This is a genomic window from Lelliottia sp. GFLA7, from assembly GCF_056490165.1.
Map to the genome: position 1 here is coordinate 1 of NZ_JBWLAQ010000009.1, position 57040 is coordinate 57040.

The 57040-nt window shown below is 54.6% G+C and carries 55 protein-coding genes (1 of these 55 cut by a window edge); 20 read left to right on the top strand and 35 right to left on the bottom strand.

Annotated elements, in window-relative coordinates; all coding sequences use genetic code 11:
- Positions 1 to 426 precede the first annotated feature (426 nt).
- The 8 genes from proX to AC07RN_RS18380 all read right to left on the bottom strand — a co-directional run bounded on the left by proX (position 427) and on the right by AC07RN_RS18380 (position 8528).
- Positions 427 to 1422: a glycine betaine/L-proline ABC transporter substrate-binding protein ProX gene (proX, locus tag AC07RN_RS18345; RefSeq protein ID WP_015960153.1), complete on the bottom strand. Its 996-nt coding sequence runs from the start codon at positions 1420 to 1422 to the stop codon at positions 427 to 429.
- A 189-nt stretch (positions 1423 to 1611) separates the two neighbouring features.
- Complete coding sequence (gene proW, locus AC07RN_RS18350) at positions 1612 to 2679, bottom strand: glycine betaine/L-proline ABC transporter permease ProW (RefSeq protein ID WP_478337000.1); 1068 nt, start codon at positions 2677 to 2679, stop codon at positions 1612 to 1614.
- Positions 2672 to 3874, bottom strand: coding sequence for a glycine betaine/L-proline ABC transporter ATP-binding protein ProV (proV, locus tag AC07RN_RS18355; protein WP_478337001.1), 1203 nt, complete (start codon positions 3872 to 3874; stop codon positions 2672 to 2674). The genes proW and proV overlap by 8 nt, the downstream gene beginning before the upstream one ends.
- Before the next feature lie 332 nt (positions 3875 to 4206).
- On the bottom strand, positions 4207 to 5166 hold the full coding sequence (gene nrdF, locus AC07RN_RS18360) for a class 1b ribonucleoside-diphosphate reductase subunit beta (RefSeq protein ID WP_478337002.1): 960 nt from the start codon (positions 5164 to 5166) through the stop codon (positions 4207 to 4209).
- Positions 5167 to 5175: 9 nt separating this feature from the next.
- The gene (gene nrdE / locus AC07RN_RS18365; RefSeq protein WP_478337003.1) at positions 5176 to 7320 is read right to left on the bottom strand and encodes a class 1b ribonucleoside-diphosphate reductase subunit alpha; all 2145 of its coding nucleotides are present in this window, start codon (positions 7318 to 7320) and stop codon (positions 5176 to 5178) included.
- On the bottom strand, positions 7293 to 7703 hold the full coding sequence (gene nrdI / locus AC07RN_RS18370) for a class Ib ribonucleoside-diphosphate reductase assembly flavoprotein NrdI (protein WP_015960148.1): 411 nt from the start codon (positions 7701 to 7703) through the stop codon (positions 7293 to 7295). The genes nrdE and nrdI overlap by 28 nt, the downstream gene beginning before the upstream one ends.
- Positions 7700 to 7954: a glutaredoxin-like protein NrdH gene (gene nrdH / locus AC07RN_RS18375; RefSeq protein ID WP_478337004.1), complete on the bottom strand. Its 255-nt coding sequence runs from the start codon at positions 7952 to 7954 to the stop codon at positions 7700 to 7702. The genes nrdI and nrdH overlap by 4 nt, the downstream gene beginning before the upstream one ends.
- Before the next feature lie 247 nt (positions 7955 to 8201).
- Positions 8202 to 8528 (bottom strand): ElaB/YgaM/YqjD family protein, encoded by a 327-nt coding sequence (locus AC07RN_RS18380; RefSeq protein ID WP_235133919.1) that lies wholly within the window; start codon positions 8526 to 8528, stop codon positions 8202 to 8204.
- A 160-nt stretch (positions 8529 to 8688) separates the two neighbouring features.
- On the opposite strand from AC07RN_RS18380, the gene AC07RN_RS18385 reads away from it, so the two are divergent.
- Entirely contained in the window at positions 8689 to 9033 is a 345-nt protein-coding gene (locus AC07RN_RS18385; protein ID WP_015960145.1) for a DUF2002 family protein, read from the top strand.
- Between the two features lie 32 nt (positions 9034 to 9065).
- Here the strand turns inward: AC07RN_RS18385 and alaE are convergent, their stop codons facing one another.
- Positions 9066 to 9515: an L-alanine exporter AlaE gene (gene alaE, locus AC07RN_RS18390; RefSeq protein ID WP_235133918.1), complete on the bottom strand. Its 450-nt coding sequence runs from the start codon at positions 9513 to 9515 to the stop codon at positions 9066 to 9068.
- 651 nt (positions 9516 to 10166) lie between these two features.
- Between alaE and stpA the strand changes: the two genes are divergently transcribed.
- Positions 10167 to 10571, top strand: coding sequence for a DNA-binding protein StpA (gene stpA / locus AC07RN_RS18395; RefSeq protein WP_015960143.1), 405 nt, complete (start codon positions 10167 to 10169; stop codon positions 10569 to 10571).
- A gap of 40 nt (positions 10572 to 10611) precedes the next feature.
- On the opposite strand, the gene AC07RN_RS18400 is transcribed toward stpA, so the two are convergent.
- Positions 10612 to 10791, bottom strand: a complete 180-nt coding sequence (locus AC07RN_RS18400; protein ID WP_015960142.1) for a hypothetical protein — start codon at positions 10789 to 10791, stop codon at positions 10612 to 10614.
- 218 nt (positions 10792 to 11009) lie between these two features.
- Between AC07RN_RS18400 and AC07RN_RS18405 the strand changes: the two genes are divergently transcribed.
- Positions 11010 to 11168 (top strand): YqaE/Pmp3 family membrane protein, encoded by a 159-nt coding sequence (locus AC07RN_RS18405; RefSeq protein ID WP_015960141.1) that lies wholly within the window; start codon positions 11010 to 11012, stop codon positions 11166 to 11168.
- A gap of 3 nt (positions 11169 to 11171) precedes the next feature.
- Here AC07RN_RS18405 and AC07RN_RS18410 read toward each other — a convergent pair whose 3' ends face one another.
- Positions 11172 to 12101: a LysR substrate-binding domain-containing protein gene (locus tag AC07RN_RS18410; protein WP_015960140.1), complete on the bottom strand. Its 930-nt coding sequence runs from the start codon at positions 12099 to 12101 to the stop codon at positions 11172 to 11174.
- A gap of 368 nt (positions 12102 to 12469) precedes the next feature.
- Here AC07RN_RS18410 and AC07RN_RS18415 point away from each other — a divergent pair, with 368 nt between their 5' ends.
- The 7 genes from AC07RN_RS18415 (at position 12470) to AC07RN_RS18445 (ending at position 21444) form a co-directional block, all read left to right on the top strand.
- Positions 12470 to 13075, top strand: coding sequence for an ankyrin repeat domain-containing protein (locus AC07RN_RS18415; protein WP_015960139.1), 606 nt, complete (start codon positions 12470 to 12472; stop codon positions 13073 to 13075).
- 108 nt (positions 13076 to 13183) lie between these two features.
- The gene (gene fdrA, locus AC07RN_RS18420) at positions 13184 to 14725 is read left to right on the top strand and encodes an acyl-CoA synthetase FdrA (protein ID WP_478337005.1); all 1542 of its coding nucleotides are present in this window, start codon (positions 13184 to 13186) and stop codon (positions 14723 to 14725) included.
- Positions 14725 to 16140 (top strand): YlbE family protein, encoded by a 1416-nt coding sequence (locus AC07RN_RS18425; RefSeq protein WP_478337006.1) that lies wholly within the window; start codon positions 14725 to 14727, stop codon positions 16138 to 16140. The genes fdrA and AC07RN_RS18425 overlap by 1 nt, the downstream gene beginning before the upstream one ends.
- Before the next feature lie 11 nt (positions 16141 to 16151).
- On the top strand, positions 16152 to 17696 hold the full coding sequence (locus AC07RN_RS18430) for a xanthine permease (protein WP_478337007.1): 1545 nt from the start codon (positions 16152 to 16154) through the stop codon (positions 17694 to 17696).
- A 160-nt stretch (positions 17697 to 17856) separates the two neighbouring features.
- Entirely contained in the window at positions 17857 to 18807 is a 951-nt protein-coding gene (locus tag AC07RN_RS18435) for a carbamate kinase family protein (protein WP_478337008.1), read from the top strand.
- A 16-nt stretch (positions 18808 to 18823) separates the two neighbouring features.
- On the top strand, positions 18824 to 20203 hold the full coding sequence (locus tag AC07RN_RS18440; RefSeq protein WP_478337009.1) for an amidohydrolase family protein: 1380 nt from the start codon (positions 18824 to 18826) through the stop codon (positions 20201 to 20203).
- Positions 20204 to 20709: 506 nt separating this feature from the next.
- Positions 20710 to 21444 (top strand): class I SAM-dependent methyltransferase, encoded by a 735-nt coding sequence (locus AC07RN_RS18445; RefSeq protein ID WP_478337010.1) that lies wholly within the window; start codon positions 20710 to 20712, stop codon positions 21442 to 21444.
- Here the strand turns inward: AC07RN_RS18445 and AC07RN_RS18450 are convergent.
- On the bottom strand, positions 21438 to 22040 hold the full coding sequence (locus tag AC07RN_RS18450) for a short chain dehydrogenase (RefSeq protein WP_015960132.1): 603 nt from the start codon (positions 22038 to 22040) through the stop codon (positions 21438 to 21440). The genes AC07RN_RS18445 and AC07RN_RS18450 overlap by 7 nt on opposite strands.
- A 97-nt stretch (positions 22041 to 22137) precedes the next feature.
- Between AC07RN_RS18450 and AC07RN_RS18455 the strand changes: the two genes are divergently transcribed.
- Positions 22138 to 23034: a LysR substrate-binding domain-containing protein gene (locus AC07RN_RS18455; RefSeq protein WP_478337011.1), complete on the top strand. Its 897-nt coding sequence runs from the start codon at positions 22138 to 22140 to the stop codon at positions 23032 to 23034.
- A 23-nt stretch (positions 23035 to 23057) separates the two neighbouring features.
- Here the strand turns inward: AC07RN_RS18455 and AC07RN_RS18460 are convergent, their stop codons facing one another.
- Positions 23058 to 23621: an Ail/Lom family outer membrane beta-barrel protein gene (locus tag AC07RN_RS18460; RefSeq protein ID WP_015960130.1), complete on the bottom strand. Its 564-nt coding sequence runs from the start codon at positions 23619 to 23621 to the stop codon at positions 23058 to 23060.
- Between the two features lie 60 nt (positions 23622 to 23681).
- Here AC07RN_RS18460 and AC07RN_RS18465 point away from each other — a divergent pair, with 60 nt between their 5' ends.
- Positions 23682 to 23831, top strand: a complete 150-nt coding sequence (locus AC07RN_RS18465) for a hypothetical protein (protein WP_190275356.1) — start codon at positions 23682 to 23684, stop codon at positions 23829 to 23831.
- An 85-nt stretch (positions 23832 to 23916) separates the two neighbouring features.
- Here the strand turns inward: AC07RN_RS18465 and AC07RN_RS18470 are convergent, their stop codons facing one another.
- Positions 23917 to 24309, bottom strand: coding sequence for a YdeI family stress tolerance OB fold protein (locus AC07RN_RS18470; protein WP_478337012.1), 393 nt, complete (start codon positions 24307 to 24309; stop codon positions 23917 to 23919).
- A 145-nt stretch (positions 24310 to 24454) separates the two neighbouring features.
- Here AC07RN_RS18470 and AC07RN_RS18475 point away from each other — a divergent pair, with 145 nt between their 5' ends.
- From AC07RN_RS18475 to AC07RN_RS18485, 3 genes are read left to right on the top strand one after another with little or no spacing between them, the layout of a single operon-like run.
- Complete coding sequence (locus AC07RN_RS18475; protein ID WP_478337013.1) at positions 24455 to 24967, top strand: hypothetical protein; 513 nt, start codon at positions 24455 to 24457, stop codon at positions 24965 to 24967.
- A 9-nt stretch (positions 24968 to 24976) separates the two neighbouring features.
- On the top strand, positions 24977 to 25426 hold the full coding sequence (locus tag AC07RN_RS18480; RefSeq protein WP_478337014.1) for a DUF421 domain-containing protein: 450 nt from the start codon (positions 24977 to 24979) through the stop codon (positions 25424 to 25426).
- 8 nt (positions 25427 to 25434) lie between these two features.
- The gene (locus AC07RN_RS18485; protein ID WP_478337015.1) at positions 25435 to 25959 is read left to right on the top strand and encodes a 2-oxo-tetronate isomerase; all 525 of its coding nucleotides are present in this window, start codon (positions 25435 to 25437) and stop codon (positions 25957 to 25959) included.
- A gap of 12 nt (positions 25960 to 25971) precedes the next feature.
- Here AC07RN_RS18485 and cydB read toward each other — a convergent pair whose 3' ends face one another.
- From cydB to AC07RN_RS18515, 6 genes are all read right to left on the bottom strand, one after another.
- Complete coding sequence (gene cydB, locus AC07RN_RS18490) at positions 25972 to 26982, bottom strand: cytochrome d ubiquinol oxidase subunit II (protein WP_015960125.1); 1011 nt, start codon at positions 26980 to 26982, stop codon at positions 25972 to 25974.
- On the bottom strand, positions 26982 to 28385 hold the full coding sequence (locus tag AC07RN_RS18495; protein WP_015960124.1) for a cytochrome ubiquinol oxidase subunit I: 1404 nt from the start codon (positions 28383 to 28385) through the stop codon (positions 26982 to 26984). The genes cydB and AC07RN_RS18495 overlap by 1 nt, the downstream gene beginning before the upstream one ends.
- A 77-nt stretch (positions 28386 to 28462) precedes the next feature.
- Entirely contained in the window at positions 28463 to 29335 is an 873-nt protein-coding gene (locus AC07RN_RS18500) for a manganese catalase family protein (RefSeq protein ID WP_478337016.1), read from the bottom strand.
- A gap of 17 nt (positions 29336 to 29352) precedes the next feature.
- Entirely contained in the window at positions 29353 to 29859 is a 507-nt protein-coding gene (locus AC07RN_RS18505; RefSeq protein WP_235133904.1) for a ferritin-like domain-containing protein, read from the bottom strand.
- 25 nt (positions 29860 to 29884) lie between these two features.
- Positions 29885 to 30379 (bottom strand): YciE/YciF ferroxidase family protein, encoded by a 495-nt coding sequence (locus AC07RN_RS18510; protein WP_331389508.1) that lies wholly within the window; start codon positions 30377 to 30379, stop codon positions 29885 to 29887.
- 91 nt (positions 30380 to 30470) lie between these two features.
- Positions 30471 to 30656: a con-10 family general stress protein gene (locus tag AC07RN_RS18515; RefSeq protein ID WP_015960120.1), complete on the bottom strand. Its 186-nt coding sequence runs from the start codon at positions 30654 to 30656 to the stop codon at positions 30471 to 30473.
- A gap of 698 nt (positions 30657 to 31354) precedes the next feature.
- On the opposite strand from AC07RN_RS18515, the gene AC07RN_RS18520 reads away from it, so the two are divergent.
- Complete coding sequence (locus tag AC07RN_RS18520; RefSeq protein ID WP_015960119.1) at positions 31355 to 32536, top strand: aminotransferase-like domain-containing protein; 1182 nt, start codon at positions 31355 to 31357, stop codon at positions 32534 to 32536.
- Positions 32537 to 32563: 27 nt separating this feature from the next.
- On the top strand, positions 32564 to 33136 hold the full coding sequence (locus AC07RN_RS18525; protein ID WP_478337017.1) for a DUF6622 family protein: 573 nt from the start codon (positions 32564 to 32566) through the stop codon (positions 33134 to 33136).
- A 22-nt stretch (positions 33137 to 33158) separates the two neighbouring features.
- On the opposite strand, the gene nudI is transcribed toward AC07RN_RS18525, so the two are convergent.
- The 7 genes from nudI to AC07RN_RS18560 form a co-directional block, all read right to left on the bottom strand.
- On the bottom strand, positions 33159 to 33584 hold the full coding sequence (gene nudI, locus AC07RN_RS18530) for a nucleoside triphosphatase NudI (RefSeq protein WP_478337018.1): 426 nt from the start codon (positions 33582 to 33584) through the stop codon (positions 33159 to 33161).
- 57 nt (positions 33585 to 33641) lie between these two features.
- Positions 33642 to 33989, bottom strand: coding sequence for a HigA family addiction module antitoxin (locus AC07RN_RS18535; RefSeq protein WP_478337019.1), 348 nt, complete (start codon positions 33987 to 33989; stop codon positions 33642 to 33644).
- Positions 33990 to 33998: 9 nt separating this feature from the next.
- Complete coding sequence (locus tag AC07RN_RS18540) at positions 33999 to 34307, bottom strand: type II toxin-antitoxin system RelE/ParE family toxin (protein ID WP_235133899.1); 309 nt, start codon at positions 34305 to 34307, stop codon at positions 33999 to 34001.
- A gap of 311 nt (positions 34308 to 34618) precedes the next feature.
- On the bottom strand, positions 34619 to 35788 hold the full coding sequence (locus tag AC07RN_RS18545) for a beta-barrel domain-containing protein (RefSeq protein ID WP_449554082.1): 1170 nt from the start codon (positions 35786 to 35788) through the stop codon (positions 34619 to 34621).
- A 10-nt stretch (positions 35789 to 35798) separates the two neighbouring features.
- Entirely contained in the window at positions 35799 to 37991 is a 2193-nt protein-coding gene (locus tag AC07RN_RS18550; RefSeq protein ID WP_478337020.1) for a type I secretion system permease/ATPase, read from the bottom strand.
- Positions 37988 to 39391, bottom strand: a complete 1404-nt coding sequence (locus AC07RN_RS18555; RefSeq protein ID WP_478337021.1) for a TolC family outer membrane protein — start codon at positions 39389 to 39391, stop codon at positions 37988 to 37990. The genes AC07RN_RS18550 and AC07RN_RS18555 overlap by 4 nt, the downstream gene beginning before the upstream one ends.
- Before the next feature lie 78 nt (positions 39392 to 39469).
- Entirely contained in the window at positions 39470 to 50092 is a 10623-nt protein-coding gene (locus tag AC07RN_RS18560; protein ID WP_478337022.1) for a BapA/Bap/LapF family large adhesin, read from the bottom strand.
- An 825-nt stretch (positions 50093 to 50917) separates the two neighbouring features.
- Here AC07RN_RS18560 and AC07RN_RS18565 point away from each other — a divergent pair.
- From AC07RN_RS18565 to AC07RN_RS18575, 3 genes are read left to right on the top strand one after another with little or no spacing between them, the layout of a single operon-like run.
- Positions 50918 to 51415: a tetratricopeptide repeat protein gene (locus AC07RN_RS18565; protein ID WP_223297201.1), complete on the top strand. Its 498-nt coding sequence runs from the start codon at positions 50918 to 50920 to the stop codon at positions 51413 to 51415.
- A gap of 20 nt (positions 51416 to 51435) precedes the next feature.
- Complete coding sequence (locus AC07RN_RS18570; protein ID WP_478337038.1) at positions 51436 to 51951, top strand: sigma-70 family RNA polymerase sigma factor; 516 nt, start codon at positions 51436 to 51438, stop codon at positions 51949 to 51951.
- Complete coding sequence (locus AC07RN_RS18575) at positions 51948 to 52736, top strand: anti-sigma factor family protein (RefSeq protein WP_478337023.1); 789 nt, start codon at positions 51948 to 51950, stop codon at positions 52734 to 52736. The genes AC07RN_RS18570 and AC07RN_RS18575 overlap by 4 nt, the downstream gene beginning before the upstream one ends.
- Here the strand turns inward: AC07RN_RS18575 and AC07RN_RS18580 are convergent.
- From AC07RN_RS18580 to AC07RN_RS18615, 8 genes are all read right to left on the bottom strand, one after another.
- Positions 52731 to 53282: a YceI family protein gene (locus tag AC07RN_RS18580; protein ID WP_478337024.1), complete on the bottom strand. Its 552-nt coding sequence runs from the start codon at positions 53280 to 53282 to the stop codon at positions 52731 to 52733. The genes AC07RN_RS18575 and AC07RN_RS18580 overlap by 6 nt on opposite strands.
- Positions 53283 to 53401: 119 nt before the next feature.
- A complete protein-coding gene (locus tag AC07RN_RS18585) occupies positions 53402 to 53758 on the bottom strand; it encodes a hypothetical protein (protein ID WP_015960108.1) in 357 nt (118 codons plus the stop codon).
- Between the two features lie 129 nt (positions 53759 to 53887).
- Entirely contained in the window at positions 53888 to 54043 is a 156-nt protein-coding gene (locus tag AC07RN_RS18590) for a hypothetical protein (protein ID WP_478337025.1), read from the bottom strand.
- 153 nt (positions 54044 to 54196) lie between these two features.
- Entirely contained in the window at positions 54197 to 55051 is an 855-nt protein-coding gene (locus AC07RN_RS18595) for a PA4780 family RIO1-like protein kinase (RefSeq protein WP_015960107.1), read from the bottom strand.
- Positions 55052 to 55678: 627 nt separating this feature from the next.
- The gene (locus AC07RN_RS18600; protein ID WP_478337026.1) at positions 55679 to 55999 is read right to left on the bottom strand and encodes a TA system toxin CbtA family protein; all 321 of its coding nucleotides are present in this window, start codon (positions 55997 to 55999) and stop codon (positions 55679 to 55681) included.
- Between the two features lie 36 nt (positions 56000 to 56035).
- A complete protein-coding gene (locus tag AC07RN_RS18605; RefSeq protein WP_478337027.1) occupies positions 56036 to 56359 on the bottom strand; it encodes a type IV toxin-antitoxin system YeeU family antitoxin in 324 nt (107 codons plus the stop codon).
- A 12-nt stretch (positions 56360 to 56371) separates the two neighbouring features.
- Complete coding sequence (gene radC, locus AC07RN_RS18610; RefSeq protein WP_447510310.1) at positions 56372 to 56839, bottom strand: RadC family protein; 468 nt, start codon at positions 56837 to 56839, stop codon at positions 56372 to 56374.
- A 70-nt stretch (positions 56840 to 56909) separates the two neighbouring features.
- A protein-coding gene (locus tag AC07RN_RS18615; protein WP_447510309.1) for a DUF932 domain-containing protein crosses the window boundary here: on the bottom strand, positions 56910 to 57040 show its 3' portion. 691 nt of this gene lie beyond the right edge of the window; only the last 131 of its 822 coding nucleotides appear in the window; its start codon lies off the right edge, out of view; the stop codon is at positions 56910 to 56912.

Genomic DNA, 57040 nt, shown 5'->3' on the forward strand with positions numbered 1-57040 from the left:
TCCGGGCCGATTAAGTCAAAAAGTGTTACCTATGTGACCGGTCAGATCTGTAACCCATGTGACCGGTTCATACATCGCCGCCCCCTTAACAATCCCGGCTCCCGGCAAGAAAATCGCCGCTTCGCGGATTACTCGCCCCATCCATGGGGCTCGCCCCTTCGGGGCCAGCGCGAGCGCTGTTCAAAATTGCTCTCGGCAATTTTGTCCTCGTCTTATTCCCTCCGGCTTCGGGTCGGGCGCGATCCTGCATCCATGCAGGTCACGCCCTCTCCGCGCTTCCCTGCGCGTCGCCCCGGCCTTCGGTCAACGACTCAGCGATTTACAGCCGGACCTGGGCATCGCTGTAGCGGATCATTCCTTTCGGGGTATTTCATTGCTTTAAGCAATAAAATGCCAAAGGGCTTTAATTCAACCCCATGGAAAAGACTATTTCTGTGCGGCCAGCGCCTCTTTCACCCAGCCATCAAACTGCTGCTGGTGGGCTTTGATCCAGCCGTCAACGTGACCCTGAATATTCGCATCGGACGATTTGCCTTCATGCATCATCGCGTTCTGCGCGTTGATATCCGCCAGAGGCAGTTTCATCACCGAGAACAGTTTCGCTGCCGCCGGGTTTTTCTCTGCCCAGGCTTTGTTCGCCACGATATGCATCGTATTCACCGGGAAGCCATAGTTCATGCCGTTCGGCAGCTTGGTGTCGATATCTTTCTGCTCGCCTGGCAGAGAGGAGAACGGCACCTGCAGCCACACCACATCTTTACCCGGCTTCAACACATCGCTCACCCAGTACGGAGTCCAGGTGTAATAGATAACCGGTTTGCCTTCTTTAAAGCGCGCGATAGTATCCGCCATCATCGCCGAGTAATTCCCGTGGCTCACGTCAACGGTCTTCTCAAGATCGAACGCTTTGTTCTGATGGTTAATCACCGCTTCACAACCCCAGCCTGGGGAGCAGCCCATCATGTCGGCTTTACCGTCACCGTTGGTGTCGAACAGTTTGGCGATCTTCGGATCTTTCAACTGCTCGATATTGGTGATGTGGTATTTCTCGGCGGTTTTCTTGTCGATCAAATAGCCCTGCGCCGCACCGGTCACAAATGTCCCTTCGCGATAGAATTTTTTACTCCCGCCCGCAGCAGCGTACATATCATCATGCAGCGGCTTCCAGTTAACGGCGGTGAACGTGGCGTCGCCAGAGGCGATCGAGGTATAGCCCACGTTGTAATCCACTTCACTTGGCTTATTAACCGTATAGCCCAGTTTTTCCAGCGCGCGGCTGACGATCATAGTCTGGAACGTCTCTTCGGAAATGGTGCTCTGAACCGGTTGAACGGTAATGCCTTTGCCCGGGAGATCAGCCGCAAATGTGCTGGTTGAGACAAGGGTGGCAAACGCTGTGGCAAAAAGTACGTTATGTCGCATCGTTGTTCCTTATTACACTTCATTATTCAGGCTACTTCTTTGTTGGCTGCACTCATTCACCCCAGTCACGTACGACCTGTACGCTCCTGGGGATTCATTCGTTTGCCGCCGCGATGCAGCCTGAATAATTTTGCGTAAAGTTCATGAGTTGAAGACCCGATGGCACTGTGTCATCGGGTGCTGACAGGATTACTTCGTGAATGGACGGCTTAGCAGACCGACAGGACCGGTTTGATACCAGCGACGGTTACCGCGACTGCGTGAATCGCGACCGACAGCCTGGGTCAGGCGGTCAAGAATGATGGCGAGGATCACGATCCCCACGCCGCCCACGGTCGCCAGACCCATGTCGAGACGGCCAATACCGCGCAGTACCATCTGGCCAAGCCCGCCAACGGCGATCATCGAGGCGATCACTACCATGGAGAGGGCGAGCATCAGCGTCTGATTAACTCCCGCCATAATGGTGGGCATGGCCAGCGGTAGCTGGACTTTGAACAGCATCTGTCGCGGGCTTGCGCCGAACGAACGCGAAGCTTCAATCAAATCGGCTGGCACCTGGTTAATACCCAGAATCGTCAGGCGAATAATCGGCGGCAGGGCGAAGATAATGGTCACCACGACACCCGGCACGTTACCGATACCGAACAGCATGACAATCGGTACCAGATAGACAAACGCCGGTGTGGTCTGCATCGCATCAAGCAGTGGCCGGATGATTTTGGCGGCCCTCGGACTGCGCGCCAGCCAAATCCCCGTTGGTAAACCGATGATGATGCAGAAGAACAGGGCGGTAAGCACCAGCGCCAGCGTAACCATGGCCTGTGACCACGCGCCGATAGCGCCAATCGCAATCAGTGAAATCAGCGTGGCGATCCCCATTCCTGCGCTACCGAACTGCCAGGCGATCAGGGCGAACAGCATGATTGCCACTGGTGCAGGCATGCCCAGCAACATTTGCTGGAAGCCGTTCAGGATGTAATCCACCGGCACGCGAATGCCCTGGAACACCGGACGGAAGTGCGTCACCACCCAGTCGATCCCTTCCGTCACCCAGCTGTCCAGCGGGATCAGCGTTTTATGGAACGGGTCCATAATATTGAAATGTTCCGGCGCAGGCGCTGGCGCACTGTTCAGCCAGTCTGCTGAGCCGCCGCCATCGGTAGGCGCGGGCGTCGAAGAACCCCACGCATCTGCCGATTGTGCTGCGTTATCTGCGGATTCTGTGGTTCCCCACGGGTTTGATTGATCAGCCATTGTTTGCCCCCTCGCGATCTAAAGCCTGCAGCAACATCCGTTTTGAGATGATGCCGACGTATTGTTGTTCTTCTCCGATAACCGGTACGGCGCACGGCGCCTGACCCACATGAGAGAGCAACTCGCTGAGCGGTGTTTCGGCGTCCACGGCAAGCGGAGCGTCAATTAACGCCGCATCGATTCCCAGATTGTCGCTTAACGCGCTTTTCAGTGAATCAATGGAGACAATGCCAACATATTTATTACCGCGTTCAATCACATAGCCGTATTCACGGTCTTCATCCTGTAGCAGCTTCAGCGCCGATCGCGGGCCAAAACCAGGCGTACGACGAATAATGCCGTTCAGCGCGCGACGGGCAATATCTTTGGCGCTAAAGACCTGGCTAATATCTACGCCACGGAAGAAGGTCCGCACATAATCATTTGCCGGATTATTCAGAATTTCGTCCGGGGTGCCGACCTGAACCACTTCGCCATTTTGCATAATGGCAATACGGTCGCCAATTCGCATGGCTTCATCCAGATCGTGGGAAATAAACACCACGGTGCGCTGATGTTTTGCCTGAAGTTTTACCAGTTCATCCTGCATCTCGGTACGAATTAAAGGATCGAGCGCCGAGAAGGCTTCATCCATTAATAAGATATCGGGGTTAATCGCTAATGCGCGGGCCAAACCCACACGCTGGCGCATACCGCCCGAGAGTTCATCCGGATAACCGTGAGCGTAATTTTCAAGCCCAACCTGACGCAATGCATCCAGCGCTTTTTCCTGGCGCTCAGCCGCAGGGATTCCCGCTAATTCCATACCGAAGGCGGCATTATCCAATACCGTCATATGTGGCATTAGCGCGAATGACTGGAAGACCATTGCAATCTTTTTCCTGCGCACTTCGCGCAGCTCAGCATCGGATATTTTTGCGATATCCACGCCGTCAATCAGCACCTGTCCACGAGTGGGTTCAATCAGGCGATTGAGAAGGCGTACCATGGTGGATTTACCCGAACCGGATAATCCCATGATGACGAAAATCTCGCCTTCTTCAATGGCCAGACTGGCGTCTTTAACGCCAAGCGAAAGCCCTGTTTTCTCCAGGATTAATTCTTTTGAAAGTCCTTTTTCAATATATTTGAAGGCTCGCTGCGGATTATCGCCAAATACTTTATACAGATTTTTAACTTCTAATTTAATTGCCATGCAATAGAGTCTGTCCTGTTATTTATCTATGTCGATATCATTACCAGTGGAAATAATTAGCCGTCATTACCCTAACATACTCAGAATCTGAGACAACCCTTGCCAGGCTTGAGGTCTGAATTTTGCAACAAGCGAAACGGCTGAATTTCCCATGAGATAAGGGCTGAGCGTCGGTCGAATTTTTCTGATATTTTTGTCAATCCACAGGAGAATTCCACCTGAATCGGAATGATTCAGGTGAATATGAAGCCAGGATGACAGTGTAGATGATGGGGAAATATAAGTCGGAGATTTTAGGATTTATATTAAATTAATGAGCGCTATATTTTGTCTCAAAAATCCCAATCTGCATCTTCGGTTTCCACCGCTTTTCCCATCACATAAGACGAACCTGAGCCGGAGAAGAAATCATGATTTTCGTCGGCATTTGGAGAGAGGGCAGCCAGAATCGCCGGGTTCACGTCGGCCATTTCCGGTGGGAACAGCGCTTCATAGCCGAGGTTCATTAGCGCTTTGTTGGCGTTGTAGCACAGGAACGCTTTCACATCCGTTTCCCAGCCTGTTCCGGCGTACAACTCTTCGGTATAACTCAGCTCGTTATCGTACAAATCCATCAGCAAATCGAGCGCAAACCCTTTCAGTTCTTCCCGTTTTACTTCACTGATTTTCTCCAGCCCTTTCTGATACTTATAGCCAATGTAATAGCCATGTACCGCTTCATCCCGAATGATCAGGCGAATCAGATCGGCGGTGTTGGTCAGCTTGCCGCGGCTTGACCAGTACATCGGCAGCCAAAAACCAGAATAGAAGAGGAAAGATTCCAGGAACACGCTGGCGATTTTCTTCTTTAAGGGATCATCGGCGTGATAATACTCCAGCACCAGCTGGGCTTTTCTTTGCAGCGAGGTTGACGCTTCGCTCCAGGAATAGGCAGCATCCACGTCTTTGGTCTGGCACAACGTCGAGAAAATCGAGCTGTACGACCGGGCATGCACCGCTTCCATAAAGCTGATATTCGACATCACCGCTTCTTCATGTGGCGTGAGCGAATCGCCCATCAGCGCGGGCGCCCCTACGCTATTTTGAATGGTGTCCAGCAGCGTCAGGCCCGTGAACACGCGGATCGTCAGTTGCTGCTCGGCGTGGCTCAGCGTTTGCCACGCCGGGATATCGTTCGACAGCGGCACTTTTTCCGGTAGCCAGAAGTTGCTGGTCAGGCGGTTCCACACCTCCAGGTCTTTATCGTCCTGAATCTTGTTCCAGTTGATGGCACTTACGCGTGACAGTTTCATCCTTTCTCCTTACAGCGCGCAGGACACGCAGCCTTCGATTTCGGTGCCTTCCAGCGCAAGCTGGCGCAGGCGAATGTAGTACAGCGTCTTAATGCCCTTTTTCCAGGCATAAATCTGCGCCTTGTTGATGTCGCGCGTGGTGGCGGTGTCGGGGAAAAAGAGGGTTAACGACAGCCCCTGATCGACATGCTTCGTGGCCTCGGCGTAGGTATCAATAATTTTCTCCGGCCCGATTTCGTAGGCATCCTGATACAACGCCAGGTTTTCGTTGGTCATAAACGGAGCGGGGTAATAAACGCGACCGGTTTTGCCTTCTTTACGGATTTCAATTTTCGAGACAATCGGGTGAATGCTCGACGTCGCGTGGTTGATATACGAGATCGATCCGGTCGGCGGAACCGCCTGCAGATTCTGGTTATAGATGCCGAAGGTCATCACGTCGTCACGCAGTTGCTGCCACATTTCACGCGTGGGTAACGTGACGCCTGCACGGGCAAACAGCGCACGCACTTTCTCGGTTTTCGGCTGCCAGCTGTTTTCCAGATACTGATTAAAATACTCACCGCTGGCGTAACGGGATTTTTCAAACCCGGCGAAGCGCTGGTTGCGCTCGCGAGCCAGCATCATCGAAGTATTCAGCGCATGCCAGGTGATGGTGTAGAAATAGAGGTTGGTGAAATCCAGCCCCTCCGGACTGCCGTAGGCGATCCCTTCGCGGGCCAGATAGCCGTGCAAATTCATCTGCCCAAGCCCAATGGCGTGTGAAGCGGCATTTCCCGTTTCAATCGACGGCACGCTGCGGATATGGCTCATATCCGATACCGCCGTCAGCCCGCGGATCGCCGTTTCGACGGTACGGCCAAAATCGGGTGAATCCATGGTATGGGCAATATTCAGCGAGCCCAGATTGCAGGAAATGTCTTTGCCGGTGTGCGCGTAATCCAGATTCTCGTCGTAGGTCGACGCGCTATTAACCTGCAAAATCTCGGAGCACAGGTTGCTCATATTGATGCGCCCAGCGATTGGGTTGGCGCGATTCACCGTGTCTTCATACATGATGTACGGATAGCCAGACTCAAACTGGATCTCGGCAAGCGCCTGGAAGAAATCACGGGCGTTGATGAATTTTTTGCGCACGCGATCGTCGGCGACCAGTTCGTCGTAGAGTTCACTGATCGCCACGTCACCAAAAGGTTTGCCGTAAATGCGTTCGATATCGTAGGGCGAAAACAGCGCCATCTCGGCGTTTTCTTTCGCTAACTGGAAGGTGATATCTGGAATAACCACGCCCAGCGATAGGGTTTTGATACGAATTTTTTCATCGGCGTTTTCACGCTTGGTATCCAGAAAACGCAGAATATCCGGGTGGTGCGCATGCAGATAAACCGCGCCTGCGCCCTGACGCGCTCCCAGCTGATTGGCATAGGAAAACGCATCTTCCAGCATTTTCATCACCGGGATAACGCCCGACGACTGGTTCTCGATGCGCTTAATCGGCGCACCGGATTCACGCAAATTGGAAAGCAGAAACGCAACGCCGCCACCGCGTTTTGATAATTGCAGGGCAGAGTTCACCGCGCGGCCAATCGACTCCATATTGTCTTCGATTCGCAGCAGAAAACAGGACACCAGCTCGCCGCGCTGCGCTTTGCCGCAGTTCAGGAACGTCGGTGTGGCAGGCTGAAAACGCGCGGAAAGCATTTCGTCCATCAGCTGCTCTGCCAGGTTTTCATCCCCTTGCGCCAGCGTCAGCGCTACCATGCACACGCGGTCTTCAAAGCTTTCGAGGTAGCGCTTACCGTCGAAGGTTTTGAGCGTGTAGCTGGTGTAGTACTTCCACGCGCCCAGGAACGTCTGGAAACGAAAACCGCTGGCGTGGGCGCGTTCAAACAGATTCAGCACAAAGGGACGATCGTAGCGAGTGAGCACGCGCTCTTCGTAATACCCTTCGCTCACCAGATAGTCGAGACGCGCGTCCTGGCTGGCAAACGGTACGCTGTTGGGGCGGACGTGGGCGGCAAAAAAGGCGTCCACCGCCTCGGCATCTTTCCCGAACTGAATGTGCCCCTCGCGATCGTAGAGGTTAAGCATGGCATTCAGCGCGTGGTAATCCGTTGATCCCTGCATTACGCGTTCTGCGGTTGTCGTTGCCAAAATTCGTTCACTCCTTTACGCACGTTTTCGACGTCCTGCTGTGTCCCCATCAGTTCAAAACGATAGAGATACGGCACGCCGCATTTTTGAGAAATCAGGTCCCCGGCACGACAGAAGGCGTCGCCGAAGTTGCGATTGCCTGCCGCGATAACGCCGCGAATCAGCGCCCGGTTATGGGGATCGTTGAGAAAACGGATGACCTGACGCGGCACCGCGCCCGCCGTTCCGCCACCGCCATAGCTGGGGACCACCAGAATATAAGGTTCGTCTACCTGAATTCGTTCGCGTTCGTTAAGCGGAATGCGCACGGCGGGCAGCCCGACACGCTCGATAAAGCGGAGCGTGTTTTCCGAACTGCTGGAGAAGTAGACGAGCACACTCATGCGCTGGCGGCTTGGGTTTGCAGGCGGTTAATCATGTCCGGGCGAAAGCCTGACCAGCTGGTTTCGCCAGCGATCACCACTGGCAACTGGCGAAAACCTTGCTCGCGAAGCGTGTCGGCGGCCTCAGGGACTAAATCCACATTCACCATCTCAAACTCAACGCCGCGGCTTTCCATCGCCCGCTTGGTCGCGTGGCACTGAATACAGTCGTTACGAGTGTAAATAGTAATGCTCATGATTCGTATTTCCATCTAGAATGAGAGAACGGCGCGATTGAACGCGTCAGGTTGTGTGTGTCTTGTTAAAGGAAATACTAGATGTAGTTGATGTAAGTTTCAACCACACAAGATATGGGAAAATTGAATTGGTTGGGCGGTAATGATGAGCGCAGCGGTGCAGGGCAGATGACATGGGAGTTGTGGCGATTTTGTCGGCATAAAAATAAAAACCCCCGCTCGCGAGGGCGAACGAGGGTTCATTAATAATACCAGTGCGGAATTATTTACGTAGCGTCAGTAGCGCGCCGATAAAAATCCCGACGGCGGCGACAGTACCAATCGCACACACCGGTTTTTCACGAACAAACGTACTTGCACATCCGATGGCATCGCACGCCGCTTGCGAAGTGCGAGAGCGGCCATTCATGCGCGCACGGGTTTCACGTAGCAAAGACTGAGCCTTACGTCTGGCGACATCCGCCTCTTCCTTTGCATCTGAGCCCCAGGATTTTAAAACATCTTCCAGCGTGTCAGCTAATTGGCTGACATCATTACGAATATCCTGAGCGTCGTCATTAATATCGTTTCGGTTCGGTCTGTTAAACATACGATCCTCCATAATTTTGCGTTCACATTCAGTTTAGCCCATGATTTTAATATCTGAAGCGAGTCGTGACGAATCTCGCCGTTTATGGATTTATCTGAAAGCGCTACGAATGCGGATTAATGTAAGGTTGCCCGGCAGTAAAAGATAACGAGGATAAAATATGTATTTACGACCCGATGAGGTGGCGCGCGTTCTTGAAAAAGCGGGTTTCATCATGGATGCAGTCACACAAAAAACATACGGTTATCGCCGTGGCGATAATTATGTCTATGTTAATCGCGAGGCTCGAATGGGTCGCATGGCGCTGATTATTCACCCGACCTTGAAAGACAGAAGTTTGTCATTTGCTGAGCCAGCCTCGGATATCAAAACCTGCGATCATTATCAGGAATTCCCCCTGTATTTAGCGGGTGAAAGACATGAGCATTACGGTATTCCGCACGGTTTTAGCTCCCGCATGGCGCTGGAGCGATTTCTGCAAGGATTGTTTGGCGAAGCGCAATAAGCACGCGACTGGCAATAGCCAGTCGCAGTCGATCACGCTTTAGACGTGGTGTACTGACTCACCTTGAACAACCGGCGACAGTAGTCAAGGAAGTAGCCGTAGGCCGCGCCCATCATCATTGACACCACAATATTCGAACTGACGGCCGCAGCAATCTGATGCCAGTCAGCACCGACTGTAAGCAAAATCGCGACATAAACCGGTGACTGAAATGTCACATACGCCAGCACGTCTGCCAGGTTTTTCATCCAGCCAGATGGACTGGTTCTGCGCGCGATGCGCATGATCGCATCACGGTAAAAACCATACGGCCATGCAATAAGGATATTGACCGGAATGGCCACAAGCCTGGAAGAAAACGACTGCTCAAAAGACATTCCGGAGAGGAATATCTCGATCAGCATGTTCACTACGGAACAGTAGACAACCATCGCGAAAGTGTCTGCAACTGCATGGCGCAGGCGAGACTGCGGTGAGAACATGTCCAAACTCCTTGAGAAGAACACAGTACAGAGATTATACCCGCGGCGGATGGTGCTTTAGGTTGTTTTGTTTGATGCGTATAGAGTATCTCTCTGCCTGTTGACGCACAATGAGTGATTAATTTTTATTAAGTGGCGTTTTTCCCATAAAATTCTCTAAAAACATCTGCTTTTTCATCGCGCTGGTGATTTCTGTTTTGTGGTTATTAATAGTGATAATTATCAATTACTTAATTTTTTATCTATTAAGGGCGAGAGAATTTTCAGCATTCAATTAGCAGGCTGTTCTTTCTACCGTTCAAAAAATACACCATTTATGATGAATGTTCTTTTTGTACGGTAAAAGCAGTCAAAAACTCTGCAGGCTCAATGGGTGTTCTATGCGGATAAGGTGACTGATTAGTCAGTTGTCAGGGTTGGGACGCGGTACGGCTGTTCAAAATAGCGGAGTTATAATTTTAAAAAATTGTGTGATGAATAAAATGAAGATGCATTAAATGATGAAAATAAAAAGTAACAATATTTAAATAACTATTTTTTGAATATCCTTAATAATTGTCAGGAAGGAATGAAACTGGATATTCAAAGTAAAGTGGATTACCATGTTGTCCTATTGCTCATTGAATCAACTCATAAAAGGTCTTCAGTAATATGTCTTCAATGTTACAAAATCTTAATAATATCCGTACCCTTCGCGCAATGGCGCGTGACTTCTCAATTGACGTGCTCGAAGAAATGCTGGAGAAATTCCGCATTGTTACGGAAGAAAAACGTAATGAGCAAAACGAAATGCAACAGCAGCAGGCTGAACAGCAGCAGAAAATTAATGCGCTGCTGGAGCTGATGAAAGCGGACGGTATTTCTCCAGAAGACTTACTGGGTAAAGAAGTGTTAAAAGGCGCAAGCCAGCCGCAGAAACGTCAGGCTCGTGAAGCGAAATATCGTTTTACGGATGTGAATGGCGAAGAAAAAACCTGGACAGGTCAGGGTCGTACACCGAAAGCGATTGCAACTGCACTGGCGAACGGTAAATCACTGGAAGATTTCTTAATCTAATCGTGATGTATTGCAGGGCGGTTTTTCACCGCCCTGAGTATTAGCAAACGCCGAAATCGCCGTCTTCTTTATACAGCGTCACATCCGCCGCCTTCAACGTGTACTTCTCTCCCTGCTCCTGACTCGCCTGAACAGCGATAATTTGATCGTCATGCACTTCAACGATTTTCAGTTTCGGGCCGCCCATACGCGGTTGCACAAGATCGCCAACAGAAAACATAACATCCTCCTCGTTTAGTGACCTTTACCTTAGCCCACGTGTCAGGCTCGGTACAGTGGTAACGCCGGTTTACCCCTTAATCGCCAGTCTCTATCAGTGTAAAGAGGGTAAAGGAGGGTAAAAGCGCAGCTGCGGGGTGGCGGAACACGCTAAACTCGCTACGCTTAGAGATAAATCTCTTTTTTTACAATTACCTGCTTAGTTTGTATGGAGAATGTATGGGTTTCTGGCGTGTTGTTTTAACGATTATTTTACCGCCGCTTGGCGTGCTGCTTGGCAAAGGTTTTGGTTGGGCATTCCTGCTTAATATCGTCCTGACCCTGTTGGGGTATATCCCAGGATTGATTCACGCTTTCTGGGTGCAAACCCGCAATTAGATTTTACGTTCGCCAGAGTAAATCGCTATAAATTCCGGTCAGCACTCCCTGCGGGGCAAACTGTTGTTTGATCCAGCGGGTGACCTGACCGGTCGCCGCATGCTGTGTTGCCAGCAACATACGTGAGTCCTGGCGCGGATTGTTAATCCGACGTGTAACCAGCAGCCCATCTTCCATCGCTTCTCGCGCCATATGTTCAGGCAAAAAACCAATCCCATCGCCCAGGATCTGACACTGACATTTGGTGTTAAAGTCCGGGACCAGAATCGCCTCCTGCCCGTGTAACAACCATCCCACTTTTTTATTGATGGTATGCGCTGTATCTTCGACCATGATATTCGGATAAAGCCGGAGCTGGCTTTCGGCGATGGGTTCGGGCGCAAATGCGAGCGGATGCTGGGGGGAAATCGCAAACACCCAACGAATCGCCCCAATTTCGGTGTAATCAATGCCTCCACCATCCAGCAGCGTGTCCGGCGCACCAATCGCAATATTTGCCTGATTATTAATAATGGAATCCCAGACGCCGTTATACACCTCAGTCGTCACCGTAATCTGACAGGTAGGAAACTGCTTTTTTAGCACCTGGAGTAGCCTGGCCGTATGGCGCGGGGTATATAAAAGCTGGTTGATACAAATACGCACCCGCGCTTCAATTCCCTGAGAAATCGTGTCTATCCCGCGCTTAATCGCGTGGAAGTCATTCAGCAGATCGGTCGCTTTGCGATAAAAGTAAAAGCCCGATTCGGTCAGTTCAATGCTGCGCGTATTGCGCACAAACAGCACCACATCCAGCCCTGTCTCCATGCGCTTGATGGTGTAGCTAATCGCCGACGTGGTCACGCCCAATTCTTCAGCCGCTTTGCTGAAACTGCCAAACCGCGCTGCGGTGGTGAATGCCAGCAGGTTTTCTTCCGTAAAAATCGAATTCATCGCCTGCGTGCTCCGCTTATTGGTCGAAAGGGAATATTGAATCTATTTGTAATCCGCGTTAACGGCAATCAGTTTTGAACAAAATTTAACACTGCAGTCACAACTGATTTGAACAGAATCACACTTCTGTGATTTTGTTTCAGCCCACGGCTGGCAAGGGGTCTTGAGCCATAAGCAGAATGCCATTTTGCAGGTGAAAAGCGGGCCAACGATAAGAAAAACATTGCTCAGACGCACGTTTTGACTCCATTGTTAATTTTAATTCAACAATCCCTGACCTTACGATGAATGATATTTAAGCGGATTCTTTTATGCATGCGCTGTTGCTATTCTCAGGACATCAGAAATGAAAACATCGGAGTCTTAATATGTCTGCAAATGAACTCGTTACTGAATTTCTGCTGGCCGCAGAACAGGGCAATGCCAATGCGCTACAGGCCTGTCTGGATAAAGGCGTGGATATCAACGCCACGAATCGCCAGAAAAGAACCGCCGTTATTATTGCCAGTCTGCATAAACATTATTCTTGCGTTGAACTGCTTATTTCCGCAGGCGCGGATATCGATAAGCAAGATCAAACCTGTTTTAACCCGTTCCTGATTAGCTGCCTGACTAACGACATCACCCTGCTGCGCATTGTGTTGCCAGCCAACCCGGATCTCGACCGACTGACGCGCTTCGGTGGCGTGGGTATCACTCCGGCTAGTGAAAAAGGGCACGTTGAAATCGTGCGCGAGCTGCTGACCCACACGGATATCAACGTTAACCACACTAATTTTGTTGGCTGGACGCCGCTGCTGGAGGCCATCGTATTAAACGACGGTGGGGCAAAACAGCAGGAGATCGTCAAGCTGCTGCTCGACCACGGCGCAAATCCGCATATGACGGATAAATACGGTAAATCACCTCTCGAACTGGCGCGCGAAAAAGGCTATCACCCGATTGCCGATCTGCTGTTAGCCGCCGGCGCGTAATCCATTCGGCAAGTCTTATCGGGCTTGCCTGCACTAAAAAATATCACTTTTCACATCATGCCTTAAACATGATGACGGCCCCCTTTTGCCCGCATTCGGGAGGAAATAATGCCTACCAAAATCGTTATAAAAAAGAATACCTATTTTGATTCTGTCTCGCTGATGTCGGTCTCGACCAAAGCCAATAAATTGCCCGGCGTTGAACAGGCATTTATCGCGATGGCGACCGAAATGAATAAAGGCGTCTTAAAAAACCTCGGGCTATTAACGCCGGAATTGCAGGACGCTAAAAATGGCGACCTGATGATCGTGATTAAAGGCGAAGCGGCGGATGACGAAACGCTGGCCGCCATCGAGGGGTTATTTACCCGCAAAGAGAGCTCGGGCTCACACGAATCGCGTTACGCCACGCTCACCAGCGCCAAAACGCACCGTCCGGAAAGCAATTTGGCGGTCATTTCTGTCAACGGACTCTTTGCCGCCCGCGAAGCGCGTCAGGCGCTGGAAAACGGTCTCAACGTGATGCTCTTTTCCGATAACGTCAGTCTGGATGACGAGCTGGCGCTCAAGCAGCTGGCGCACGAAAAAGGGTTGCTGATGATGGGACCGGACTGTGGCACCGCCATCATTAACGGTGCAGCGCTGTGCTTTGGCAACGCGGTTCGTCGTGGTCCGATTGGCATCGTGGGCGCGTCTGGCACCGGTAGCCAGGAATTGAGCGCGCGCATTCATGAATTTGGCGGCGGGATTTCACAGTTGATTGGCACGGGCGGGCGCGATCTCAGCGAGAAAATCGGCGGTCTGATGATGCTCGACGCCATCGACATGCTCGAAGCCGACGACGCCACCCAGGTCATTACGCTTATCTCCAAACCGCCAGCGCCCTCGGTTGCTGAAAAAGTGCTGGCCCGCGCCCGTGCCTGCCGCAAGCCGGTGGTGGTCTGTTTCCTCGGTCGCAATGCACCGCCTGCCGATGAAGACGGCTTGCAGTTTGCGCGCGGCACAAAAGAGGCGGCACTCAAAGCAGTCCTGCTGACCGGCATCAAAAAAGAGTCGCTGGATCTGCACCCGCTCAACTGGCCGCTGATCGAAGAGATCCGTGCGCGCCTGACTCCGCAGCAAAAATACATTCGCGGCCTGTTCTGCGGCGGTACGCTGTGCGACGAAGCGATGTTCGCCGCGCTGGAGAAATTCGACGACGTCTACAGCAACATTCAGCCCGATCCGACGAAACGCTTAGCCGATGTGAACGTCAGCAAAGCCCACACCTTCCTCGATTTTGGTGATGACGATTTCACCAACGGCAAGCCGCACCCGATGATCGACCCGACCAACCGCATCAGCCGCCTGTTACAGGAAGCGCGCGACCCCGAAGTGGGCGTCATCGTGATGGATTTTGTACTCGGCTTCGGCTCGCATGAAGACCCGGTCGGCGTGATGATCGACGCCATTAAAGAGGCGCAGGCGATTGCCAACGCCGACAACCGCCCGCTGGAAATCCTGGGCTATGTGTTGGGCACCGATCTCGATACGCCAGCGCTTTCGCAGCAGTGTCAGCTGCTCACCGACGCGGGCGTTATCTGGGCGAGCAGCAGCACCAATACGGGATTACTGGCGCGTGAATTTGTCTGCAAAGGGGAGAAAGCCTAATGAAAACCTTATTTAACCAGCCGTTGAACGTCATTAACGTCGGTATCGCCCTATTCAGCGACGACCTGAAAAAGCAGCACGTTCCGGTCACGCAGCTCGACTGGACCCCGCCTGGGCAGGGCAATATGCAGGTGGTGGAAGCCCTGGATCAGCTGGCAAACAAACCGCTGGCCGACAAAATCGCCGCCGCTAATAACATCGCGCTGGAGCGCATTATTCAGTCTCATCCGGTGCTGGTGGGCTTTGATCAGGCCATCAACGTGGTGCCTGGCATGACGCGCACCACCATTCTGCACGCTGGTCCACCGGTGGCGTGGGAAAACATGTGCGGCGCGATGAAAGGCGCGGTGACGGGCGCGCTGGTATTTGAAGGGCTGGCGGGCAATCTGGACGAGGCCGAAACGCTGGCCGCATCGGGCAAAATCACCTTCTCGCCGTGCCACGAGCACGACTGCGTCGGGTCGATGGCGGGCGTCACGTCAGCCTCGATGTTTATGCATATCGTCGAAAACAAAACCTACGGCAACCGCGCGTTCACCAATCTCAGCGAGCAGATGGCGAAAATTCTGCGTATGGGGGCCAACGACCAGAGCGTGATCGACCGTCTGATCTGGATGCGTGACGTGCTCGGCCCGATGCTGCGCGACGCGATGAAGATTATCGGCGAAATCGATCTGCGGTTGATGCTGGCGCAGGCGCTGCACATGGGCGACGAGTGCCATAACCGCAATAACGCAGGCACCACGCTGCTGATTCAGGCGCTGACGCCGGGGCTGATTCAGGCGGGCTATCCGGTTGAGCAGCAGCGCCAGGTGTTTGAGTTTGTCGCCAGCAGCGACTACTTCTCCGGCCCGACGTGGATGGCGATGTGCAAAGCCGCAATGGACGCGGCCCACGGCATTGAATACAGCACCGTGGTCACCACCATGGCGCGCAACGGCTACGAATTCGGCCTGCGCATTTCTGGTCTGCCGGGGCAATGGTTCACGGGTCCGGCGCAGCAGGTGATCGGCCCGATGTTTGCGGGCTATAAGCCTGAAGATTCCGGTCTGGACATTGGCGACAGCGCCATCACTGAAACCTACGGCATCGGCGGTTTTGCAATGGCGACGGCTCCGGCCATTGTCGCGCTGGTGGGCGGTACGGTTGATGAAGCCGTCGATTTCTCGCGCCAGATGCGCGAAATCACGCTCGGCGAAAACCCGAACGTCACCATTCCACTGCTCTCGTTTATGGGCATTCCGACGGCGATTGATATCACTAAAGTGGCGGGCAGCGGCATTCTGCCGGTCATTAACACCGCCATCGCCCACAAAGACGCCGGTATTGGCATGATTGGGGCGGGCATCGTTCACCCGCCGTTTAGCTGTTTTGAAAAGGCGCTGTTGACCTTCCGCGATCGCTACTTCCTATAAGGTAAGCATCCATGAAAAGCATCAAACTGGAGTGGAAAAGAGGTGACTGGGCGGCATATTTCGGGTTGATGACCAACAACCTGACCAATTTGCTCACCATGATGGGGCTGCTCATTTTTGTCGTCGGCATCCCGAAAGAGATTGTTTATGGACGTATCGCGCCGGCCTTCGGGCTGGCGGTGCTGGTGGCGAGCGTGTGTTACACCTGGTTTGGCCTGCAAATGGCACGTCAAACCGGGCGTAACGATGTTACCGCGCTGCCGTCTGGGCCGAGCGCGCCGTCGATTTTTACCGTCACGTTTCTGGTGCTCATGCCGGTGTATCAGCAAACCGGGGATGCTGACTTCGCCATCCAGATTGGCCTGGTGTGGTGCTTTGTTGAAGCGATGATTCTGGCGGGCGGTTCGTTCCTCGGCGAAACCATCCGTAAGATGATTCCGCGCACCGTGCTGCTGTCGTGCTTGTCCGGCCTGGGTCTGCTGCTGCTGGCGATGAACCCGATGCTGCAGGCGTTTGAAGCGCCGACCGTGTCGTTCATCGTGCTGCTGCTGATCTTCATCAACTGGTTTGGCAAAAAGCCAATTTTTGCCCGCATTCCGACCGGTTTGCTGCTGCTGATTGCCGGTACGGCGTTGGCGTGGATCTCCGGTCTGCAAAGCCCGGAGGCGATTAAAGCGTCGATGTCGTCGTTTGGCTTTAACCCACCGGAAGTCCACGTTGACAGCTTTATGCAGGGCCTGCCGCACGCGCTGCCGTATCTGGCTTCGGCAGTGCCTTTGGGACTCGCGAACTACATCTTTGACCTCGAGAACATCGAAAGTGCCCACGCGGCGGGCGACCCCTACCCAACGCGCAAAGTGATGCTGGCGAACGGTCTGGCGTCGATGCTCGGCTGCTTGATGGGGAACCCGTTCCCGGTGACGGTTTATGTTGGTCACGCGGGATGGAAAGCGATGGGCGCGAGCATCGGCTATACGCTGGCGTCTGGCGTCACCATGTTCATCGTGCCGCTGTTCGGGCTGGGGGCGTTTATGCTCGCCATCATTCCGATGACCGCCATCGTGCCAATTCTGGTGTTTATCGGCGTCGTCACCGCCAACCAGGTGGTGAGGGAAACGCCCAAAGTGGAGGTGCCCGTCATCTTTATCTGTCTGTTCCCGTGGATCGCCAACTGGGCGCTCACCATGATGAACAGCGTGATGGGGGCGGCGGGAACCAACGCGGCGAAAATCGGCACCGACGTGCTGCACAGCAAAGGAATTTACTACGAAGGGCTGATGCACCTCGGCAACGGCGCACCGCTCGCCAGTATGCTCTGGGGCTGTATCGCGATTTTCGCCATCATCAATAAACCGCTGCGCGGTGCGATTGCGGCCGCGGTCGGTGCGCTGTTAGCGCTGTTCGGTGTGATCCACGCGCCGGTCGTGGGTTTCGCAGAGGGCAGCTCGCCGACGTTCGTCACGGCCTACCTGATGATGAGCGGCATGTTCGTGGTGAAACACTTCCTCGAAAGCCGTGAAGCGGCGCGTGCGGGAGCCCCGGTTTCAGAGTCCTGATAATGCCTGATGCCCTCACCCTAACCCTCTCCCACAGGGAGAGGGGACAGCTCGGAGTGGCCTTTACATCCTCCCACAGAGTGAGGGGGTTTTACTCCCTCTCCCTGTGGGAGAGGGCTGGGGTGAGGGCACCAGACCGCACTTTTTCAAAGGAAAAAAGATGAAAGAACTCATGGTCGTCGCCATCGGCGGCAACAGCATTATCAAAGACAACGCCAGCCAGTCGATTGAACATCAGGCGCAGGCGGTCAAAGCGGTCGCAGACTCGGTACTGGAAATGCTGGCCTCCGATTACGACATCGTCCTGACGCACGGCAACGGCCCGCAGGTGGGATTAGATCTGCGTCGCGCCGAAATCGCGCACGAGCGCGAAGGACTGCCGCTGACCCCGCTTGCCAACTGCGTGGCAGACACGCAAGGCGGAATTGGCTATCTGATCCAGCAGGCGCTCAACAACCGCCTGGCCACACGCGGGGAGCAAAAAGCGGTCACGGTCGTCACGCAGGTTGAAGTCGACAAAAACGATCCCGGCTTTGCCCATCCCACCAAACCGATCGGCGCGTTCTTCAGCGAAGCCCAGCGCGATGAGCTACAGCTCGCCCATCCCGACTGGCATTTCGTTGAAGACTCCGGGCGCGGCTACCGTCGCGTGGTGGCTTCTCCACAACCCATACGGATCGTGGAAGCGGACGCGATCAAAACGTTGACGCAAAAAGGCTTCGTGGTGATCGGCGCAGGCGGCGGCGGGATCCCGGTGACCCGCGCCGAAACGGGCGAGTATCAAAGCGTGGATGCCGTCATCGATAAAGATCTTTCCACCGCGCTGCTGGCGCGTGAGATTCACGCCGACGTGCTGGTGATCACCACCGGCGTTGAGAAAGTATGCATCAACTTTGGCAAGCCAAACCAGCTGGCGCTGGACACGGTGAACGTCGCGCAGATGATGCGCTATAAGGAAGAGGGCCATTTCCCGGCGGGCAGCATGTTACCCAAAATCGTTGCCAGCCTGGCATTCCTGCAGCACGGCGGTAAACGGGTCATCATCACCTCACCAGACTGCCTGCCTGCGGCGCTGCGCGGTGAAACGGGCACCCATATTGTGAACGTATAAGAATAAGGAAGATAAGATGAATGAGAATAAAAGCCGCCGGGAGTTTATCAGCCAGAGCGGCAAAATGGTCACCGCCTGCGCGCTGTTTGGTGCGACCGGTTCCGTCGCGTATGCTGCTGATTCTGCGAAACAGACCTGCGAGACCGGCAAACCGATGAACATCACCGCGAAACACTATTATCTGGATAACGTGCTGCTGGAGGCGGGTTTTCACTTCGAGGGCGACGTGGCCGTCAGCACGCGCACCGAACTGAAAACGCTGGAAATCAAAGACGGTAAAATTGTCGCGCTGCGTGATAACAAAAGCCACGCCGACGCCACGCTGCCGCACTACGATGCAGGCGGCAAGCTGATGCTCCCGACGATGCGCGACATGCATATCCATCTGGACAAAACGTTTTACGGCGGCCCGTGGCGCTCGCTCAATCGTCCGGCGGGAACCACCATTCAGGATATGATCCGCCTCGAACACAAGCTGTTGCCCGAGTTGCAGCCTTATACTCAGGAACGCGCGGAAAAACTCATCGATCTGATTCAGTCGAAAGGCTCCACCATTGCCCGCAGCCACTGCAATATCGAACCCACTTCCGGCCTGAAAAATCTGGAAAATTTACAGGCGGTGCTGGCACGTCGCACCGCCGGTTTTGAGTGTGAAATCGTGGCGTTTCCGCAGCACGGTTTGCTGCTTTCAAAATCAGAGCCGCTGATGCGCGAGGCGATGCAGGCAGGTGCACACTACGTTGGCGGGCTGGATCCGACCAACGTTGACGGCGCGATGGAGAAATCTCTCGACACCATGTTCCAGATTGCGCTGGATTACGACAAAGGCGTGGACATTCATCTGCATGAAACCAGCCCCGCGGGCGTAGCGGCGGTCAATTACATGGTCGACACCGTCGAAAAAACGCCGGAGCTGAAGGGCAAACTGACGATCAGCCACGGCTTTGCGCTGGCGATGCTCAACGAACAGCAGGTCGACGCGCTGGCAACCCGCATGGCGGCGCAGCAGATCACGATCGCGTCCACCGTGCCGATTGGCACGATGCACATGCCGCTCAAACAGTTGCGCGACAAAGGCGTATTTGTGATGACGGGCACCGACAGCGTCATCGACCACTGGTCGCCGTACGGTCTGGGCGATATGCTCGAAAAAGCCAATTTGTACGCGCAGCTGTATATCCGTCCGAACGAGCAAACCCTCTCGCGTGCGCTCGGGATCGCCACGGGTGACGTGCTGCCGCTCAACGACAAAGGCGAGCGCGTGTGGCCGAAGGCGCAAGATGACGCCAGCTTCGTGCTGGTGGATGCCTCTTGTTCTGCCGAAGCCGTGGCGCGCATTTCGCCGCGAACCGCCACGTTCCATAAAGGGAATCTGGTGTGGGGAGCGGTGGGGTGATGCGGTGTTTGCACCCTGGAGGGATCCTCACAAATTGACCATTTGCGCAAAGTTCTCCCTCTCCATTTAGGGAGAGGGCTGGGGTGAGGGGGAGCATGCGGCTCAGGAGGTTATTCCGTTCACTTCCAGTCTCGTGCTTCTCTGTGATGACGGAACCGGTGAACGTGCCAGGGCGGCTCAATCGCCACCGCCCTGGCGACCCGGGCTCCCGGCAAGAAAATCGCCGCTTCGCGGTACTTTCGTCTTATTCCCTCCGGCTTCGGGTCGGGCGTGATCCTGCATCCATGCAGGTCACGCCCTCTCCGCGCTTCCCTGCGCGTCGCCCCGGCCTTTGGTCAACGACTCAGCGATTTACAGCCGGACCAGGGCATCGCTGTAACGCTTTCATTTCAATTGACAATTTTCCATCGCTTGCGAATCACATATGGCCTGGGAACTCTCAACCTTTGGGTAGAGAACAAAGCGAGAGGTATACTCTTAAGCACATTCTTACAGAGGAATCTCGCATGGCACAGAATATCTACGACAATCCGGCGTTTTTCGAAGGCTACGCGCAGCTTCCGCGCTCGGTGCAGGGGCTGGATGGCGCGCCCGAGTGGCCCGCACTGAAAACGATGCTGCCGGATTTGCGCGGGAAATCGGTAGTCGATCTCGGCTGCGGTTACGGCTGGTTCTGCCGCGTGGCGCGGGAAAGGGGCGCGACGCAGGTGACGGGCGTTGATATCTCGGAAAAAATGCTCGCACGCGCCGCGGAGCTGACCGACGACGCGGCGATTCACTATCAACGCGCCAGTCTGGAGTCGCTGACGCTGGCAGAAAACAGTCTCGATCTGGTTTACAGCTCGCTGGCGCTGCATTACCTGCCGGAACTCGACACCCTGTTTGCCAAAATTCAGCGCGCGCTGAAACCCGGCGGCAGTCTGGTGTTTTCGATGGAACATCCGATCTACACCTGCGCGTCGCGTCAGGGTTGGCTCACCGATGATAATGGTGTGCGCTTTTGGGGTGTGAATCAATATCAGCAGGAGGGCGAGCGGGTCAGCAACTGGCTGGCGGACGGTGTTATCAAATATCACCGCACGCTTGGCACGACGCTCAATGCGCTGATCGCGGCAGGGCTGACGATTCGTGAAGTCAACGAATGGGGCCCAACGCAGGCGCAGACGGATGCCTGGCCTGCGCTGGCTGAAGAAGCGGAACGCCCGATGCTGGTGCTGATCGCGGCTGAAAAAACTCAGTAACCCACTTTGTACACCCGCCCGCTCTGGACGCCCTCGACGCTGCGACGATAAGCCAGCGCGACGGTCGCGGCGGGTACGCTCTCAAAGCCCGGGAAAAATCCGTCATAGGCTTCGGCTGATTCGCTCAACACCGTCGGGCTTATCAGGTTGATACGAATGCCGCGCGGCAGTTCACAGGCGGCGGCGCGGACAAAACCTTCCAGCGCAGCATTGACCGTGGTGGCGTTGACGCCCTGGGCAATTGGCTCGTGCGCCACAATGCCGCTTATCAAGGTGATCGAACCGCCTTCATTCAGGTAGTGCTGACCGGTGAGCGCCAGTCGCACCTGGCCCAGCAATTTGTCCTGCAATCCCTGATTAAAATCACTGTCTTTCATGGTCGCCAGCGGGCCAAAATGCAGGCTGCCGCTCGCGGAGACAATCGCATCCACCGGGCCGATTTTCTCGAACAGCGCCTGGACGCTCTCCTGCGAGGTGATATCCACCTGCTCATCACCGCTTGTATGACCCACGCGGATCACCTCATGACGACGGCTCAACTCTTCCGTTACCGCACGACCTACCGTACCGCTGGCACCAATAATGACAATTTTCATCGCTGACTCCTCATGTTGTGTGCCTCCATTCTTTAATAAATTAAATATGAGATAAACTGGGCTAAAGTTAGATGATTGCTAACCAGGGGTTTGTAATATGGATAAGCTTCGCGGCATGGAGACGTTTATCGCGGTGGTGGAGAGCGGCAGCTTTACCGGCGCGGCGTCACGGCTCGAGATGTCAGCGGTGATGGTGGGGAAATATATCGCGCTGCTGGAAACACAGCTGGGCACGCGTCTGCTGGAGCGCAATACCCGTCGCCAGAGCCTGACCGACGCCGGACGCGTGTACTTTGACGAGGCAAAACGCGTGCTGGAGCAGGTGTCGATTGCGGAAAGTGCCGTCGAGCGATTGCGCACTGCGCCTGCCGGAACGCTGCGCGTCAGCGCACCGACGTCATTGGGTGGCTGCGTGATTGCGCCGCTCACCGCCACGTTTTTGCAACTCTGGCCGGACGTGCGGGTTGAGCTGGATCTGACGAACCGGCGGGTTGATCTGGTCGATGAAGGCATCGATCTGGCGATCCGCATTGGCGAAGTTCATAACGACGATCTGGTAGCGAAATATCTCTGTCCCTATCGGATGGTGATCTGCGCGGCACCGGAATATCTGGCGCGACACGGCACGCCGCAAACACCCGCCGATCTGGTCGATCATTTGTGTCTGTCGCATACGGTATGGACGGCGCGTAACGAGTGGCGACTGCCCGGCGTCGAAGGAGAGGTGCGCTGGAAGCGCGACGCGATTTTACGCTGTAACGATGGCTACGGTTTACGCATGGCGGCGATTACCGGAGCGGGTTTGCTGTTGCAGCCTGAAGTGCTGGTGGCAGAAGAGTTGGCGAAGGGAAAATTGATACGCGTGCTGGAGGATTTTACCCCTGAGCCAAGGCCGGTGCATTTATTGTGGCGTCAGGATTTACGTCCGCTGCCAAAACTCACGCATTTTGTTGCGCATATTTTAGCGGGTGCACAAACGCTGACCTCTCCCTGACCGGGAGAGGTCAATTCAACAGACTAGAAGCGGTAACCTACGCCCAGGTTCCAGCCATTGATAGAGTAGCTGTCGCCCTCCAGATCGGCGTTGGTGCCTTCGTAACCCACGTTAATCGCCAAATCGGCGGTTGGGTTAAACTGCACGCCCGCGCCATAAGCGAAAGAGGTCGATTTTTCAGAGATGCTGTCTTTCTGAGTGTAGCCATCGCCCGCGTTAACCCATTTGGTGTCGCCATCCGCTTTAGTACGGGCAATACCGCCCAGAGCATACAGAGAAACGTATTCGTTAATACGGTACGCTGGACCAGCCATCAGTGAGTAATATTTCACCTCAAGGTGATTTTTCACGGAGTCAGAATCGATATAATAATTATCATCTTGATCGCCGCTCATATAGGTGAAAGAACCCATTACGCTCAACGGGGAATCCCATTCATAACGGTACTGTGCGTTCACGCCGCGAATATTTTTAAAGGTCTCAACTTTGCTCTGAGCATAACCGAGAGAAAAAGTATGATTATCCGCCAGAGCAGCGCCGCTGACCAGGCTCGCTGCGACTAATACCGCCAGAGAAATGTGTTTCATTTTCCGTAATCCTTTGTGCCGTTTTTGTTGATAACGCCGAATAATATCGGCAAACATGTCATGGATATTCCATGGCAAAGAAAGCGATTAAAATTGTTGGTTTTTTTAGCAGGTGATGAAATGGGGAATAATCCTAAAGGACAGATTAATCCTGGTATTTGCATCCCAGATATTGGTAGGGGTTACGGTATTCAGCGTTGGCTTTGGTGAGATTTAGCTTAAGGCAGGAAATATCGCACAGTGCAAAGTGAGTGGATATCTCTCTTTACTTTGCACTGCGCAGGCATATCAATAGCTATTTTTGAATGTGATCCACTCGTACGACTGGCGGCGTCATTTTCTTATCCAGACTACCGTTAATGCTGATCATATTATCGGATTCAACCGTTCTCCCATCAAACACAGATTTCGGGATAATCGTGTCGATTTCTCCTGTCTTATCGCGGAATTTATATTTATCGCCGCCGGAGCCGTCAATTAAATTACCGCGTAGCGAAATGGTCGCACCGTCGTGCATCTCTTTGGCCTGCTCAACGGTCATGGTGCGCGCATTTTCCGTCCCACGATACCCATCATCAATCGCGTGCGGCGGCGGTGGCGCTTCGCCTTTTTGAAGCCCGCCACTGTCATCTGCCCATGCCGTTGGGATGAGCAAACAACAGAAAAGTGGCGCAAGGGATAATTTCATACTGACCTCCAAAAAAGTGAAACCTAGCTTAATATTAAGTCTGGTTGTTGATTCATTATCTGGCAAACGGGATGAGTCCTAAAAGATAATGGCGTTAAGAATCATCTCGCTAAAGGCGTAATAACCGAAACGGCTGAGGGGATAAATGACATCATCACATGATAACCGTGACAAATTGCCCGGCGTTAAAGAGAACCGCTTTGCGCTCAATTTTGAGTCCGGGTTTCAGTCGATAGGTTTTGCGGTTTTACTGTGCATCATTCTGGCGGCAGTGCTGGGATTTTTTTCTAATGGTTATTTTAGTTCAGCGCAAAAAAGCAATATATCTCAAACGCTAAGCGTGAATTATGAACGCTTTGGCCGATTGCAAACCGAATTCAAACTTCATTTCACCGTTCAGCCTCAGAACACGGATAAGTATGTCGTGAGCCTGGGCGAGAAATTTAATGAGGATTTTCAGCCCGGGAGTATCTCTCCTCAGCCCGACAGCATGTACAGCCGAGGGAACACGCTCTATCTGGTTTATAACAATGTGAATAATAATCGTGATTTCAGCGTCTGGATGTATGTCACCCCCACTGTTCCGGGAAAGTCAGTGAGTTCTATTAGCGTCAATGACCAGCCAGGTATCGCGTTCTGGCAGTTTATTTATCCTTAGGAGAGCGATATGGAGATGGTATTCCGGGCGATCGCCATTTACCTTATTTTACTGGTGGTATTTAAAATAGCTGGTCGTCGCGCTTTATTACAGATGACCAGCTTTGATCTAATCCTGCTGCTGATTATCAGTGAAGCCACACAGCAGGCATTGCTGGGCAACGATTTCTCGGTCACCGGGGCAATGCTGACGATTGTCACGCTGGTGGCGGTGGATATTGTTTTCGGACTGATGAAGAAGTACATCTCTGGCGCAGAGTCTATTCTTGATGGGGCGCCCGTTATTTTGCTCGAAAATGGCCTGCCTCTGTCTGACAAACTCAGAAAAGTGGATGTCTCCTGCGACGATATTTTAGTCGCTGCGCGGCAGAATCACGGAATTACAGAGTTCAGTAAAATCAAATACGCCATTCTTGAACGTAACGGTCATATTTCCATTATTCCTGTCGAAAGTGAGTAGGGTGTCCTATGAGTACTACCGCTTATAACGAAGCGAAAACAACGGGCGAGCTGACAAAGCAGGTTGCGAATGTCCTCACCGAGCGAGAATTAATGTTAACCACTGCGGAATCCTGTACCGGCGGCAACCTTGCCACGGCGCTGTGCGCTGAGGAAAACACCGCCGCTTTTTATGACGTTGGGTTAATAACCTTTAGCGATGAGGCGAAGCAGAAAATACTGGGCGTCCAGGCGAGCACGCTTGAGAAATATACAGCCGTCAGTGAACAAACCGTCAAAGAGATGTCGGCGGGGGCGCTCGCGCGGGCAGGCGCGGATATCAGCATTGCGGTCAGCGGATACGCCGGGCCCGATGGCGGCGATGACGGTACCCCTGTGGGCACCGTCTGGTTTGCGTGGAATTATCGCGGTGAGATTTCGACAGACAGAGTGCTTTTTACCGGCGACTGTCAGGACGTCATCGAAAAAGCCGTGCGCTACGCGCTGGCGGAACTCATTGTGAAACTGTCCGTCTGGAAAAAGCGCAAAAACTAGCGTGCGGTTCGCTCAATGATAGCCCTCCGACCCTGACACTTTGCCCCTGAAGACGTAATAGCTCCATGCGGTATAGACCAGAATCACCGGGATAATCAGCAGCGTGCCGACCAGCATAAACAGCTGACTGGCAGGCGGCGCGGCGGCGTCCCAGATCGTGATGCGTGGCGGAATGATGTGCGGCCACAGGCTGATACCCAGGCCGCTAAAGCCGAGGAAAATCAGCCCCAGGGTCAGCAAGAATGGGCGGGTGTGACTGTGTACGTTATGCGTGAGTCGCCAGATCCACAGGCTAAAGACCAGCACCAGAAGTGGCACCGGCAGGAAGTAAAAGAAGTTTGGCAGCGAGAACCAGCGGTCGGCGACGTACTGCCAGCCGAGGGGCGTCCAGATGCTGACCACTGCAATCACCCCCATTAACGCCAGCAGGCAGTGACGCGTCAGCTCACGCATGCGAATTTGCAGCGCACCCTCACTTTTCATAATCAGCCACGTCGTTCCTAAAAGGGTGTACGCCACGATTAATCCCAGCCCGCAGAACAGATTGAACGGCGTCAGCCAGTCCAGTGAAGAACCGGCAAAGCGGCGACCTACAACGTCAAATCCATTGATCATCGCGCCGACCACGATGCCCTGGCTAAACGTTGCCAGCAGCGAACCGCCGGCAAAAGAGTAGTCCCAGAATTTGCGGTGTGATGGCGTGGCTTTAAAGCGAAACTCGAACGCCACACCGCGAAATATCAGGCCAATCAGCATGGCGGTGAGGGGAATGGTGAGCGCATCCACAATCACCGCATACGCCAGCGGGAAAGCGCCAAACAGCCCGGCACCACCGAGCACCAGCCAGGTCTCATTGCCATCCCAGACGGGGGCGACGCTGTTCACCATAATGTCGCGCTCTTCGGGATCGCGCACGAAATTAAACAGCACACCGATGCCTAAATCGAACCCATCCATAATGATGTACATCAGCGTGGCAAAGACGATGATCGCAAACCAGATAACTGAGATATCGACACCCATTATGGCTTCTCCTGTTCCGGAACGGATTCAGCAGCGGACAGCGGACGGGCAGGTGTACCGGATGTGTTCGAGGTGAGCGTATCCACTGGCTGCGGCCCTTTCTTGATAAGCCTGACCAGATAGAGATACCCTACGCCAAACACCGAGCAATACACCACGAAAAAGGCGATGAGACTGATGCTCATCTGCAGCGTGCTGTGCAATGAAACCGCGTCACGCGTGCGCAGCAAACCGTAAACGACCCACGGCTGGCGGCCCACTTCGGTGGTGACCCAGCCCGCCAGAATCGCAACCAGACCCGCAGGTCCCATACACAATGCAAACCACAGGAAAGGGCGCGAGTGGTAAAGACGGTGCCGATAGCGGAGCCACACGCTCACCACGCCCATGGCAATCATGAGCAGACCGAGGCCAACCATCACGCGAAACGACCAGAAGACGATCAGCGAATTAGGGCGCTCGTCTTTCGGGAACTCCTTCAGCGCGGGGACCTGTTTATCCAGGCTATGGGTCAGGATCAGGCTGCCGAGCGCGGGGATTTCCAGCCCGTATTTGGTGCGTTCCTCTTCCATATCCGGGACGCCGAACAGCAGCAGCGGAGTGGCTTCGCCGGGACGATTTTCCCAGTGGCCTTCAATAGCGGCAATTTTGGCGGGCTGATGTTCGAGCGTGTTCAGCCCGTGCATATCGCCGACGAAAGCCTGAATCGGCGCGACCAGCAGCGCCATCCACAGCGCCATAGAGAACATTTTGCGTACTGCGGGCGTATCGTTGCCGCGCAGCAAATGCCACGCGCCCGATGCGCCAACAAACAGGGCGCTACTCAGAAACGCCGCAATCGACATGTGGAAAAGGCGATAAGGGAAAGAGGGGTTAAAGATCACCGCAAACCAGTCTTCGGGTATGACCTGACCGTTGGCGATGCTAAAGCCTTGCGGGGTGTGCATCCAGCTGTTTGAGGCGAGGATCCAGAACGTGGACATCAACGTGCCCAGCGCCACCATGCAGGTGGCGAAAAAATGTAATCCTGGCCCGACTTTATTCCAGCCAAACAGCATCACACCCAGGAAACCGGCTTCAAGGAAAAAGGCAGTTAACACTTCATAGGTGAGGAGGGGGCCGGTGATACTCCCGGCGAACTCGGAGAATCCGCTCCAGTTAGTGCCGAACTGATACGCCATCACCAGGCCTGAAACCACCCCCATGCCGAAATTGACGGCGAAGATTTTCAACCAGAAGTGATACAGCGATCGCCAGACGTCATTTTTTGTTCGCAGCCACAGCCCTTCCAGCACCACAAGATAGCTGGCAAGACCGATGGTTATCGCGGGGAAAATGATATGGAAAGAGACGGTAAAAGCGAACTGAAGCCTGGCCAGATGAAATGCGTCGAGTTCGAACATATTCCACACCCCACAAACACAAAATCATGCCCCGCCGTTGACGGGGCATGGAGGACTGTCGAGAAAAACCCGTTGTGTTACGGTTTTTTCTTCCCGGCGCCCAGTTCAGCGCCAGTTAGCGGATCGGCTGCGGGATCGGATTGCGTCCGTTTGGCCATCGCTTTGAGCAGTGTTTTTTGCTTAGACGACAGGGCGATTTCTGCCCCTCCGTCTCCACCGTCAACAGCAGGCTGCGGGTTTTCAACGTAATCAAAGTGCTTATCGCTGTTCCAGCTGCCGCGTACTTCACCGCCTTCCGACATATTGTAGTACTTGTTGGTGTACTCCTCGACCGGCGGAAGTTTGCCCGGCGGGAAGTTATTGCGAATGGACTGCAACGCCTTCTCAAATGACATCTGGTGCGCCGCTTCGCGGGTCATCAAAAAAGCTAACGCATCCTTTACGCCAGGATCGTCAGTGACGTTGATCAGGCGCTCGTAGATGATTTTGGCGCGGGCTTCCGCCGCAATATTGGAGCGCAAATCCGCCGTCGGTTCACCGATGGTATCGACGTAGGCGGCAGTCCATGGCACACCCGCTGAGTTGGTGAGTGCTGGCCCACCACCATAAAGCAGAGAGGTAATGTGGCTGTCGTTACCGTTTGCCGTCAGCGAACGATACAGCTCGGCCTCAGTTTCAGTCCCTTCTGCCAGCTCGCCTTTGGCTCCTTTATTCAGCATGCCAACCAGCGTACCGATAATTTCCAGGTGGCTTAACTCTTCCGTGGCGATATCCAGCAGCAAATCTTTGCGGCCCGGATCGTCATCGCCTAACCCTTGGGTAAAGTAACGGCACGCGGCTGCCAGCTCACCCTGAGGGCCGCCAAATTGCTCAAGCAGAAGATTAGCCAGGCCTGGATTCGGCTCGGCAACGCGAACGGTATACTGTAATTGTTTGACGTGTCTGAACATGCTTCTGCCTCCCGCAATTATTTTTTAGCTTCGACGCCTTTCGCGTCTGAACGCAGCAGAAATTGTTCTGTCGTCGTTGGGATATGCTGAATCAGCCAGTCAGCCATCGCCTGTTCTTCGGCAAGAATTGATTCAATTGCCGGGATCGAGGCGGTATCTCCCGCCCTTTTTGCTGCCGCCAGCAGCGAGGTATAACAGGCAATTTCGAACTGCTCAAAAACGTACCCGCTGATCGAGCCTTTGACGATCTCATCGGACGGGAACATACCGCCGATAGACTGCCCCAGCGCGGCCATTTTGCTCATGGAGTCTTTTATCACCGAACGGGAAATATCATTTCGATCCAGGATCTCTTCCAGCACGGTGATTTGACGTTTTGTCTCGCTAACGTGTTGTTCAATGCGGGCGCGCACGTCAGGATAATTATCGATACGGCTGACCATCGACTCCAGCATGGATTCGGCTTGCTTTTCCATTGCATGGGCATCGCGTAGCCAGTCATGGTAGTGTTCTACGTGATTCATTATTATCGTCCTCTGTTATGTCGAATTATGCCTGGGCTTTTTGATTGATATTGCCAACGGCTAAATCGGTTAATTTCAGGTCAGTAGATTTTTCTTCTTCCAGCGTTTCGGTTAACAATTTCACGGCTTTTTTATAGCCCAATTGCTCCGCCAGAGTCGCGAGCGTGCCGTAACTGGCAATTTCGTAGTGTTCGACTTTTTGCGCTGCAGCAATTAATGCGGCGTCCCGAACTTCATTCTTTTCAGTGCTTTCGATAACTTCGTTGGCTTCTTCAATTAAGCCTTCCATCGCCACACACTTCATGCGTTTAATTTTGAGATTTGGTTCCTGCTCCACTATCTGATCGATACGTTCAATTTGTCCTTGCGTCTCTTCAAGGTGAGCTTTAAACGCAGCGCTTAATTTTTCGCTTGAGGCTTCACGGGCTAATTTAGCCAAACCACGCGTAAGCTGTTTCTCTGCGCTGTACGTATCTGATAGCAGGTGAATAAAGACATCTTGCAGCGTTTTCATATTCATAGGGTTTCCTCACTTACACAGCAAAATACTGCGAGTCCGCAGACTCGCAGAGTGCTCTTTAAAGTCATGACAAATTTAAGAAATATAAAGCTTAGGACTTGTCAGATTTACGGCCACCGCCGTGACTGTTCTGACCGCCTTTCTTACCGGCTTCGGAGGCACGTTGCGGATCGTTCTTAAAGTTCCCACCGCTTTGCTGACCTCCTTTTTTCCCTGCGTCCGATGCTTTTTCACGGTCTTCAGCGAAATTACCGGAACCACCACGATGCTCTGCCATAATATCAACCCTCTTGGTGCATTTATGTCAGGAATATACGTCATAAAGCCGTATCCGTTGTCGTTCAGTACTTAAACTTAGCCGCTATTTTAAAGGTGTCAAACGGTGTGGTTCTTAATTCTTTGGACGATTTTAATGAATGCAGAATATATCGCTTCGCTTGCTGGTGGAATATTAATGCTATAAGTTGATAGTTATTAAGAGAAGTTGGGCTGATGGCGGTGAGATAAGTCTACAGCGCTTCGGGTTTGTATAGGAATCCAGACGTGGCGGGGGTCTTTACAACGTTTTACAAAATATTTTACGGCATAGAATACCCTGGGTTATTCCGCTTGTAAGATAAGTCTTAAATTAGGTGGTGGTATTTAAAATACAGATTTTGTCATGGGGTTGATATATTTTATGAGTGGTATAAGAATGGGCGTTATCATGCTATGGAATAGACCGATGAGCGTTTATTAATAATGATTATGATATTTTGATTATTGGTATTCATTAATTAAATACAGGCTGCGTGCTACATAATATATCGGATCAGGGATTCTGCCTCTATTTCTTTGTGCTCACCCCCTCACTCTCAGGAGACCGTCAGCGTGATACCTTTCATGCGGACAGGCACAAAAATGATTATCAAAGCGCAAAACATGTGTTACTAAGTTGTGACCATCATAAAAACAGATAATACAGGTATTAATAGCGTGACAACTCATAAGCTCGCCACCAGCGTCCAGGCTCTGCAGTCCTCCGCCATTCGTGAACTCTTAAAGCACAGTAAAATGCCCGGCGTCATCTCACTTGGCGGGGGGATCCCAAACCCTGAACTCTTTGATCATGAAGGGTTAACAATGGCGTCCGAGGCCGTGCTTTCTCAGCATTTTGGCGAAGCGTTTCAGTACGGTTTGAGTGAAGGTTTCCCGGAATTACGTGAGGCCATTCAGCAGATTTCTGCCGAGCGCGGTATTCAGTGCAAGGCCGATGATGTGGTGGTGACCTCCGGGTCACAGCAGTCTCTGGATATTCTGGCGCGCGCGTTAATCAATCCTGGTGATACCGTTGTGGTCGAACGCCCAACGTATTTGGCCGCGTTGCAGGTCTTTAGCCTGGCGCAGGCGAATATTGAATCGGTCGGAACCGATGGCGACGGAATGAAAGTCGACGAACTTGAAGCGCTGGTAGCGAATAAAACTATCAAAGCGGTTTATATCGTTCCAACGTTCGGTAACCCTGGTGGTGTCACGCTTTCTGAAAGCCGCCGGAAACAGCTGGTGGAGCTTTCTAAGCGTTATGATTTCGTCATTATCGAAGACGACCCCTACAGCGAAATTAATTATACCGACGACGTTTTCCGTCCACTGATGGCGCACGCCAAAGCCATTGGTAACGAGCAAAATGTCGTTTACACCTCTACCTTCTCCAAAATCCTGTCGCCGGGCACGCGTGTGGGCTGGGTGATTGTTCCAGAGTGGCTGAAAAGGGCTGTCGTCAACCTGAAGCAAACCACCGATCTGCACACCAGCACGCTATCGCAGTTGATGACCAGTGAATATCTTAAAACTGGCCGTTTGCCTGCGCAGATTAAGATGATCCGCGAAGTGTACCGTCAGAAATATCAAACGTTTTCTCAGGAGCTGGAAGCTGAGCTGGGCGATATTATGACGTTCCACAAACCGAAGGGCGGGATGTTCCTGTGGGCCAAAATGAACAACGGGATTAACACCACCGCCTGGCTTGAAAAAACGCTCAGTAACGGCGTCGTTTATGTTCCGGGTGAGTTCTTCTATTGCAGCGAACCGGATCATTCCACGCTGCGTATGTCGTTCGTGACGGCGACGGAAGAGCAACTGAAGGAAGCGGTGAGACGCCTGAAAATATCGTTGTAATGCCAATGCCTACGCATGATGGCGTCTATGCCATTATGCGTAATAATGACCGGGTGTATCGACGCAACGACGGTAAAACCTATGATGGAAACGCTCTCTCAAATTGTGATCCACACACCCGTCTGGGTATGGGTTTTATTTGTCTTTCTGGTAAGCCGCGGCATCAAAGCCCGTCAACCCGCAACCGTGACGCTCGAAAAACTCGCCATCATCCCGGCGATTTTCCTTTTCTGGGATATTTACGATCTGGTGGTGCATCGCCAGTTGACCCTCAGTACGTTCGCGTTGTGGATTGCCGGGATTCTGGCTGGCGCAGTGCTGGGCTTTGTGCTGGTTAAGCACGTTTCGGCCACGCGCGCAGCAGCGCCCCGCAGCATTCATCGTCAGGCCGACTATTCGGCGCTGCCATTTATGATGCTGGCGTTTCTGGTGAAATACGTTCTGGGCGTGATGACGGCGATGTCCCCGGGGACGCTGCAACAGCCCGGCATGAGCGCATTCGCCATTATCTCCGGCGGCGTGTTTGCGGGCGTGTTTTTAGGCAAGTTCACCCGCTATCTGAGCGTCTACTTTTCCGGTGCGCCGCAACAGGCGGGGTGATTTAAGCCAAGTCAGCGGCGTGTTATAGCAAGCCTTTCTGCGTAAACGTGAGGCGCGTCGCCTCATTCAAATCCAGCGTGTTCAGTGATTCAGGGGTAACCCACGCGATGTCCTGAAACTCGTCGTTGAACGTCACGTCGCGGTTGACGCTGAGGCAATCGAAAATCAGGTAGATCATGTAAATCTGTTCTGTGGTGCCGTCTGCGTAGGTTTTGACGCGGATGTCATCGCGAAATGCCCACGGTTTGACGGCGGTAATCTCAAGCCGCTCGCCCAGCTCCTCGCGGATTTCACGTCGCAACGCTTCTTCCATGGTTTCGCCGGGCTCCATGCCGCCACCCGAAAGTGCCCACTGGCCGGGAAACACGCCACGGTCGGACGCCATTTTGCACAGCAGATAGGCACCGTTATTCTGGATAATCGGACAGACGATAGTGCGCTGACGCATACAAACTCCCTGTTAAAAATGTTTGGCGTATTTTATCGCACTGCACGAAGGGAAAAGTCAGGCGATGTCCTGTTGCTGAGATTTTCTTTTTGCCAGAATTTCAGCCATCGTCTTGAGGCGGCTCAGTTCTCCCTGAGTCCGCGCATTATTCTGCACCTCCCAGATATCCACGTTGAGCTGCAGATTGAGCCAAAATTCAACCGTCGTATCAAACACTCTGGCAAGCCTGAACGCCATGTCGGCAGTCAGTTTACGATTATTGTTCACGAGCGCGCTGATGCTATTACGGTGCACATTCAGCATCTCTGCCAGATCCGTAATTTTCAGGTTAAGCGGCTCAAGATATTCATATTGCAACACATCGCCTGGCGAAGTAGGTTTGCGCGTAGCCTGCTGAAGTGCCATTTTTTTACCTCACCTGTAGGGCTTGTATTTATGGGGAGCAAGATAAAGATCGTCTGCTTTCCCATTTTCCCAGCGGAATATCAACCTGTACTGTTTGTTAACGCGAATGGACGAAAATCCCTCCAGAGGTGGATTCAGCACTTCGTACATATTGCCTGGCGGCGAACGCAAATCATGATGCGACGTTGCGGCGTTGATGATATCCAGTTTTCTCGCCAAAGCGGCTTCAATGCTTGAAGGGAAGATATTCTGCGATTTTCCGTACAGGAAAAAATCTTCAAGCCACCGATCGCGAAAGTGATTAATGCTTTTCATCATGATGCATTTTAGCTCCGATCCCTGTGAAGCTGCGTTGATGTTATTGCACACTTGCACTGTGCGCAAGTGCGTAAATTGTCTATTTTTGGCCCACTCTATGTTTATCGGTCTTCATTTCGTCATGAGAGCCGAACGTGTGAATCATTCGGCAAAATAAACGTTCACAGGAGACAAAGGGAAGGGGTAGGAAGAAAGAGTTTCAGCGCTGCGAGGCGGTTTCAGGAAAAGCATAGATGCATGTAAAGCGTTGCACAAAATCCGTGCGCTCAACAAAAATGTTGACCGCTTTCGTTGAGCGCACGGAAAAAACCTCAGCGTTCTCGCATCGCTTCTTTCGCGCGGTTAAACGGTTTAATCATATAATCCATCACCGATTTCTCGCCGGTTTTGATATCCACCGTCGCGATCATCCCCGGCACAATCGAGAAGTGCCGGCCCGCTTTGTTGACCAGATAATCCTGGTTGGTGCGAATAAACACGCGGTAGTAGAACACTTCGGGCTTAGCCTCATCCTGGATGGTGTCCGGCGAAATGGTTTCGACCACGCCCTGCAAACCGCCGTAGATTGCATAATCGTAGGCGGTTATCTTCACCAGCGCTTTTTGCGCAGGATGGATAAAGGCGATATCGCGTGGCGACAGGCGCGTTTCGATCAGCAGATGATCGTCCACCGGCACGATCTCCATCAGCTCGCCGTTGGGGGGGATCACGCCGCCAATGGTCGTGACTTTGATGTTTTTCACGATCCCACGCACTGGGGATCGCACGGTCAGGCGCGTCACCGAATCTTCGCGGCCTTTCAGCACCGCCGACACCATGTCCACTTCCGCATTGGCCTTCGACAGTGCTTCGCGTGCCTGCACGTAATATTGCGAGCGCACATCCGTGAGCTTCAGCTCCAGATCGCTTTTTTGGCGCTGAAGACGCAGCGCTTCCACCCGGCTGGCGGCACCGGTTTTGATCAGGCGTTGCGTAATATCCAGCTCTTTATTTGCCAGACTCAGCGCGGCTTTCAATTCCCGCTGGGTGTCTTCTAACTGCGCGCGGCGGGACGTGTACAGCCGCGTTTCAGTGGCGATCAGGTCCGGCCATTTTTGTAGTGAAGCGGGAAACACCAGCGGCAGATCGCTTACTTCCGCCGTCAGGCGCACGCTGGACGCCAGAGACGCCCGGTAGCGGGCCGCACTTTCACCGACGTTCGATTCCGAGCGGGTAGGATCGAGGCGCGCCAGCACTTGCCCCGCCTGCACCTGATCGCCTTCGTGGACGGTTAGCTCCGCCAGAATGCCCCCGTCGAGCGACTGCAAGACCTGCTCGCGCGAGCTGGGGATCACTTTGCCCGTGCCCGTCGACACTTCATCCAGAATGCCGTACCACGCCCAGACGCCGACGACGATAAACAGCAGCAGAGAAAAAATGACAATACTGCGTGCGCCGGAGTAGCCGCTTTCCGAATCGAGCGCGTTATCCAGATCGTCCATCGCGGCGACTTCACGCTGACTGATTTTCATTTTTCCACTCCCGTCCCGTTGCCTGTTGCTGCTGCTGCATCCGGCTGTTGCTCAGCGCCTGCGCTTTAGGCGCATCCATCACCAGCATGCCGTCTTTCAGCACCACTACACGCTCCACCAGTTCCAGCACCGGTACGCGGTGCGTCGCGACAATCAGCGTCCGGTTGCCGAGCCAGTCATTCAGGCGCTGGATAAATTCGCGCTCGGTGTGTTCGTCGAGCGATGCGGTGGGTTCGTCCATCAGCACGATATTGGGATCGCGCAGGAACATACGCGCCAGTAAAATCGACTGGCGCTGCCCGCCCGACAGGCCAACACCGTTTTCCATAATCGGATAATCCAGCCCCTTCGGCAGTTTTTGCACAAAGCTCGCCGCACCGCACATGTCCAGCACGGCGAAGATCTCTTCATCGGTGGCACGCGGCATGCCCAGCGTGATGTTTTCGCGCAGCGTGCCGTAAAACAGGCGCGCGTTTTGGGTCATAAAGCCGACGTTGCGCCGCACATCCGCCACGTCCAGGTGCGGCAAACTGAGATTATCGAGGCGTAGTTCGCCGCCCGCGAGATCCATTCCGCCCGCCAAAGCCTGTAGCAGCGTCGATTTACCCGCGCCGTTGCGCCCGAGGATCGCCACTTTTTCGCCGGGTTTGATCTCCAGACGATTAATGCGCAGCGCCATACGCGGATCTTCCGGGTGATAGCGGAACTGCGCCTGCTCGAACAGATAGTGGCCGCGCAACACGTCCTGGCGGATCGGCGTCTCTTCCCGCTGATTTTCCGTCGGCAACTGCATAATGCTGTCCAGCCCTTCTTTCGCCGCTTTCACCTGCTGCCAGCGCGCCAGCACGCCGCACAGCGTGGCCATCGGGGCGATCATTCGCGAAGCCAGCATCGAGGCGGCGACCACCGAACCGGTGGTGAGCGTGCCCTCAATCACCATCGGCGCGCCGACCACAATCACGCCCGCATACACCAGGCTTTGAATGGTCATGCCCCAACTGATCAGGTTTTGCGTCAGTTCGCGGGTTTTAAGCCCGGATTCGGCGGTGATCTGGATATAGCTGTTCCACTGCTGCAAAAAGCGGTTTTCCGCCTGCATCAGCTTAATGTCTTCCAGCCCCTGCACGCTTTCGACCAGCACCGCGTTGCGCAGCGTCGATTCGTGGGCCGACTGTTTTGCCAGCGCCGCCAGTTTCTTTTGCAGCAGTAAACCGGGCAGCACCATCAGCACGGCGGCGACCGGCGCGATCCACGCCAGCTGCGGGGCGATGATCGCCAGCACGATCACGAACAGGAAAAAGAACGGCAAATCAACGATCGTCGAAATGGTCGACGAGGTGACCATCTCGCGGATCTGCTCCAGCTCGCGCAGCTGCGAAATAAAGCTGCCGGTGGAGCGGGGGATCGCGCTGTTACGCAGGCGCAGCGCGTGGCCAAACACGCGATCCGATACACGCAGATCGGCGCGTTTCCCGAGCAAGTCCATAATGTGCCCGCGCGCCATGCGCAGCACAAAGCCAAACAGCGTAGCGATCAGCACCCCGATAGTGAGCACATAAAGAGTCGGATAGGATTGCGCCGGGATCACCCGGTCATACACCTGCATCGAAAACAGGATCCCGGAGAGCGATAACATGTTGATAAATAGCGCCGCCAGCATCACCCAGGTGTACGGACGCAAATCGCGCATCACCAGCCGGTAAAGCCAGTCCGGGCGGTATTTCGAGATATAGGCATCGACGCGGCTGTCTTTCAGCGCCGCCAGCGGACGCAAAGCGACGACGTGACGAATGGCGGGCAGCAGCGCGGTCATCGACACGCGGTTGTTTTGTGCGGTGGCGTCGATAAAGCAGATATCCAGCGTGTCTTCGCCGTCAAAATGCTCAATCACGCCGATTTTGCCTTCGTTGAGTTCCACCACTACCGGCAATCGCCAGCTGTTGATGGATTGCTGCGTGGCGGTCAACAGCTGAAACGACAGTCCCGCTTCACGCGCCAGCTGTGTGAGCGCGGGCACCATCGGTTTGCCTCTCAGCCACGGCGCGCCCGCGACCAGCGCACCGGGGGAGCAGGCCACGCGATAACGGCTGGCGACGTAGCCGAACGCCTGCGCCCAGTGCTCCAGCGACTCCTCGGAGAGACTTTCACCTTGCGGAATATCGGTTGGCTTCATGGCTGGATCTCCACCGTCTGAATCGTGCGGTTCTCAAGATCGAACGCTTGCCGCAAACGGCCCGTGTTATACAGGCAGCTCAACTGGAGCTGATGCAGTTGCCCAAGAGTTTGCTGCTGCGTAAACCGTGCCTGATAGACTTCCTGCTCGGCGTTGAGCACGTCCAGCAGCGGGCGAGTGCCGAGATCCAGATACTGTTGCTGATAGAGTTCGCGGGTGCGGGCGCTGAGCGCTTCCTGACGACCCTGAATTTGCAGCGTGCTCAGCAGGCTCATCACCTGGCTGCGTGATTCCAGCAGTTTTTGCCGCACGTCGAGGCGCGTGCGCTGGATGGTGGATTGTGCCGCGTCCACGGCGTGCCCGGCAGCGTTACGCCGCGCGGTCAATCCGCCGCCCTGATACAGCGGCATCTGGACTTTAACCCACGCGGAATACTGCGTGCGGTCCAGGGTTTCGTTGCCCGCATAACGTTCGTTGAGATAGTGGCGCACTTCCGGTTCCAGCGAGACGGTTGGCGTCATTTGCGCGTTCGCGTAATCGAGATTCGCCTGGGCCACGTTGGCCTGCGCCCACGCGGAGAGCACCGCTGGCACAAGACGATCGTCCGGTTCGGCGATATCACAGCTGCGCTTCAGGTTGTCGGGAAAGTCGTTACTGATTTGATTCAGGTTATTCCAGCCGAGAAAACTCATCAGCGTGGCGCGGGAACTGTCGAGGCTGGCCGTATATTGCATTAGCTGCGCGCGTGCGCCTTCGATACGCGCATCGGTTTGCACCACATCGGAGAGCGACGTCGCGCCTTCGTCGTTGCGCTGACGGGTCAGCGATCCGATAGATGACAGCGCATCCAGCTGTTCTTTGGCGGTGTCCACCATTTGCTGCCAGGTTTGCACCTGCACCATCGCCAGCGCGGTATCGTGGGCGATGGTATCAATGCTCACCAGCACGTTGGCCTGCTGCTGGGCGACACCGGCGGTTTCGGCACGTACCTGACTCGCGACTTTGCCAAAGTCGTACAGCATCTGGGAGAGCGATAAAACGAGCGACGGGGTAAAGTTGTTGCCGTCCCCGTTATGGGTAAAGCCATTGTCCATACCCGCATTAATTTGCGGATAATATTTGGATTTGGCGATATCGACGACGTCCGATTGTTCATACAGTTTGCCAACGGCTTCACTGATGGTCGGATGCCAGTTAACCGCGCGATTGACAGCATCGCCAAGCTTGAGCGTACCCGGTGCCGCTTTGCCCGGCGCAGGGGCGATACGGCCATTCAGTGAGGGTAATTCCTGTTCTTCGCTCAGCAGGCCGGGGTTGATCACCGCCGCCGGATTTGCCGCGAGAACAGGCACAGATATCAGGCAGCATGAGAGCCACCAGTAAGGCATCTTTATTCCCATTCTTTGTCCCTAATAAAAAATGCTGCCTAATGCCTGCGCCCGGGCGCTGAACGCCCGGGTCGTTTCTGACTTTTGCTATCAGGTAATGATGTTGTGATGCTGGTTGACTAACTCGTCGTAGGTGGCCTGGACGTTGTCCAGCGTAACAAGCGTTGTATTAGTGTAGGCACTCCCTGCGCCATCGCGGTCGATGGAGATCACAGTGTTATTACCGCTTTGGGCCACGTGGACGTAATTCCCAAGCGTAGAGGACTGTCCGTTCCAGCCCACCAGCAGATCGCCGATGTCAATTTTGTCCCCCTGGCTTATCGAGAAATTAGTCCAGTGATCGCCGCTGCTGTTGCCCGCTGTGGCATTCCCCACGGTGTTGTTCAGCACCTGGTAAATCAGCGTGTCAGCGTAAGCCGTCCCGGTGATGAGATCGTTATGCTCCGAGCTGATGAACTGCGGTGCCATGTTGATGGTCAGCGAGGCGCTGTCCGTTTTGCCTGCCGCATCGGTCAGGGTGTAGTTGAAGACCTCTTTCGAGGTGATGCTGGAAAGTGAAACCCCGGTGTTGAGCGTGTAGGTGTAATGCCCGTCAGCGCCGATGGACAGCGTGCCGTAATGCCCCTGAATGGTCGACGTTGCAGTGCTGGCGGTGTACGGATCCAGCGTGGTGGTGACGCCGTTATAGCCGGTGATGCTCAGGCGCGTATCCACGGAGTGCAGCTGATCCGTCGCCCCTTGCGAGTCGCTGCCGTCAAAGATATTGCCATTAACCGTATGCCCGCTGGTGGAGTCGAACTGGCTCAGCGAGTAGGCCGTACCGGTCACGCTTGGGGTGATGAGGATGCCGCCGACGCTCAGCCCCGGCACGTTGCCGGTGAAGTTCAGCGTGTAGGTTCCGGCGTCCAGATCCAGTCCGCCGAGGTTGATATCGATTTTGCCGCCCAGCAGCGCACCGCCGGCAAACGAACCGCTGCGGATAACCGTCGATCCATTACTGATCGACCAGCTCACCGTCAACCCACCCAGCGCCAGCAGCGATGCGACGTTGAAGTGCAGCGCCACGTTATGCAGCGCCGTGTTGGCATCCACCACAAATGTGCCGCTGCCGCTGCCCTGAGTCGGCGCTAACAGCGCGGTGGTCCAGCTTGCGGTGCCCACGGTGGTGTCAGAATACGCAGTGGTGTGGTGCAGGGAGGTGACGTCCATCACGGCGCTGACGTCGTTCACTGCATCCATCGCCCGTGCGGTTGGTGTGATATTCAGCGACGCCGTGTCTTTATCCCCGTTTGGCGCAGTGATGGTGTAGACGAACGTATCCGGCGTTTTGATGTGATCCGCGCCGATACCGCTGCGCAGCGTATAGGTGTAGCTCCCCTGAGCGTTAATCGTCAGCGTACCGTATTCACCCTGAATAACGGTCACGCCCGTGGCGTTAACGGCGACACCGTTGACCTCGGTGACCAGCGTGCCCTGCGGCGCAATATCGTCCGCCAGCACGTCACCCGTCGTCGATGCCCCCACGCTCGCCACGTTATAAACGTGATCCTCCAGCACGTTAAGGGTATACCCCGTGAGCACCGTGATCCCGGCTGCGGTATTGAGCAGGAACAGGTACTCGCCCGCAGGCAGGTTCAGCGTCAGCGTGCCCGAGGTGCCGCCCAGCAGCGGCGCGCGCAGCCAGCCCGGCTGAACGCGCATCTGCTCGAAGGTCTGGGTCGCATCGTTGAATTTATAGATATACAGGTCAAACACCGACGCCAGCGCCACGCCGCCGACCGAGGCCTGAATGGTCATGGTGCGGGTGGTGCCTTCCTGCACGCTGTAGATGATCGGATTGCTCAGATCGTCGAGCAGGTTCAGCCCCAGCGTGCTGCCAAGATTAACGCCCGCGACGGTGAATCCGCCCTGGGACGACGGGCCGTTGTTGATCGCCTGCACGCTGGTGTCGTAGGTCAGCGATGCCGTATCGTCGACCGCCGTGACGCTATTGGTGACGGTATTTGCGCCGAGTGAAATCACCAGTTTTGCCGAGGCGGTGGCGCCGTTATGCCCGATGGTATAGGTGAAGCTCTCGGTGCGACCCAACACGGCAGCGCTGGTGTTGGTCAGCGTGTAGGTGTAACTGCCGTTCAGGTTGATGGTCAGGGTGCCGTACTGCCCCTGAATGATAGTGCCGTCCGCCGTCACATTGACTGCGTTACCTTGCGCGTCGGTCACGGCCGTGATGCGGGTTCCCGCTGGCGCGTTATCGCTGCCCGTCGTCGGGTCAAGGTCATAAATGACGTTGCCGCTTTGGGTTGAGATCCCGGTGATGACCCCGGCGCTGGTTTCGGTCACGTCTACGTCGAGACTAGTGTACGACCCGGTGGCCAACAGATTGGTGTTGTAGCTTAGGACGCGATACTCGCCATTTTCCAGCCCGGTCATGTTCAGCGTCACGCCGCTCGCGCCGAGCGTGAGCAGGTTGGCAAACTGCGGCAGGCCGGTATCAACGACCGTCGTCCAGGTGTTATTGACGCCGTCCCAGCGCTGAACCACCACCTCCAGCGTGTTGAGCAGCGAGAGCACCACGCCCGTGGCGTTCGCGTTGATCGAGATATCCGCGTTTCCGCCATTGGAGACCACAAAATCAACCTGCGCCGTGTCGTTGCCCAGTAACGTCAGTACGTTGCCGAGCGCGCCGACCAGCAGGAATCCGTAATCACTGTACTGCGCGTTAGTGACCGTGGCCATGGTGCTGATATCCAGCTCCTCAACGTTGGTACTTGCCGACAGCGCCACCACCGGTGACAGCACCGATCCTGGCGTAGAGGTGTTCCCAGCGGCATCGGTGGCGGTGATTTGCAGGGTGTTGCCTTCCGTCTGTTTGTTGAGGAAGGTGTAGCTGTACGTGCCGCTGCTGTTGGCGACGGTAGTGAACGTCGAATTGTCCGGCAGGCGAATCGTCACCGTGCTGCCCGCTTCGGCGCTGCCGGTCAGGACGCTACCGTCGGCGTTAAAGGTCCCGGTTGGCGCGTTCGGCGCGACGGTATCGACAATAATGGTGGATGGCGATGATACCGGACCGACGCCGCCCACCACGTTGGTGGCCGTGGCGGTGAAGGCGTGCGAGCCCTGGCTGAGCACTGGCGTGGTAAACGACCAGTCGCCGTTGATGTCGGCGGTCGCGGTGCCCATTGCCACGCCGTTGTTATACAGCGTGACGGTGGAGTTTGGCTGCGCGGTGCCGGTCAGCGTCGGCGTGGTGTCGTCGGTCGCTTTCCCGTTGGTCAAATTGCCGATCAGCGTACCGACGTTATCGTCAATCGTCACAATCACCGGCGCGTTTGGCAGGTTGGTAAACGGCGCGACCACCGTTGCGTTGCCGCCGACGTTGCCAGCCTTATCGGTTGCAAACGCCAGCAGTGATTCGCCGTTGGTTTGCGGCGGTGAAATAGTGACGTTAAAGCTGCCGGTGCCATCCGCCGTGGCGGTGCCCAGCACGGTTCCGCCGCTGGTGGTTATCGTCACGGTGCTGCCCGCTTCGGCAACACCGGTGACGTGCGTCCCGTTGGTGATGACCGCGAGCGTGGTCGGCAGGTTAGGAGCGATGGTATCGACCACGACCGAGGAGATGGACGACGGCGCGCTGGTGTTGCCCGCCGCATCCGTGGCGGTTGCGGTGAAGTTGTGCTGGCCGTTGGTCAGAATGGTGGAGGTTTGCGGCAGCGTCCAGTTGCCGCTGGCATCCGCCGTGACGGTGCCGACCAGCGTACTGCCGTCGTAAATGCGCACCACCGCGTTGGCTTCCGCGGTGCCGTTCAGCGTCGGTTGCGTATCGTTGGTTGGCGTGCCGCCCGCGATCGTTCCCAGGTTCGGGCCGACGTCATCGACAATCGTTGTGATGATCGGCGCATTTGGCGGGGTGGCATCCAGGTTCAGCACAAACGGCGTCGTCGGATTGCTGGTATTGCCCGACGGATCGGTCGCGGTGATCGTCAGCGGATGCTGGCCGTCGGCTAACGCTGGCGTTGGCGTAAAGCTCCAGGTGCCGTCTGCGGCGGTTACGCTGCCGATTTGCACGCCGTTATCGTAGATTTTAATCGTCGAACCCGCTTCAGCCGTCCCGCTGAGCGTAGGCTGCGCGTCGTTGGTTATCTGTCCGCTGTTGATCGTGGCCGTGGTGCCCACGTCATCGACCACACTCACCAGCACCGGAATAGCGGGCGGCGTGAGGTCAATGTTCAGATTAAATGGTGACGACGGATCGCCGGTGTTGCCCGCCGCATCGGTTGCCCGCGCCACGAACTGGTGCGGCCCTTCAGGGAACGTGGTGTTGAGCGTGACGGCCCAATTACCGCTGGCATCGGCGGTGGTTGTGCCAACGAGCGTGTTCCCTTCAAAAATGTTGATGGTGGCGTTAGGTTCGCTAGTCCCGATGAGACGCGGAACGGTGTCATCGGTGGTTTGCCCGTTGCTCAGCGGCCCGGTGACAGTGCCAACGTCGTCAAACGCCTGCGTAATCACTGGGGCGAGCGGTGCGATGGTATCGACAATCACCGTGAAGCCAGGCGACGCCACGCTGACGTTACCCGCCGCGTCGGTCGCGGTGGCGGTCCAGGTGTGGCTCCCGTTGCTTAACGCGCTGCCTGGTGTAAAGCTCCATTCGCCTGATGCGTTGGCCTGAACGGTACCCACGACGCCACCGTTTTCATAAATAGTCACCATTGCGTTGCCCGCCGCCGTCCCGTTCAGCGTTGGCGTGGTGTCATCGGTGGTTTTGCCGTTGGTCACTGGAGTCAGGACGCTTCCCACATTATCGGTCGCGTTAATAATGGCCGGTGCAGAAGGCGCGAAGGTGTCGACCGTCAGTTCGAACGTGCTGGTGGTCGTGCTGGTATTGCCCGCGACATCGGTCGTGCTAAGGGTAATGGTGTGTGTGCCTTCGCTCAGCGGCGCGGTCGGGGTGAATGTCCAGTTCCCCTGGGCGTTGACGATGGCGGTGCCGAACGGTTGTCCGTCATTCAGCAGGGTAATGGTGGCCCCGACTTCGCCCGTGCCGTTAAAGGTTGGCCGATTATCGTTGGTGCTGTCGCCGCTGGTGATTTCCCCGATCACCGGGCCGACATCATCCAGCACCGTGAGCACAATCGGTGCGGCGGGTGGGGTGGTGTCGACGGTAAATGAGAATACTGGTGAATTCGCGGAGACGTTGCCCGCCGCGTCGCTGGCGTTAACCCTGATGTTGTAAGCGCCGTCGGGCAGATTAGCGGGCGGCGTGAAGGTCCACGTGCCGTTGGCGACGGTTGCGGTGCCGATTTCAATCCCGTTATTGAGAATATGGATCGTACTGCCCGTCACGCCCGTTCCGCTCAGCGTTGGGGTCGCGTCGTTGGTCACTTGTCCCGCCGTTAAATTGCCGAACGCACCGCCGGTGACGTTGTCGTTCACTGTGTTCAGCACCGGTACCGCTGGCGGGGTGATGTCGATGACGACCGTGTACGCATTGGAGGCAATGCTGACGTTACCCTGCGGATCGGTCGCTTTGACGGTGAAGGTGTGTGAGCCTTCACTCAGGGCGGCGGCAGGGGTGAATGTCCACGCGCCGCTGCCGTTGGCTATGGCGGTGCCGATCTGCGTTGCACCTTCGAAAATCGCGATGACGCTGTTGGCTTCCGCCGTGCCGGAGAGTGTCGGCGTGGTGTCGTTGGTGACGCCGTTCGTCGGAATGTTTTCTGTTGTGCCGACGTTATCTTCCGCGCCCACAATCACCGGCGTGGTAGAGACTGTATCGACCACAATAGTGAACGGTGCGGAAGCACCGCTTTGATTCCCGGCCGGATCGGTGGCTTTGATGGTCAGCACATTGCTGCCCTCGGCCAGCGCGCTCGGAGGGGTAAAGCTCCACGCACCCGTTGGACCTACTAACACGCTGCCGAGCAGCGTGCCGTTGCTGTAGACGGAAATGGTATCGCCCGCCGTCGCATTGCCGGTCAGAGTCGGCTGGCTGTCATTGGTAATTTGATTGTTGGTCAGAGGGCCGGTGCCAGGACCCACGTCATCAGTCACGGCACCAATCGCAGGGATGTTCGGTGCCGTCAGGTCGATCGTCACCGTCGCCGCCGCGGAAAGCCCGCTGGTGGCTCCGCCGATCGTCGCGGTGGCCGTGAAATTGTAGGTACCTTCTGCCAACGCGCTTCCCGCCGGAACCGTGTAACTCCAGGTGGTTTGCCCACTGCCTAGCCCAATCGTGGCGATCTCCACACCGTTCAGATACAGGGTGATGGTGCTGTTTTCCGGACCTGTTCCGCTGATAACCGGCGTGGTGTCGTCGGAACTCCCCCCTTTCACTTCGATGCTGTCCGTGCCGTTGTTATCAGCGATTGAGGTGATGACCGGCACGTCGGGCAGATCGGGCGCATCAACGACGTTAAAGGTGGTGGGATCGCTGAGGTTGCCCGCCGCATCTGTCGCCCTGACCGTTAGCGTGGTTTCGTTGGTTTGCGCAGGCGAAAGGGCGATAGAGAAATTCCCGCCCACCGCAATGCCGCGACCCAATTCAATGGTGGTGCCGCCCGGGCCGGGGCCGGTGATAATCACCAGTGAGCCCGCTTCAGCCGTACCGGTAATCGGCGTGCCTTCGATAGCCAGCGCCGTCACGACCGGAGCTGCTGGCGCATCGGTATCCACCGTCACGTTAGTGGTCGAGGTGCCAGAGGTATTTCCCGCCGCATCGCTGGATGTGACGGTGATGACATGAGGGGTATCAGGAAGCGCCGTGGGCGACGTCCAGCTCCAGGTCCCGTCAGGTTGAACCGTAGCGGTGACCGTAGACGCAGTCCCGTCAATAGAGACGGTGATCACGGTGCGCGGCTCGCCGGTGCCGGTCAGCGTTGGCGTATTGTCATTGGTGTAAAGAACGCCGTTAGCGAGCGTGCTGGACGAGATGTCGTCAATCAGCGGCGTGGTTGGCGCGATGGTATCGACGGTGACGGTGTAAATCGGACTCAGGGGGCTGACGTTACCGGCCGCGTCGACTTGCGCCGCCGTCAGCGTGTGCGGCCCTTCGCTCAGCGCGGTAGTAGGCGTAAAGCTCCAGACGCCGCCTGCAACCGTAGTCGTCCCGATTTGCACGCCGTTATTATAAATAAGGATCGTATCGCCGCTGACGCCCGTTCCCGAAATGGTCGGGGTGGTATCCTGCGTCGCGCCGTTATTACTCACGCCGCCCGCATCAGTGATCGCCGGGGGCAGGGGGGCATCAGTATCGATAGTCACTTTGATGGCGACAGACGTTCCCGAGACGTTGCCCGCTTCGTCCGTCGCGGTGGTGGTGAACGTGTGCGACGTTTGTGTCAGGGGAGTATCCGGCCTCCAGCTCCAGTTGCCGTCAGCACCGATTGTGACCTGGCCTACTTCACTTTTCGGCGCACCGTCGACGCTATCGTAAATGGTGATCACATCGTTCGGCGTGCCCGTCCCGCTTATCACCGGACGCGGATCGTTGGTGCTGCCGTTATCGGCGACAGGGCCGGTTATCTCTGTGACGTTATCCGTTACCACTGGCGTAGCTGGCGTGGTCGGCGCAACGGTATCAATGACAATGGTGACCGGCTGCGACGGCGCACTTTCATTGCCCGCGCCATCTTTATTGGTGACGGTTAGCTCGATGTCATACGAGCCATTGGTCAGCGGCGTAACAGGCGACCAGCTCCATTTCCCGTCATCATCGACGATGACCACATCGGGTTGCTTCACGCCATCAATGTAAATCGTGACCGTATCACCCACATTCCCGGTGCCGCTCAGCGTTGGCGAGGTATCGCGCGTCGCTTCGCCCGGGTTGAGCGCGGTACCGATGGGGGCATTGTCCGGGTTGACGGTGATGTCAGGCGAATCAGGCGTGGCGGGTGCAACGGTGTCCACCACCAGCGTAAACGAGCCTGAAGGGGTAGAAGTTCCTGCGGCATTTGTCGCCACCGCCGTTAAAACGTGCGTGCCGTCCGTCAGCGTATTTGGTGGGGTAAAGCTCCAGCCGCCGCTGCCATCGAGCACGGCAGATCCTAGCAGCGTCGTACCGTCGTAAATGGCAATCGTGGTGCCCGCGGGTGCCGTGCCTTGCATGACCGGATGGGTTTCGTCCGTCGGGGAACCGCTGGTGAGGATTCCCTTAACGTCACCGGTGTTATCCGTGACCGTCGTAATGGATGGCGGCGGCGGTGCTGTCGTATCCACCGTGAAGGTAAATCCGCCAGATGCTGCGCTAACGTTGCCTGCTTTATCAATGGCAGCTGCGGTGAGGGTGTGTTGCCCGTTCTGGAAAACAATCGTAGGAGTGTAAGTCCAGGCTCCGCCGTCGTTGACCAGCGCCGTGCCAATCTGCGTGCCGTCAAGACGAATGCTGATGGTTGTGCCAGGTTCACCTGTGCCGTTAAGCGTTGGGCGATTATCGTTAGTGACTTCGTTGATATCGAGTGCGCCGGTTCGGCCCGGTACGTCATCAACCACTTGGGTTATGACCGGGGCCGCAGGCGCGAGGCTGTCGACGATGATACTCCAGCTGTTTGACGTTTCACTGCGGTTGAGCGCATCGTCCACGGCGACGGCGGTTAAAACATGTCCGCCCTCCGGTAAATGGACAGTTGGCGTAAACGACCAACTGCCGTTGGAGAGCACGTTGGCGGTGCCAATTTGGTTGTCACCGCTGTAGATATAAACCAGCGTTCCTGGCTCGCCGGTGCCGGTGATTGTCGGCGTACTGTCGTTGGTCAGCCCGCTTTGCGGGACAGGACCGGTCACGTTAGCCACGTTGTCTTCCACGGAAACTATCGTCGGCGTCTGCGCAGGGGTGATATCCGGGGCGGTGGCGTTCGCCGTAGGCCCTGTGTTTCCGGCTTTATCGGCGGCCTCGGCAGTGAGGATTTCGCCGTTCAGTTTTGGCGGGGCGATGGTCACGCTAAAGTTGCCCTGATCGTCCGCTTTGCCTTCGCCAATTTTTACGCCATCTTCGCGGATGGTCACGGTGCTGCCAGGTTCTGCGGTCCCGGTGACTTTGGTTCCGTCACCCGAAACGACAGGATTATCGGGCGCTAACGGTTTGGTGGTGTCAGGCGCGTCTGCGGTTCCCGGTAGACTGGTGTTGCTCGACGGATCGGTGGCTACCACCTGCAATACTTCGCCATTCGTTTGTGGCGGACTGATGGGAACGGTGAATTTCCCGTCGCTGCCTACGGGGCCCTCACCAATTACGTCGCCATTAGGCGCTTTTACCGTGACGGTGCTGTTCGGTTCGGCCGTACCCGAGACGCTGTTCCCACCGTTACTCACGATCAGGTTGCCCGGTATCGCTGGGGGAGTGCTGTCTGTCGCGACGACGGTGGCTGGAAGGCTTTGGTTTCCGGCTTCGTCAGAAGATACCGCAGAAAGGGTCTGGCCGTCAGTTTGTGCCGGCGATAACGTAATGGTGAAGTTACCGTTGCCATCGGCTTTTCCGCTGCCAATCGGCAGACCGTTACTGGTGATGGTAATGGTGCTATTCGGCTCTGCGGTCCCGCTGACCTCAGTGCCCGCAGGATTGAGGTTCATCACTGGGGCGTTCGGTGCGAGGGTATCCACCATCAAGGTAAACGCATCGGATGGGACGCTGACATGACCTGCCGCATCGGTCGCGGTGAGCGTCAGAGAGTGATTACCTTCAGACAGGGCAGTGCCGGGTGTAAACGACCAACTTCCGTTAGCGCCTACCTGGGTGGTGCCGATTTGCACGCCTTTGTCGTAAATCGTAATGAGAGTGCCGGGTTCACCGGTGCCGCTCAGCATCGGGCGGGCATCATCGGTGACCTGGTTTTGAGTGAGAGGGCCGGTGATGCTCCCGGTATCATCGTTCACCAGAATCAGGGTAGGAGCATCAGGTGTCACGAGATCGGGCGCGGTGAGGTGGCCATCTTGACTGATGTTTCCTGCGGCATCGGTTGCCGTTGCGGTGATTTGCTCACCGTTGATCAGCGGCGTGCCCAGGTCGATGGTGAATTTCCCGTCGCTGCCGGTTTTTCCTGTTCCGATGACATTGCCGTTGGCATCCCTGAGCGTAATGATGCTGTTGGGTTCCGCCGTACCGGTAACGATCTTACCGTCTGCGGAGAAGGCGAGATTGGTTGGCGCGTTGGGCGGTGTCCTATCCGGGGTTGCCGGATTCTCGGAGTTTCCCAAATTGCCGGGGTTATTCGTGTTCCCGTCACCATCACCGCCATTGTTACCGCCGCCATTGTTATTGCCGCTACTGCTGTCGTCTCCACCACCGCCTCCACCACCACCGCTACCCGCCGCCACGGCAATGCCCCCCGCGACAGCTGCGCCACCGAGGACCCACGGCCAAATAGCGGCACCGCCGGACGCGTCGCCCCCTGACGCCGCCATAAGGGCGTCAATCGAGGAGATAGCTTCGTAATGTTCCACTGCGGTGGGGTCTTCAATCCACCACAATGCGCCGTTGCTTTCTTCGAGCACCAGCATGCTTGCGCCCTGCGCATCACTGACGTAGAAGTTTTTAAGCGTAATGGTTTCGCCGGAGTTCAGGCTGACGACCAGGTCGTTTCCGTTACGGGCGTAGTGTGAAATATCCGCTCTACCCACGTGGAGCTTAACAATTGAGGATTGACCCAAAGAGACTTGATTACCTTCCGTGGTGGTTTCCACGCCAGTGAGTTTCGAAATGACAGAGATTTGGCTCATATATAATGACTCCCGACAGATTTTTTTAATGGCGTGCAAGACGAAGCCAGATTTTTTGCGGGTAATGAGCGCCCCCGGCGGAGTCGCTATTTATTAAAATAGTGCTCACCGTGATTTATCTTCAGAGCGGCCGATGCCCGCCAGCATATCGAGTGGCTACATCAGATTATTAAAAGAATGTGCTGTGGAAAAATGTCTATTTGATTTTTATCTGTTATTTAAAACCCTGTGATTTATAACGGTGTCGTTTTGGAATGCCTAAAAATGATATAGCTATAAATAACAAATTAAGCAAATTAAGTGCCATTGATATCGCAGTTAAGCCGCTGTGAAGCGACTGTTTACGCATGCGGGTGACTAAGTCATTCCCACACCTGGCGCGCTCTGCGTGAGGGTTGTGTCGCATGATGTTATCGGCGTTGGGAATTCGAAAGGCGTGTTGGACTATAAATATATTCTTCGACGGGTTATGTAAATATAAAGTCAATTTAGCGTGACTAAAGTTTTGGTTTAGTTGCAGTGTATAATAGGGTTTAAGATATATTATGTTTGCGCCCGTCGTTTAAAATAATACTGGAAATATAATAATGCTGTGCTAGTCAAAATGGTAATTAAGCTATCGTTAATTGTTTATTTGAATTAACGGCTCACGCTTACGTAATGAATGCGCAGTCAGCATGATGTTTATATCAATAAAAATTTCATTTTCGTCGAATAGAACGGGAGGCTCAGGCGTTTACACCTTGTTGACCTGACAGACCTCACCAGGAGTAGAAAATGAAAGCCAAATCGCCACGTTTGAACGCCCGTTCCCTTGCTATCTCAATGCTGTTATTTTGCTTCCAGGCACCGCAGGCATTGGCGATGGGGGATGATAATACCGAGAGCAAAACGCCCGATTGCCCGAAAGGCCAGGTTTATGACAGCGCGACGAAACAGTGTGTGCCCGAGAAGTCGACGCGCCTTAGCGATCAGGACAAAACCAACTATGCCTATCATCTCGCCAAAAAAGGTGAGTACCAGGCGGCGTTGAATTTGCTGGATACGCTGAAAAATGCCAATACTGCTGAGGCGTGGAATTATCGTGGTTACGCGACGCGTAAGCTGGGGCGCACGGACGAAGGAATCGGTTATTACCAGCGTTCGCTTGCCCTTGAACCGAATTACGCCAAAGCCCGCGAATATCTGGGAGAGGCCTGGATGGTGAAAGGCCGCCCGGATCTGGCAAAAGAACAATTGCAGGTTATCGCCGGAATTTGCGGCCAACATTGCGAAGAGTATCGCGATCTCCAGAGCGCGATTAACGGGCATCCGGAATCCTGACCCTTACAGGAGCATGAAAAATCACCACCAGTGACGTTCGCCAACATCTTGCAGCCCATCTTACGCGCCTTTGGCGCTACGGCCTGGTGCTGTCTCGTAATCGGGATCTTGCTGAAGAGCTGGTTCAGTCCACCTGCGTGCGCGCGCTCGAAAAGAGCGCGCAATACTCGCCCGGCACGCGTATCGACCGATGGTTGTTCTCGATTCTTCATTCGATTTGGATCTCCGATCTCCGCGCTCGTCAGGTCAGAATGGGACAGGGATTTGTGCCCAGCGACGAGCTTATCGCCCCGGATATGCATGGGCAGAATGACGATCGGATGCACTACCAAAAAATTATGCAGAGCGTGAATGCCCTCCCGGAAGCGCAGCGTAATGCGGTGTTTTTGGTGTATGTCGAGGGATTTACCTATCAGGAGGCAGCAGACACGCTGTCGGTGCCGATTGGCACGATAATGAGCCGTCTGGCAACGGCACGGGCAACGCTTGCCAAATCGGCAGCCGTGCGACCTGTGGCAAAGGAGAAACGATCTTGAAATCGCTACGTTTTGCGCCCCCTTATGACGATGATGCGATAGTCGCCTGGCTTGACGGCGAAATGGATCGCGCTGATGCTCAAGCCTTTGAACAACAGCTAAACAGCGATGAACAACTCGCCGCACGTACCGCTGAGCTGATGAAAAGCAATCAGGATTATCCAGGCGCCTTTGCACCGTTACTGGACGATGCGCCGTCCGCGCGAATGCAGGCAAAACTGGACGCTTATCTGGACGAGCAGTCGACGAAACGCGCTGGAGTGAGCCGTCGGGCGTTGATCGCCGCGTCGCTCAGCTTCCTGGTTATCGGTTCGGGATTGGGTTATCTGGTGCGCCCATCCGAAGAGGTGCGCGACGAAAATGGCCATATACGCGATCTCGAAGCCCAATACATGTCGCTGTATAGCGCTGAAACGCTGCTCGATCTGGACAGCTCGCCGTCAGTACTTCAGAAAGGGCTGGCGCGCACGGCCCAGGATATCGGGCTACACGTTAATGAACAGCAACTCGCTTTGCAGAGCGCGGAGCTAAAAATGGTCCGCATCCTGCGCTATGAGAGCACCTCTATCGCGCAGATAGCCTGGATACATGCGGATTACGGCCCGATGGCGCTCTGTATTTCTCCGCTGGGGCAGAAGAGTCGCACGGAAATCACCCGTGAAACGCGACACGGCATGAACGTCGCGTGGTGGAATAGCCGGGGCTATCAATTTGTCCTTATCGGACGAAATCCTGCGTCGCAATTACAGGACAGCGCACGGCAATTACACTCTGCACTGTCATGATTTGGCATGGATATCAATTTTGATATTGATGCGATCGTCAACCACCATGGCGAATTTGTCCATGTGCCAGGCGGAACGGGAGATGGCGGTCGTGGCGTGAAGGGAGATCGCATCGGTCACTTTGCGATCGTCCAGTACCGCCTCAAGGATCACCGGACGCTGAACATCCTTTACCTGTAACGAGCCAAATACCCTGAAACGACCGTTACCAAGCGACACTACTCTGGTGCTCCTGAACACAATATTGGGGTAACGCGCAGCATCGAAAAACATGTCACTTTTAAGCTGCCACGTCAGCAAACTGTTGGAGGCGACCAGCGTCGAGACGGGGATTTTCACGTTGATACGATCGGCAAACTCATTCTCGGGATCTAAGGTCACATTTCCCGTCGCGCTGTCGAGATTAGCCCAGGAAAGAATGCCGCCGAACGCGCGCCAGGAGAGGGTGATAGGCGTGCTGTGTGTATCAATGGCATAGCTGACAGGCATTGCGCGTAAGCTCGGGCACAGCATCAGCGTAAGCAAAAGAAGTGTAAGGCGAATCATCGTGGGATCTCCAGTAAGCGACAGGGTGTAAACGCATGGAGCAGGAAAGTTATTCGAGAAATTTTAGGCGAGGTAATAAAAAAGGCCGCGAGGCGGCCTTTAGAAGGGGAGAAACGGGCTTATTCAGTGACTTTCTTTTCCAGCTCTGCTGCGCCTTCTTTCGTCTTATTCCAGCCTTTCTCAGTACCTTCTTTGGTGGCATCCCACCCTTTCTCGGTACCTTCTTTGGTTTTATGCCAGGCTTTCTGCGAATCTTCACTCACTTTACTGCCAAAACTTTCGCTTTTTCCTTCAGCGGCATGTTCAGATTTCAGCTTCAGCTGTTCGCCTTTGTGCTGCTCTTCATGCAGTTTTTGCTTTGCGTTGTTCGCGTTTTCATTCGCCGCGGCAACGGTATCGTCGGTTGCATGTGTGGTTGCGGCAAAAACAGGCGTCGCCAGCAGAAGTGCAGATAATGCAATAATTGTCTTTTTCATCATATCCTCAACTAACGTTATTCATGTTATGAGCGTGTTAAGGATGACACGAGCGAAGCGGCACGGCTCTAGGAAAAAACTGTAAGTGGATCAGTGGGGTTTTAGACGAGGGGACTGTTATTGCGATTTTTATACCGACAAACCTATCACCGCGTTGATAACAGATGAGGCCATAAACACGCCGCCGACTATCAAAAAAGCACGTTCTCTACGCGTAGCCGCAAGTACGAGCATGACAATCGCCACGGCAAAGAAGGGGATGGCGATGATGCTGAAAGTGTTCATGAGGGAGCCTGCGATTGATAAACGTCAAAGGAGTCAGAACATCCTAATGTGAAACGCTCCCGTGGATAAGCCGTTAAATTTAATGGGGTGGACTGAGAGTCTGCGCGCTGTTTTAAATGACGAAACCTGGCAACAACACCGCTCATTCCACCGTTATTGGTCGTCACGTTCCTGGGCTGCGCGCTGACGATCGTAGTACTCATCTTCTGCGGCAATGATTTCATCCATCAGTGAACCCATATCCACATCCTGAAGCTCTTCAACAAAGAGACCGGTCAGCGGAGATTCTGGTGTTAACTTCCCATCTTCATACAACGCCCAAATCTCTTTCGCATAACGTGTTTGCAATAGCTGGGGGGCGAACTGACCGTAGTAGGCGGTGATGTTGCCCACATCACGTTCAAACATGGACTCAGCGTGGTTGTTCGCGGCGGCGTCAACGGCCTGCGGAAGGTCGATAATCACCGGGCCTTGGGCATCAAGTAACACGTTAAATTCTGATAAGTCGCCGTGTACGATGCCAACGCATAACATGCGAACGATGTTGCGGATCATCGTGTGGAAATCGGCAACGGCGCTTTCTTCCGTTAACGTCACATCGCTAAGGCGCGGAGCTACCATGCCTTCTGCATCAGTCACCAGCTCCATCAATAACACGCCATCGATACACATATAGGGCTGCGGGACACGCACTCCGGCGTTCGCGAGACGGAACAGTGCATCGACCTCGGCCATTTGCCAGGTCTCTTCTTGTTGCTTACGCCCGAACTTTGAGCCTTTTTGCATGGCGCGCGAATTACGCGTGTTACGGACTTTACGCCCTTCCTGATAGTGCACCGCCTGCTTAAAGCTGCGCTGCGAGGCTTCTTTGTACACTTTGGCACACTGGATTTTGTCACCACACAAGACAGTGTAAACGTCGGCTTCTTTGCCACTTTTCAGTCGCTGAAGCACATCGTCTACCAGACCGTCATCGATCAGGGGTTGGATTCTGTTTGGAATTTTCATGCCGCTTTATACCTTATTTCAGGTGCTTTTCGTACCAATAATACAGGCGGTGATACTGAAAATGAAGGCTGCGCCAGACCGATGTGAATGTAAGGGTTGGTAAGATGGCTGACCCAGCTCAGGTTTGTTATTGAGGAGCACATTGTAGATAGCAGAAGGGCTTGTTTTTGTCTCGTTCAGCAACAGGTCATAAACTGCACCGGCATGGAGGGCAGCACTCAGTGATAAAAATTCGGTGTCTACGAGAGGCGCTCTCTTTTACCTATTACAGTTCTTACGCGAATGGGGATATGTTTTAGGGGACGTTTGCCATCTACTTAAACGTTTGCCCATTATCTCAGGATGAAGATGCATTTTCTCGGGCTGCTACACACATATCGGAGGCACAAAAAAGCCCGCAGGGCTTGCGCCGTACGGGCTCTTAGGACTTCATCGGATGACTCTGGTAATCACCGATGGAGAATTTTGGTGGGCTGGGGGAGTCTGAATTGGTGATGTAATATATTGAAATGGTTGACCTAAGTTATAATTCAACTTTTCTTTGGTGCCTATATAGGTGCCTAAAAGTTTTTTCACCTCTTTTTGATGAGAAAAGAAAGGCGAGATCGGAAGGAAGGCTAACGCTATTTATGTGTGCATTAATCCGGTAGCTTTCCTAGCTGTGAGAATATCGTTAGCGGTAAGAAAAGGTGTTTGTTCATGCCAGGTGAATCCCTTTCGGTCAATACGTACAAGTTCATAGCGCTCAACTAGAAAATTCACCGCATTAGCAAGTGTAACGCCAGCTTCAATATGCTCCTGTATGGCAAGTTCGTCATGGAACGGTGTGTCATTGAGTGTGAGGCCGTAATGATGCTCCAGCAGATATGTTAACAATTGCTGCCATAACTGGACGGGCGACAGGTGTGGCGAAACCGGTACCGTAGCCGGTGCAGTTGAAATTTGCATGAGTGAAGTCCTGATAAAAGAAGAAGAGAGAAGGTGTTACTGGGCTGGATAAATTGAAATGTAAACGTAGCCGCAACTGGCACGGGTATCAGCTACACAGCTTAATCCGGCAAGGTTAACCTTCACCTGATGTTGCCAACGAGGATTGAGCTCGCCGGTACGCAGCATATTTTCCAGTTGTGCTATAAACAGAGAGAAAGTTTGTTCCAGTTTCTGTAATTGCTCTGGACTAAAACTCCCCGTCAAACCGGCTCTGTCAGCGAGGTAATGTAGGCGATTGCCTTCCTGAACTAATCTGGCTCCAAATCTTGGGGTGATATCGCTTTGTAACCCCCACTCATGGGATGGTGTAAATGGCATGAATACCTCCGTTCAAAGCAAACCACGCTCGGCAAAAGAAACCACTTCGTTCCCTACTACGAGATGATCCAGCACCCGCACTTCCACCAGTGCCAATGCTTTTACGACCCGCTGGGTGATATGTTTATCCTGCTGGCTGATTTCTGTCGTCCCCGATGGATGGTTGTGAGCCAGAATTACAGCAGCATTGTGCTTCAGGGCCGATTTAACCACTTCACGTGGATGCACTTCTGTATGACTGAGTGTCCCGCTAAACAGCGTTTCTCGCTCCAGCAGACAGTGCTGATTGTCGAGATACATCACGATGAAGGCCTCACGCTCCAGGTGAGCCATCTGAAGTTGCAGCCAGGTTTTAGTGACGCTGGTGGAGATAAAAGGCTCACTGGGTTGACGCTGATATTTTTCCAGCAGGTGCAGTGCGCGGCGAATGACACGTTGCTCGTTGGCAGTGAATACCGGGGATATATTGAGTGCGAACATAATTGCTCCTGAAAACAAAAAGCCCCACCGGCTTAGCGGCAGGGCGTGAAGAGATGGATGGTAAAAAGGTTCATGAAGCAAGCTGCAGCATATTCTCAGCCATCACCCAAAGGGCGCGGTTTAGCTTCACATCCCCGTCGATACCTTTCACGGCACGAGTATGAGCACGCTTACCTTTGGTCGTTCGCCCCGACAGTCCAC

Bases quoted from the DNA above. Each gene is read 5' to 3' on its own strand.
- proX (WP_015960153.1), bottom strand. From the start codon at position 1,422: ATGCGACATAACGTACTTTTTGCCACAGCGTTTGCCACCCTTGTCTCA.
- proW (WP_478337000.1), bottom strand. From the start codon at position 2,679: ATGGCTGATCAATCAAACCCGTGGGGAACCACAGAATCCGCAGATAAC.
- proV (WP_478337001.1), bottom strand. From the start codon at position 3,874: ATGGCAATTAAATTAGAAGTTAAAAATCTGTATAAAGTATTTGGCGAT.
- nrdF (WP_478337002.1), bottom strand. From the start codon at position 5,166: ATGAAACTGTCACGCGTAAGTGCCATCAACTGGAACAAGATTCAGGAC.
- nrdI (WP_015960148.1), bottom strand. From the start codon at position 7,703: ATGAGTGTGCTCGTCTACTTCTCCAGCAGTTCGGAAAACACGCTCCGC.
- nrdH (WP_478337004.1), bottom strand. From the start codon at position 7,954: ATGGAAATACGAATCATGAGCATTACTATTTACACTCGTAACGACTGT.
- AC07RN_RS18380 (WP_235133919.1), bottom strand. From the start codon at position 8,528: ATGTTTAACAGACCGAACCGAAACGATATTAATGACGACGCTCAGGAT.
- AC07RN_RS18385 (WP_015960145.1), top strand. From the start codon at position 8,689: ATGTATTTACGACCCGATGAGGTGGCGCGCGTTCTTGAAAAAGCGGGT.
- alaE (WP_235133918.1), bottom strand. From the start codon at position 9,515: ATGTTCTCACCGCAGTCTCGCCTGCGCCATGCAGTTGCAGACACTTTC.
- stpA (WP_015960143.1), top strand. From the start codon at position 10,167: ATGTCTTCAATGTTACAAAATCTTAATAATATCCGTACCCTTCGCGCA.
- AC07RN_RS18400 (WP_015960142.1), bottom strand. From the start codon at position 10,791: ATGTTTTCTGTTGGCGATCTTGTGCAACCGCGTATGGGCGGCCCGAAA.
- AC07RN_RS18405 (WP_015960141.1), top strand. From the start codon at position 11,010: ATGGGTTTCTGGCGTGTTGTTTTAACGATTATTTTACCGCCGCTTGGC.
- AC07RN_RS18410 (WP_015960140.1), bottom strand. From the start codon at position 12,101: ATGAATTCGATTTTTACGGAAGAAAACCTGCTGGCATTCACCACCGCA.
- AC07RN_RS18415 (WP_015960139.1), top strand. From the start codon at position 12,470: ATGTCTGCAAATGAACTCGTTACTGAATTTCTGCTGGCCGCAGAACAG.
- fdrA (WP_478337005.1), top strand. From the start codon at position 13,184: ATGCCTACCAAAATCGTTATAAAAAAGAATACCTATTTTGATTCTGTC.
- AC07RN_RS18425 (WP_478337006.1), top strand. From the start codon at position 14,725: ATGAAAACCTTATTTAACCAGCCGTTGAACGTCATTAACGTCGGTATC.
- AC07RN_RS18430 (WP_478337007.1), top strand. From the start codon at position 16,152: ATGAAAAGCATCAAACTGGAGTGGAAAAGAGGTGACTGGGCGGCATAT.
- AC07RN_RS18435 (WP_478337008.1), top strand. From the start codon at position 17,857: ATGAAAGAACTCATGGTCGTCGCCATCGGCGGCAACAGCATTATCAAA.
- AC07RN_RS18440 (WP_478337009.1), top strand. From the start codon at position 18,824: ATGAATGAGAATAAAAGCCGCCGGGAGTTTATCAGCCAGAGCGGCAAA.
- AC07RN_RS18445 (WP_478337010.1), top strand. From the start codon at position 20,710: ATGGCACAGAATATCTACGACAATCCGGCGTTTTTCGAAGGCTACGCG.
- AC07RN_RS18450 (WP_015960132.1), bottom strand. From the start codon at position 22,040: ATGAAAATTGTCATTATTGGTGCCAGCGGTACGGTAGGTCGTGCGGTA.
- AC07RN_RS18455 (WP_478337011.1), top strand. From the start codon at position 22,138: ATGGATAAGCTTCGCGGCATGGAGACGTTTATCGCGGTGGTGGAGAGC.
- AC07RN_RS18460 (WP_015960130.1), bottom strand. From the start codon at position 23,621: ATGAAACACATTTCTCTGGCGGTATTAGTCGCAGCGAGCCTGGTCAGC.
- AC07RN_RS18465 (WP_190275356.1), top strand. From the start codon at position 23,682: ATGGATATTCCATGGCAAAGAAAGCGATTAAAATTGTTGGTTTTTTTA.
- AC07RN_RS18470 (WP_478337012.1), bottom strand. From the start codon at position 24,309: ATGAAATTATCCCTTGCGCCACTTTTCTGTTGTTTGCTCATCCCAACG.
- AC07RN_RS18475 (WP_478337013.1), top strand. From the start codon at position 24,455: ATGACATCATCACATGATAACCGTGACAAATTGCCCGGCGTTAAAGAG.
- AC07RN_RS18480 (WP_478337014.1), top strand. From the start codon at position 24,977: ATGGAGATGGTATTCCGGGCGATCGCCATTTACCTTATTTTACTGGTG.
- AC07RN_RS18485 (WP_478337015.1), top strand. From the start codon at position 25,435: ATGAGTACTACCGCTTATAACGAAGCGAAAACAACGGGCGAGCTGACA.
- cydB (WP_015960125.1), bottom strand. From the start codon at position 26,982: ATGGGTGTCGATATCTCAGTTATCTGGTTTGCGATCATCGTCTTTGCC.
- AC07RN_RS18495 (WP_015960124.1), bottom strand. From the start codon at position 28,385: ATGTTCGAACTCGACGCATTTCATCTGGCCAGGCTTCAGTTCGCTTTT.
- AC07RN_RS18500 (WP_478337016.1), bottom strand. From the start codon at position 29,335: ATGTTCAGACACGTCAAACAATTACAGTATACCGTTCGCGTTGCCGAG.
- AC07RN_RS18505 (WP_235133904.1), bottom strand. From the start codon at position 29,859: ATGAATCACGTAGAACACTACCATGACTGGCTACGCGATGCCCATGCA.
- AC07RN_RS18510 (WP_331389508.1), bottom strand. From the start codon at position 30,379: ATGAATATGAAAACGCTGCAAGATGTCTTTATTCACCTGCTATCAGAT.
- AC07RN_RS18515 (WP_015960120.1), bottom strand. From the start codon at position 30,656: ATGGCAGAGCATCGTGGTGGTTCCGGTAATTTCGCTGAAGACCGTGAA.
- AC07RN_RS18525 (WP_478337017.1), top strand. From the start codon at position 32,564: ATGCCATTATGCGTAATAATGACCGGGTGTATCGACGCAACGACGGTA.
- nudI (WP_478337018.1), bottom strand. From the start codon at position 33,584: ATGCGTCAGCGCACTATCGTCTGTCCGATTATCCAGAATAACGGTGCC.
- AC07RN_RS18535 (WP_478337019.1), bottom strand. From the start codon at position 33,989: ATGGCACTTCAGCAGGCTACGCGCAAACCTACTTCGCCAGGCGATGTG.
- AC07RN_RS18540 (WP_235133899.1), bottom strand. From the start codon at position 34,307: ATGATGAAAAGCATTAATCACTTTCGCGATCGGTGGCTTGAAGATTTT.
- AC07RN_RS18545 (WP_449554082.1), bottom strand. From the start codon at position 35,788: ATGGACGATCTGGATAACGCGCTCGATTCGGAAAGCGGCTACTCCGGC.
- AC07RN_RS18550 (WP_478337020.1), bottom strand. From the start codon at position 37,991: ATGAAGCCAACCGATATTCCGCAAGGTGAAAGTCTCTCCGAGGAGTCG.
- AC07RN_RS18555 (WP_478337021.1), bottom strand. From the start codon at position 39,391: ATGGGAATAAAGATGCCTTACTGGTGGCTCTCATGCTGCCTGATATCT.
- AC07RN_RS18560 (WP_478337022.1), bottom strand. From the start codon at position 50,092: ATGAGCCAAATCTCTGTCATTTCGAAACTCACTGGCGTGGAAACCACC.
- AC07RN_RS18565 (WP_223297201.1), top strand. From the start codon at position 50,918: ATGCTGTTATTTTGCTTCCAGGCACCGCAGGCATTGGCGATGGGGGAT.
- AC07RN_RS18580 (WP_478337024.1), bottom strand. From the start codon at position 53,282: ATGATTCGCCTTACACTTCTTTTGCTTACGCTGATGCTGTGCCCGAGC.
- AC07RN_RS18585 (WP_015960108.1), bottom strand. From the start codon at position 53,758: ATGAAAAAGACAATTATTGCATTATCTGCACTTCTGCTGGCGACGCCT.
- AC07RN_RS18590 (WP_478337025.1), bottom strand. From the start codon at position 54,043: ATGAACACTTTCAGCATCATCGCCATCCCCTTCTTTGCCGTGGCGATT.
- AC07RN_RS18595 (WP_015960107.1), bottom strand. From the start codon at position 55,051: ATGAAAATTCCAAACAGAATCCAACCCCTGATCGATGACGGTCTGGTA.
- AC07RN_RS18600 (WP_478337026.1), bottom strand. From the start codon at position 55,999: ATGCAAATTTCAACTGCACCGGCTACGGTACCGGTTTCGCCACACCTG.
- AC07RN_RS18605 (WP_478337027.1), bottom strand. From the start codon at position 56,359: ATGCCATTTACACCATCCCATGAGTGGGGGTTACAAAGCGATATCACC.
- radC (WP_447510310.1), bottom strand. From the start codon at position 56,839: ATGTTCGCACTCAATATATCCCCGGTATTCACTGCCAACGAGCAACGT.